Raw genomic sequence first — 48,670 nt, 5'->3', positions numbered from 1 at the left:
AGGGAAAAAGATAATAATGCAATTTCTGAATAGAAGGACTACTTCTTAATTTGATGCCAAATCTGTCCAACAGTTGGGGAGCACCATACAATTATTTCAGTTAGAGTAGTTTTTAGTTTGGTGTTAGGAGGGAAGAATAGTTAATAAGTTGCCCATTTAATAGATAAGGTATACTTAATAGTTAAAAATCAATTTAGTTACCTTAAAAAGTAATACCATCTTTTTGGTACGTAAATAATTAAAATATAGGCCAATAGCTGCTGTTATGGCCATTATTCTACCCACTGAGATTTGAATATTTAATAAGTAGCAGTACCGTTGCCTTGTCTGATTAAATCTCGCGAGGTTGTTGTTTCTTCAAAATAGGTTCTAGGACAAGATTGATCTTACAAAAGACTTTAAGTGAATATTGAGTGCTTAATAAATAAATCTCAAAGGATAAAGGAAGTACCTAAATGGTGAGAGGAGTACTTAAGTATCTAGTTGTTATATAGAATAGGAGTCATTAAAAAATTTACTTAACATAATATAAATTATACAACAACAATATCTACAGACAGTGCTAGTATTTAGAAAGTATATGCTATTACTATATAATAGTATATAGAGTACTGAAATGAAAAGGCTATACAGTATTTATACGAGAACCAGATATAATGAATAAACATCTTGTTCTAGATTTCGATATTCGTTACGTCGTAGTTAAAATATTTATCCAGAATTTGCATGCTGACTTTATCTGGCTGCACATAGAAAAATAGATTTCTTAGATTAGCAGCCAAAGGATTCTGCAATTGTCCAAGCCAGCCCAGCATCAAACTGTTATTTGTAATTTCTTTGGTTCGTTGGAAATGCGCCTGTTCATAGATCTTTAACGCTCTATCAGATATGCCATACTTATAGAGGCTTTCGGTAAGCAGATACGCTCCTTCAATAGCCATACAGGCACCTTGTCCCAGGTTCGGAGTTGTCGGATGCGCCGCATCGCCTAGTAAGACAGGATTCGCAGTACTCCATCCACCGGTTGGCGCTCTATCGATAAGACTGTTTTTGATGATTGCCGGAGTGTTATCAAAAAGCTGTGGGATTGGATCATGCCAGGTGCTAAATATCCTTTTAAGCTTTTCGTGGGTGCTTTCGGGCTCATCGCTCAGTCCTTGTGTTTCATTGGCAGTGGCCCACCAGCCAAACAGACCGTCGCGTATAGGAACTATACCTACTCTATTTCCCCGGCCTAATGATTCACTAGCGTAGCCTTGTTCTAGTGGTAGTTTGGCTATCCCTCTCCATAAGTTATAGCCCCTGAACAGAGGTACTTCATCCCCTTTTATTTTCTTTCTTAACGCCGAATGGATACCATCGGCACCTATTACCAGATCAGCATCCACTTCCTTACCGTTAGTAAACTTGAGATGAGCACTTCCATCTGCATGGGTATAAAAGTCTGACAGCTCGTGACCCGGGTGTAAGTTTTCTGGGGGTAATTGTTTCAAAAGAGCAGCTAACAGATCAGCCCTGTGGGTACAGACAGCGGGTAAATCATAAACGGGTTGAGTACGGGCCAGTACCTTACCGGTACTTGTCTTTATATAGGCCTCCTTAATCTCTCCGCAATTCTCCAGCACATCATCTAGGATCTGTAACTTCCTGAAGACACGTAAAGCATTAGGCCAGACACTTATGGCAGCTCCTACTTCCTCAAAAACAGGACTTCTCTCATAAACATCACAAGTAAAGCCTTTGTTTTTCAGAGTAATAGCGGCTGTAAGTCCACCAATACCACCCCCAATAATAGCAATCTTTTTCATGGCATTTATAGTTTAATTGTAGTTAGCTCCATTGAGCTAATACAAAGATATGGAATAGTTGATTAACTTAGCTCAAAAGAGCTAAAATGAGAGAGACAATTATTGCCAGTGCCATAGAGGTGTTCAATCAGAAAGGTCTTAAGAACAGTACCCTTCGGGATATAGCGAAAGAAATGTCCATTAGTGATGGCCACTTACGATACTATTTCCGTACAAAAGAAGATCTTATTCTGTCAGTTTTTGCTGAGATGGATGCCGCTATTGTATCCATTGCGGATGAAGTAACCAGATATGATTCAGTCGCCCAGGAGATTATTGAGTCTTTAAGCAGGAGCTTTATGGTGATGTACAGATATGGCTTCTTTTTTAACGAACCGCTGGCAGATTTGCAGGCATTTCCAAAACTATATATAGCCTATCTTGAGTTAATAGAGAGGCGTAAAGAGCTCTTTATGGATGTTTTTAGAAAGTATAAAGAAGTAGGAATATTCTCTCCTGATGTGGATGCGGAGCTATTCCCGGTACTCTTTGAACAATTCTTTATCATTTCGGATAATTGGGTGAGATATACGAAGTTACCAAACCGAAGAAAGTTGGATGATACTAAACAAGTCAGGTACTTTGTTGCTGTTTCAGTAGCCTTATTCCTGCCCTATCTTTCTGTACAGGTAAGAGAAGAACTATTAAAATGGGTGAAGGCTACCTGCCGCTAATAGAATTAAGTACTCTTAGTAGGAGCTTAATCTAAGAGTACTACCCCCAAGTCATTCACTACCCCTCCTTCTACTCTACCGCTTTTAATACTATCAATGGCCGCAGGTACTATGACCTGAAGCCATAGATGTAACCATTATACTTTATTCATGGGATGGTTACATGTAGATATTATAAATATTGTATCTTGGTATAAATGAATTTGTTAGGAGATACTAGATGTGTATGAGCAGAAGATATTTACTACCTTTATATATACTTATTGTATTTCTGTGTATCGCCCAAAGTGCCTGGGCAAGGCATATTGTTGGGGGCGAATTGGCATTCAAACCCACTGCTACGCCCAATCGATACGAGATTACGATGATCCAGTACTGGGATGAGAATACACTCACCAACATGAACCGTGATCAGACTGCGGAAGTACTCATTTACCGCAAGCGCGACAACCGGCTTATGGATCGGGCTACTATATCATTTGTCTCTGCCCGTAATATCTCCTACCAGAACCGCGCCTGTGCCGCCTACCGGTCCCTCCGGACCCTGGAGGGTACCTACCGGGGATTCGTTACCCTAAATACTTCCGGTTATAATGATCCGGATGGCTATTACCTGGTGTGGGAGCGCTGCTGCCGTAACGATGACATCAATAATATCTTACAGCCGGGTGATAGTGGTATGACCTTCTACCTGGAAGTACCACCTCTTACAGTACAGGATGCTTCTCCCCGCTTCACTACTCCTAATGGAGCCTATATATGCATAGATCAGCCCTTTAAGCTTACCATGGGAGCTACTGACCAGGATGGTGATGAACTTCGATACAGCCTAGTTGCCCCCATGCGTGGCAACACATCCCGTAGTTTTCCACTGGGTGATGATTCTCCCAAGCAGGGCTACCCTTTCGTCCTGTTGGCACCTGGTATCACTATAGGTACCATGATACCGGGAAATCCATCATTACAGATCAATACCAGTACCGGAGAACTATCTTTAACAGCCAATTCCTTGGGTTTATACGTATTTGCCATTCAATGTGAAGAATACCGCAACGGCAAACGGATCGGCCTTGTACGGCGCGATTTTCAGCTATTAGTAATAGAATGTAGCCAGACTACTCCTCCCGAGCCTACCATTACTTATAATAATCAGGAGGCCGTTGAAGTAACTTTCTGTCCCGAAAAACCCATTGAACTTTCAACCAGTGAATCACCTGACTGGGCTTATCAATGGCAGCTCAACGGGCAGAATATACAGGGAGCTACCACCAATAAAATTACTGTACAGGATACCGGACGATATACCGTAGTGAAGAGTTTCAGGACTATTTGCTCACGCGATACGGCATCAGAGCCGGTAGAAGTAAGTTACGGTACACCTCCCCCGGCCAACATCCATACGCCATCAGATGCGTTTTGTGCCGGCCATACTTTACTCCTGACTGCAAACGACGGCAGCCGGACACCCGGACATACCTATACCTGGTACAAAGAAAACGAAAAGATGAATGCCGCCGATCCGGCTCTTACAGTACAAGCAGCCGGAATGTATGTACTTAGAGTATCCGAAGACAACACAGGATGTGCAGCAGCGGATACGGTACTAGTAAGGGAGGAAAACCTGGAAGTAAAGCTACCTGCTTCAATGAGTGTTCAGCTTGGAAAGAGTGCCCAGCTACAACCCAGTGTAGTATCTACAAGTACGGATCTGACTTACCATTGGACCCCCACCGAGGGCATGCAGGATAACACCTTACCTGATCCTACTGTACTCCCTACCGAAACTACTACCTATACGCTGCGAGTACTATCTGCCTTGGGTTGCTTTGCCGAAGCTACTATCCTGATCAATGTATTTGACAAGCTATACATACCGGATGCTTTTAGTCCCAATGGCGACGGGATCAATGACTCCTTCGAAATAGCCAACGCCAAACATCAGGTAGAAGAAATTCAAATCTATAATCGCTGGGGTGAAATCGTATTCTACTCCCGCGGATATACTAATCCATGGGATGGTGTTTATAAAGGAAAAGTGGTAGAGCCCGGCAGCTATACCTATATAATCAAGGCAGCCTTTCAGACCTTCAAGGGGCAGGTTCTCATACTTAAATAAGAGCCCTTCACCCCTCCTTTTCCAGCTTAATAATGCACTTGTTCTGTACAAAATCTTTTGCACTTTCATCAGATTTCCCAAGCATAAAGTCTCAAAAAAAGGTTGTACAATCCACCTTTCCACAGGCTTATTAGTGTTTTGTGTTAATTGCCTAATTATAAGGTAGTTACGAATCCACGTGGAACTTTTAAATGTTAATGCGTTGAAATATAAATAGTTATATAAACGTCATTAATGAAGTTTAATTAAGGAACTAATCTAATATTTATTTTAAATTAGTCTAAATAAATATTATTAGTCATGAAATTCTATATGTAATGCGGGTTATCAGGGACGATAAGTGAATGAGCTGATGTGACTTTTTTAAGTGAAGTTTGATGAGAGTTTTCTCTTTTAATACGTAGTTATATCCAATAAAAAGGGGCAATCTATCTGGATTGCCCCTACTACTTTTACCTCTCTTTTACCTCTAATACTGGCCCCGATCCAGGTACTCCGGTTAGTACTTTCAGCGCCCCGGAGTGTAGTCCCGGAAGGTCCCATCGGTATAAAAAATCAGGATGCGTTCGATCGTTTTCTCGGCTTCTTCGGAGGTTTCGCTCTTTGCTACATTTGATTGTACGTCTCTTACTACGGGCCTCTGTTCTCTGTTAAATTCTGAGGCGGAATACATTGTAGTACCAGGGCGATTTTTAGTAGTATAAGCCTCAGATTCATAGCGGCTTATCTCTCTGCGTACTGGTGCTTCTTCTTCGTCTTCCAAAATCCAATCCAGACCCAAATCAGGGTATCTTTTCATGATTTTCTGCACAATGTCCAGGCTAGGCCTGTTTCTCCCCGCTAATATGTGAGAAATGCTGGATCGTTGAACACCTATCTCATCCGCAAAGTGGGATGGCGATATATTTTTGTCAACCAATATCTGTTTAATCTTGTCATTTAAATCCATAGCTACAAATGTTAATTATGTAGCACAAATGTAAAGTTTAAATTTATAAATCGCAATAACACCGACCTACATATGTAAACAGCATATGTTACAGATGTATATTTAATGTTTTAGAGGGTGTTTACAAATGTGAACATATTGATATACAGCTATATATGCAGTTCATTCAGGAGTTGGCACCGAATTGAGATTGGTTGTAAGATAGCAGGCATAAAAAAAGGTGCTATTGATAAATAGCACCTGGATTGTTATAGTATGAAATTACAATACTAAATTTAGTTGTGTATTCACTTTCGCAAGTGCTAAAACTAAACAGCTACATTGTTATCCCGGAGCGCATCATTTAGCGAAGTTTTCAGATCAGTACTAGGCTTGCGCTTTCCTATGATAAGAGCACATGGTACATGATACGTACCAGCGGCAAACTCTTTGGGAAGAGTACCTGGTATAACTACTGAGTCGGCTGGTACCATACCTTTATATTCTACCGGCTCGGAGCCTGTTACATCTATGATCTTAGAGCTTCCGGTGATCGTTACACCAGCTCCAAGTACTGCTCTTTTACCAATATGAGCACCTTCTACCACGATACAGCGGGATCCAATAAAGGCGCCATCTTCAATAATAACTGGTGATGCCTGTACAGGCTCCAGAACACCACCGATTCCTACTCCCCCACTCAGGTGTACATTCTTTCCGATCTGAGCGCAGCTGCCAACTGTAGCCCAAGTATCTACCATCGTTCCTTCATCTACGTAAGCTCCGATGTTAACGTATGAAGGCATCAGGATAACTCCTTTAGATATATAAGCGCCATAGCGAGCTACGGCGGGTGGAACTACGCGTACTCCCAATGCTTCGTAGCCTGATTTGAGCTTCATTTTATCATGGTACTCAAATATACCTACTTCACTCACTTCCATCTTCTGAATGGGGAAGTATAAAATGATGGCTTTCTTTACCCACTCTTTCACTTCCCATGATCCATCCGACAGGGGTTCTGCTACGCGCAGTCTTCCTTTGTCTACTTCTTCAATAATGGTTTTGATCGCTTCTACCGTTGATTGTTCTTTCAATAATTCGCGGTTCGACCAGCAGTCTTCGATGATTGACTTTAACTCCATGTTCAAGTTATAGATTAATAAATAACATTTAATGCCTTGATAGTGAGTAAGTTATACTAATAATAAGTGGAATGAACTGGGCGTGCGGGTGACGTAGAATGAAAAGGCTTGTACTACTCTGGCCGGTGGTGGACATTTTGTATCCTATGCAGGATGGGCCAACTTTTCTGGAGTGTATACCAGCTCATCATGAAAAGAACTATCACTTACACATAACAGGAAAGACTGTTCTTAGTCAAATAAGAGAAGTATTTCCTTCCCACACTTAGGACTAAACCAGCTCATCGCTCTCCTTATCCTCCCCTATCAATGGCTACATAAATTTACTCCTAATAATGGAATATCTAAAAGCTACAGATCATTAATTGAGCGATACCTCAACTAAATCTTTTCCTGGGAGGAAATGTCCTGCTATACCTATATTATATATAAAGAAAATTATTATGCCAACGCTGTGCTGTCACATTAAATTCGGCTAAAAAGAGTTGATTCAGTAAAGAGTAGAATATTTAAGGATCTTCTGTAGTAGAATCAATGACTATATCTATAGTAAGTATAGTTAAAGAGAAAACTTAATACTATTATATTTAGTTATATATTTGCTAAAATACTAAAACAAATACATCTGTTTGCTAATCAAGCTGTATTTAAATGCTAAATAAGGTATCTAAAGTATTAGTGTTTTACTAAATGCATTCTTCATCTACATCCTTAATAGCCATTTCATGTAATAATAAGGGCTCTATTTCCAGAGTAGCGCACTTTTTGCTATTATTGCCCCGTAAATCAAAATCATTACAGAATCATGACAAAAGTAAAAGTCGCTATTAACGGTTTCGGGCGTATTGGTCGTCTGGTGTACCGTCAAATTTTTGACATGGAAGGCATTGATGTAGTAGCTATCAATGACCTTACAAGTCCTTCGGTGCTAGCACATTTGTTGAAATATGATACTGCCCAGGGCAGATTTAATGCTGAGGTTACTTCCTCTGAGAATTCAATAAGCGTTAACGGAGAAAAAATAAATATCTACGCGCAGAGGGATCCGGCTCAGATTCCCTGGGGACAGCATGATGTAGACGTAGTATTAGAGTGTACTGGTTTCTTTGCTGATAAAGATAAAGCCTCTGCACACCTTACAGCTGGTGCCAAAAAAGTGGTTATCTCCGCTCCTGCTACAGGTGATCTGAAGACAATCGTTTTCAACGTGAACCATAGTATCCTTGATGGTACCGAATCTATCATCAGCTGTGCTTCTTGTACTACCAACTGTCTTGCTCCTATGGCGCAGGTACTCGAAGAGAAGTATGGTATCATCAATGGTTTGATGACTACTGTACACGCTTATACCAACGACCAGAATACTCAGGATGCTCCTCACGCCAAAGGCGACCTGAGAAGAGCTCGTGCAGCTGCTCAGAACATCGTTCCTAACAGTACCGGTGCTGCTAAAGCCATTGGATTGGTGCTTCCTAGTCTGAAAGGTAAATTGGATGGATCGGCTCAGCGTGTTCCTACTCTTACAGGTTCACTGACCGAACTTACCTGTATCGTTGGTCAGGATGTAACAACTGAAGAAGTGAATGCCGCTATGAAGGCAGCTTCAAACGAAAGCTTTGGTTACACAACAGACGAAATTGTAAGCAGCGATGTGATCGGTATCAGCTTTGGATCACTGTTTGATGCTACTCAGACAAAGGTTCAGAAAGTAGGCGATACTCAGCTGGTACGTGTAGTTAGCTGGTACGACAATGAAATGTCTTATGTATCTCAACTGGTACGTACAGTAAACTACTTCGCTCAACTTATTAATAAATAAGGAGTTAGAGCGAGTAATCTTACATTGTTAGGAAAACAGACACCCGTCAAGGTGTCTGTTTTTTTATTTGAGCCTTTATGTAATTGATTGTATAACCCTTCTCTACGAATATCTTTTCGTAATGGGTGGTGATTCCGTAATGATTTTCGTATAGTTCGGAATGGTAGAGATCACTGGTGTACTGAATAATCTGATATTGCTCTGCCTCCTGAATGGAAGAAAGACTATAATCGTATAGAAACGGGCTGTCGGTCTTGAGGTGGAAAATGCCGTTGTCCTTAAGGTAGGTGGCATAGTACGTAAGAAAGTTCTGATTGGTCAGCCGCTGGTTTTCCTCCCGCTGCCTCACCTTAGGATCAGGATGCACTAGCCAGATCTCATCCACTTCATTCTCTACAAAGAATTCGTGGAGGTACTTGATACCTGCCCTCAGAAAAGCAACGTTTTTCAGATTAGACTCATTAGCCTCCATACTTCCCCTGGCTATTCGATCTCCCTTGATATCAATACCTATAAAATTCTTATCAGGGAATAAGCGCGCCAGTCCTACGGTATACTCCCCTTTGCCACACGCCAGCTCCAGTACTATGGGATTATTATTCTTAAAGTAAACTTCATTCCACTTTCCCTTGATGGTTTTGTACAGAGGCTTACCGTCTTCGATTACATTGTCTGCCTGATTGGAATACTGGTAATAAATTGATTTCTTTCGTGCCACTCTTATAATTGATTTAAATCTGCTACTACAAAGGTACTGCCACCTACGTAGATAATATCATCAGGATCTGCCTCATTAACTGCCTCATCAAGGGCCGTATTGACATCCTGGTAAGCTTTCCCCTCCAAACCTATACCTTGTGCCATTGCTAGTAATTTGGAAGCTTCCAGGGCCCTCATATTTGAAGGAGCACAAAAGTAATAGAAAGCATGCTGAGGAAACAGCTTCAGTACGGAAGAAACATCTTTGTCCGATACGAAGCCAAGCACAAATCGGCGACTTCGAGCGGGGAGGCTGGCTAACTGTTCCAGTACAGAAGAAATACCGGCCGCGTTGTGGGCTGTATCGCAGAGTATAAGCGGTGAATCCGAAAGTTTCTGCCAGCGACCTTTCAATCCTGTTATAGTAGCTGTATTAGAAAGCCCAGCCCGAATGGCTTCTTCGGATAGACTAAATCCCTTTTGCTGTAAAACTGTAAGGGTGGCCAATACTCCTTTTATATTTTTTAACTGGTAAGTACCCGACAAGTCCATAGCCAGATCATTATAGAGTAGCTGATTAGTCTGCTTATCAGTTACCTGCACCACCAGCTTTCCATCAATAAAGGTCCAGTCCTGTACATACAGCTGATCCGAAGCGAAGGTTATAGGAGCAAACTGTTGATCTGCCACTTCCATGAATACACCTGCAACAGCACTATCCTGCCACTCGCTGATCACCACCGGTACAGCAGGCTTTATTATACCGGCTTTTTCTCGGGCTATCTCAGGCAAGGTATTTCCCAGGTACTGCATATGATCATAACTGATGTTGGTAATAACCGACACCTCAGGCCTGATCACATTGGTGGAGTCAAGTCGTCCCCCCATTCCTACTTCAATGACCGCTACATCCACTTCAATTTGGGCAAAATAATCAAAGGCCATCACTACGGTCACCTCAAAAAAAGAAGGCTTCACTGTTTCGATAAACTCCTGATGATCTGTAACAAACTGAACGATATAGTCTTCATCAACGGGAGTGCCGTCAATACGTATACGTTCTGTAAAGGATTTGAGATGCGGTGAGGTATATAATCCCGTGCGGTAGCCGGCTTTCTGCAGTACAGAGGCGAGCATATGCGAGGTACTGCCTTTGCCATTGGTACCGGCTACATGTATGGACCTAAATTTTTGCTGAGGATTACCAAGTCGTTCGCAAAACTGGTAGGTAGTATGAAGGCCCGGCTTGTAAGCACGGGCCCCTTGATTTTGGAATATGGGTAATCTACTATAGAGGTACTCTATGGCTTCATTATAGGTCATATACGCTGACTTAGTTGGCGCTTATCTTAAAAGTGATGGTACCTACTGACTCATCGGGTACGTTAGCTGACTTAGGGATAAAGGTAAGCGCTCGTACGGCACTCTTATACTGGTTTACTACGGCATAGTCGGTCACAGTAGAGCTCAGGGTAATAACATTCTTAACCCGACCATTGCTACCTACGACAATTTTGAAGGTGATATCCCCGGTAGCGTCCGATTTATCATTCACCTGAGGAGGACGTGACCATCCCCAGCCGGCGAGATCAAGACCTACGCCGTTTCCACCGCCACCACCTCCTTTGTAGGATTTGGAATAGAGGCTTCCTTCGCGCGATCCTTTATCACCTACTCCGCTGGCATCGTCACCGTTGTTATTTCCACCTACGCCACTCTTCGTACCGGTTGTTCCATTGCTACCCGATGATTTACCGGTTGACTTTGTAAACAAAGCATCCCGATTGACTGGCTTTTCCGGAGCGGGCTTGGTCACAGGGGTATTGGATGAACTGGCGCTGGTTGCTACTTTCTTGGATTCAGTACGCTCGGGTTCTTCTACCGGGCTTTCGGTTTTACTGGTAATTACCTTCTCCGTAGCACGGGTGGTAGTAGGCTTTACTGCTTCAGTACGTGGTGCAGGAGGCGTCGGACGCGGCGGAGTGGTTACCGATTTACGTTCTACAACTTCGGCCTCACGACGCATGTTTTCTTTAACTTTGGAGTCACTGGCTTTGTTAAATGTCTGCAGGTCACCGCTTCCTACATTATCCGTACCATAGTTTACTTCCACCATCAGTTCCATAGGTCCTGTTTTGGGAGTAGAGCGATTCAGTCGGATAAAGAAGAAGATAGTTAAGATTGCCATGGTACAGGCAAATGACAGGGCCCAGGAAATGGCTATTCGTTCACGATCTTCGGCGGTTGATAGAGTCATAGTTCCAGTCGAAATTTTCGGTATAACGTAAAATTATGGCTATTTCGTGTATAAACAAAAAAAGGAGCCGTATGGCTCCTTTCTCCGTTTTAATGTTTTCATCAATGTCGTTTCTTGTAGACCCAGGCTCCTTTGCCTGCTATCTTTTCTACGGCATTTATATTATTGTAGGCTTCATTCATCGTATCATAGCCTGTTGCAGATACTTTGATAAGATTACCTGCTTTCTGGTCCATTATAAAAGCGCTGGCAAAACCTCCCTGCTGTAACTGTGTTAGCAGGATTTCGGCGTTTTTCATGCTTTCGAAGCTTCCGGCAATGATGTAAAATTTCTTAACAACGTTGTTAATGGGAGTTACTACCGGAGCAGCCGCTTTCTGTACCGCTTCGGCGGGCTTAGCCGGCTCTGCAACCACAGCGCTGGCCACTGCTGGCTGAGCAGGTACTGTAGATGGTAGTTCAGTAGCTATCTGTGTATCTTCGGGAGCAATAACCAGATCGTCTTCTTCTACCACAATAGTCAGGTCATCCTTGGATTCAGCAATCTGCTTTTCAGCCATGGTAGTCTGTACGTACTCCTTTACTCCGTAGAATGGGTTCAGGGTACTAAGCATACTGTTGGTACCGCTGGGGGCATAGAATACGCTCAGGTAAAAAGCCATACCCGCGGCTACGGCAGCAGCAGCCCAGCCGCTCCATCCCCAACGCATTTTACGTGTAGTTGCTTCTTCTTCGGACATTTCTTCTTCCATTGAATGGATTTCGGTAGCTTCGATTACTGGAACAGCCTTTGATATTGACTCTTCCACCATGGGGGCAGCAACTCCTACTGAGTTTAACTCAACTACCTTAATAGACTGAAAACCAAAACAGTCTACGTTAAAGTTCTGAGTGCTATCAGGCTCAAATACCAGTTTCCCCTCTGAGTTATTCTGAAAATCTCCTACGCCTGGTATAGCGGCCTTTCCTTCTTCACGCAAAGAAGCACGGAGGGATTCCGTGTACTTCTTAACACAAGACATAGCTTCCTCCCGGCTTATTTTTTCATTCACCGAGATAAAGTAAGTAAGCAGTCCATCATCCAGCTTCAGTACCTCGTTAAAAGCTACGCGCTTTTGAGAAGGTGAGAACATACCGGATGCACTATTGTACTGAGCATTGATGTGGTGTGTTAACAAACCACCCAGTTCAGGGATGATCACACAGTCCTGCTCGTAAAGAAGTTTTCGGATGTACTTTTCAACTGCTACCATAGGTCGTTAAAGATTAACTAGAACGAAGTTAAAAAGAAAAAGACAATCCTCCAACAAAATTAAGTCCCTGGTTTGGGTAATACAGATACCGCTGGTACTCCTTGCCAAGTATGTTATTAATGGACACAAAAGCAGAGAAGTTCCTGGTTAACAGGTAGTCTATCTTCAGATTGACGTCAGCAATAGCAGGTAGTTTGACAGTTTCGTTGGTCTGAAAATTTTTCGCTTTGATACCATTCAATAAATAAAAATCTGTAGTCAGGAATAACTTCTTACTTATGGTCACTGCGTTAAACCAGTTTAACGTAAGATTGGGTCGATGCCAGGCCTCTTCCAGCCGATCCATCTTGTAGTCATAGAAGTTGGCTTTCAGGGAGGTTTTAAATAGTTCGTTAAAGTTGTATCCAGCCTGAGCCGAGATACTGAGTACCTTTGTATTTACCCCATCGTACAGAACCGCAAACTTTGATGTATCGGTAAGAGAATTATTGAAAACATAGAAGTTACGGTAGTTGGTGTAGGCTACCCGACCTTCGTAGTTGAATCCATCGTGCTCCCCTTTTACCCCACCATAAATCTCGGATGACTTCTCGGTATTAGCGACCAGTACATTAGGTGCCAGCCACAGGTTCTCCGACAGCAGGCCGCGAAGAGTATTACGAACGATGTCGCCATTCCAGCCGGCAAATACGTGCAGACCACTCAAAGGAATCACATCCAGATTAATGACAGGATACGCCCGCGTACGGTTTATATTTAGTCCATTGTCCGTTTCGTTTACGGCATTGACCCCGGCTGTTACTGAGAACATTTCATCTACGTACTTGAACATAGGCTTAACCCGGAACAGATTCCGGTTGAAGGTCTCCGCGTCCACCCGCTGTGACACGTAGGCATCAGCATCAAACAGGGCAAAGAACTTATCAGAAATCGGCAGAGAGGTATTGAGGTTGGTACCCCAGTCCATCTCGGAGGCATTATAGCGATCCCTCAACGAATACACACTCGTACGTACGGCGTAGTCAACCGTGGTGCTGGGATCGGTATTTTCAAAAGCCAGCTGTAGTCCGAAGCGGTTCAAAGTTTGACGAATGCTATCGCGGTTAATGACGATCTCATCGGGCTGGGGTCTGAATCCGTAGAAGTAGTAGTTATCACGATTGTAGTCGACATTGCCCTCTACTTTGAAGGCATTACGGATGTACTTGGCTCCTACATCCACCATAGTATTAGCATTGGCCGATAGTTTGCCCTGTATCGGTCCGGTCGCGGCGGACAGATGCCTGGCTTTAGCTGTAAATACCAGGTCCTGAGTAGCCCGTGAGCTAACAAATAAGTCGCCCAGGAAACGGCCGTAATTACCTCCTCCCAGTTTGATATAGTTATTGAGAGGCTCCGGTTGCTCCTGACGCGACTTTTCATCCGTTGCAGCCACCACCGTAGGTGTCAGCTTCGGAATAGCTACATCGATCTTTGGATCTATAAATTCGTAGGTAACCTTTTTATCAGTACCCTTAGGCTGAATGGGTTGTACTTTATCAAACAGGCGGTTAGCCTGCGGAAACTCAATACTTTTTTCCTTTACAATTTCGTACGTCTGGCTTTCTATTTCTCCCCGTTGCTGGGCATTGGCATTGGAGGCGACAAAGCCTGCCACGATCAATAAGGCAAGGGTTCGGAGTGAGCTCTGGGTATTTATCATTGGGAATGTCTTTTTAATCTTTGGGATGAGTGATTGTTAGCGTCTGTTGATTTCGTCCAGCTTGGTCTTAGCCAGTGCTACCGCGTCCTGATCATCAGAGTTTTCAATAATTGAACTCAACGTTGCCTTGGCCTGAGCCACTTCGTTCATACCCATATACACATCCGCCAGCAAGATGAACGAGCGCACACGCCAGTAATCATGACCTTCAAACTGCTTACTTAATTCGAATATTGATGCCTCAGCTTCCTTGTATTTCTTGTTACGGAACAAGATGTCGCTCAGCCAGTACTTAGCCTCGGCACCATACTCATCCTTGGAGGTAGTAGCCAGCTTTCTGAATTCCTCCGTCGCTTTCTGATAATCTCCACGGGCATAAGGAACTTTCCCAAAGTATAGCTGAGCCTTGGATACGCCACCCGGTACTACATTCCCTACATTGACAACCTCACGGGCATAATGCATGGTAGAGTCGTAGTTCTTAAGGGTATAGTAGGTATCCATCAGACCGATCCAGGCTACAGCCTGCTCCTTCTTGTTCTCTGCATTGCGTAGCAGTACTCTGAAGTTGCCTACCGCATTGCTATAGTTACCGGCGGCGATTTCCAGTTCGGCCGAACGCTGAGCCGCCGTAGCTACGTAGCTGGAGCGATTATCCTGAACCACCATGCGGTAGTACTGCAAGGCTTCCTGTATATCGCTTGTTTTATCGTAGGCCGCTCCGATGAAGTACTTTGCATCATAGATGTACTTGCTGGCCGGATAGCTATCCAGGAACTCATTCAGAGCTTTGATAGCTGCGGCGTACTTCTCGGCATTGTACAGGTTACGGGCATTATCAAACTCTACCTCTTCCAGCTTAGCGTTACCAGGGCTATTCTTTCTAACCATACTAAGTACCTGTGCAAACTCCTCCGGACGACCTACCGCGTTAAAGCTTTCCTGAATACCTTCCAGGGCACTGCTGGCTGAAGGTGAGTTGGGATATTCACTCAGCAAGCGACGGAAATCGTTGATCGCCTGCTCATATACCTGAATGTTGTAGTAAGCCTGTCCACGACGAAGCAGAGCCGCCGGAATGATGTAGCTCTTGGGCTTCTCGTTGATCAGTCGGGTAAATGACCGTACGGCCTGCTGATATGACTTGTTCTGGAACTCCAGGTCAGCCATCTGGAACATCGCATCGTCCACGTAGCGGGAGCCCGGGTACTGCTTGATCAGCTGATCGAACTGACCGCGGGCTTCCTGTTCCCGATTCATGTACACAAAGGCACGACCTTTCTGATACAAGGCGTAGTCTTTATCTACCCGACCATTGGCTGTTACCTTCTCGTAGGTACGGATGGCCTCGTTATAGTTCTTAGCTGCCAGGTAGGTATCTGCGAGTCGTACGTGCGCATCTTCTACTACGGCATGGTCTATACCCTGGATATTTGCAACGAAATCCTTGAAGTAGCCATTGGCGCGGCTGTAATTCTTCTGGTTGTAGAAGATGTAGCCCAATGCGTACAGGCTCTTCCGTCCGTAGATACCCGCTTTTGAATTCTTGGATAGCTGATTGTATATATCTACTGCTTCGTTGAATTTCTTCTGAGCGGCCAATGCCTCGGCTTTCTGGTAGGTGGCCGCAATAGCTATCTCTTCGTCGACAGGGTTCTTGAGTGATTTATTAAAATTAGCAATAGCCTGATCGTACCGCTCCATGTTAAAGTCTGTCACCCCCTGGTTATAGGTCAGGCGCTGGTAGGTTGCATTGATCTTAGGGTTGCGGTTGCGGAGTCCTTCTATATAGGTAATGGCGGCAGCGTTGTTGCTGGCTCCCGAGTAGGCTTCGGCCACCAACTGGTTCACTTCCTCCTCGTGTTTACTGCCCGGATATCGGGTCAGGTAGTCATTGAACTCCTTGATTGCCTCGTTGTTATTTCCCAACTCCAAAAGAACTTTGGCGCGGTTAAAAGATGCTTCTTCGCGTACCGTTGGGTTAAATGTAAGCCGTGATGCATTGTCAAAAGCCGTCAGCGCAAAGTTCGGATTGTTCTGCTTCAGGTAGCTGATCCCTACCAGGTACGAAGCATACTGCGCTACCGAATCCTTACCGGGAGCCACGCCTTTTAACGCATCTATGGCTCCGGGATGATTATCCATCCGGAACAGGGAGTGACCATAGTGAAGGGCTACGGCCGGGGGCAGGGTACCCTGCTTCATTCGCTTGTACCTTTCGTAGGCGGTGGCAGCGGCTTTGTAGTCTCCCTTCTCATAATATACCTCAGCCACGTATAGGGCCACATCATCCAGCTTATTGTTACCACGCTGCTGCTGGTTCAATACCCGCTCTCCGTAAGTAAGTAGCTGGTCAAAGCGCTGAAGCTGGTAAAGGGATGATACAATCCAGTTAGGTACCTCTGATTTATAGTACGGATGATTTTCGATCCGCTGGAAATCCTGGTAGGCTTCTTCGTAGTTATTTTTCTTATAGTTAATCACACCGGCGTAAAAAGAAGCATCTCCGGCATTCTCGAAGGTAGCATCCCTTTTTACGAGGCTAAACAGAGGCAGTGCCTGGTCCAGCTGGTTGGTCTTGTAGTATGACATGGCCAACCGGTAGCTGGCTTCCATTTTTTTGCCGGTGTTGCTGGCGCTGTTAACCGCTTTCTCCAGGTAGGTTATCGCCTTCTGGTATTCGCCCGCCTCATAGTAGTAGCGTCCCAAATCACTGAATATAAGCTGAGCTTTGGGGTGCTCAGCGTGGTTGCGCACGAAGCGGTCTATCTGTACCTCCGCTTCGGGATAGTTAAGATACAGTCCCGTTACCGCGATGTAGTACTCGGCCGTAACGGTATTGTAATCACTTGTACTAAGTAGTTTATCCTGTTTTTTCAGAAACTGGTTAAATTCCTCCCGGGCAGCTACGAAGTTAGACTTTTCGTAATATTCAAGACCATTGCGATAATGTGCTTCGGGTGCGGTGTACCCAAGTGTAGTCTGGGCCTGACTGGTAAGTATGCCCATCCACAGGCAGAATCCGAGCGTGCAAAAGCTACGTTTAAATAACATGGGGCTTAGTTTGATAGAATAAGTAGTAGATAATGTCAAAAATAGGCCAACTCAGAATGGGATCAAACCATTCGTTCCTTCTCCTCCTCTTCCGTACTATCACGTAGTTAACGAAAGACGCCTGAAAACCGTATGAGAATTGGGGATTTTCCCGCTTCCCACTTATTGAGTGAAGATATTGAACCCAAAGGTACAGATCAGAACAGAATTCCATTCCTGATCAGCGAATCACCAAAGTCTGTATGCATGGCCGTAAAGCGCGCCGAAAGTGCAGACATAAATTCCTCGTCCAGGATCTTGTGTACCTCTTCCGGGGAGCTGACCTCCGTTTCGTCTAGCTTATACGTTTGCTCATACATGCCCCCAACTTCAAACTTTATGATATACTTTCCGTTCCATTTATAAAGACTAATTTTGTACTGGGGATGGGGTATGTCATGTATATATCTCATAAGTATAAAAAAATAGTAAAGGATTAGTAGGCAAAAGTAGTTAATAAGTGCCGATGCAAAGAGACCGTTTTATTTCAGGAATTACCATCCTGTTACTTTCTATAGTATTTCTAATTGGATGTGGTGATAAAGAAGAGGCCTCCAACTTCTTCCTGAAAGGCAATGTACAGCTTAGTAAGAAAAACTATGACGCCGCTATTCATTACTACAATGAAGCCATAGAAAAGTACCCGGAGTTTTCGGATGCTTACCTCAACAAAGGTATAGCCCTTCTTCAATTAGGAAAACCCGCAGAAGCTTTCAAAGTTTTGACAGAAGCTATCAATATTGACAACAAATTTCCGGAACTGTACCTGACCAGGGCAGAAGCTGCCATCCGGACCGGCGAGCTACAAACCGCCGAAGATGATCTTAACTACATAGCTAAGACCTACCAGGACTCAGCGCGTTTTTATATGGTACGGGGGAATCTGATGGTGACGCGTAAAAATGTAGCCAACGCTCTGTCAGATTTTGATCGGGTTCTAACACTGGATTCTAACCAGGTGGAGGCCCTGGTTAACAGAGGTGCCATATATTTTGAGCAGAAAGAATACGAGCAGGCACGAAAAGACTTTGAAAAAGCTCTCTCGCTGAACCCAAAGCAACAGGAAGCACTCAACAACCTGGGGCTGCTGGAGTCACGCGAAAAGAACTGGAAAAAGGCATTGACTTACTTTGACCGGGCCCTTACCATCAATCCGGTGGACCCGTATGCCTTAAATAACAAAGGATATGTACTGCTTGAGACCAATAAGCTGGATGAAGCCAAAAAACTGATTGAAAGCTCGATCAACAAACAACCTGAAAATGGCTACGCCCTGCGGAACATGGGTATCTACTTTACCAAAGCCGGACAAAAGGAGCAGGCAATCGAGCAATTTGATAAAGCAATAGAACTGGCTCAGCCCGTAGAAGCCCTATACGCCCACGCAGGTAAAGCGTACTATGATCTGGAGCAGATTGAAAAAGCCTGTGCTATCTGGCGACGCGGCTCTCTGGTCAAAGACAGTACTGCTGTTGAGTACCGTGAAAAATACTGCCAGTAATTACCAGTTGCTCCGAATGTATTCTTTCAGCCCTTTAAATATGCGTGTATTAGTTTCGGGGTCTGTAAATATTTCCAGTAGAGAACATTGCTTACTTTCTACCAACTTTTGAATGGCACCAGCCAGCTCCTGAGTCTCCGTCACAGATGCATAGAGTATCCCACTATCAGCAGCAGTTCGTTCGGCTTTCATAGCGTGACGGGTTTCAAAGTACTGCTCCAGTTCCGGTTGCCGGGCCGGGCCGTCTATCATTCTGAATATGTTTCCTCCGCTGTTATTCATTACTATGATCTTCAGGTTAGCGGGGAATTCTTCCAGTAGTAACCCATTCCGGTCGTACAGAAAGGCCACATCCCCCACGATCAGATACGTAGGTACCTCATTGACCAAAGCGGCCCCTACGGCTGTGCTTACACATCCATCTATCCCACTGGTACCCCGGTTGGTAAATACCTCAGTATTACGTTGTCCTACGCCCAGCATATTGACGTACCGGATGGGCATACTGTTGGCTACATGCAGCTGACTGCCATCTGGAAGGGCTTCAAGTACCTTTTCGTACACTGTTAGCTCATTTAACTCCGTTTGCAGGCGCAGATATTCCATCAGCAGACGGGTTGCTGTGCGGTTCATCCAGAGCCATTTCTCGGCGTAGGTGTCATCCGTCTCCCCATCCAGATTCTGCACAAACCGCTGATAGTCTATATCTTCAAAAAGTTTGGCAAAGAAATAGCCGGGCGAAACAGGTACTTGCGTAGTCAGCGTCTGGAATGTATCGATCAGGTTTTGCTCCTCGCTGATGTGCCAGTGCCGTAACGGGGGATTAGCCCTCAGGAAAAGCTTCAGATTCTTTGAGATAAATGATTTGCCAAAGGTAATCAGCAGATCAGGTGCCAGATCCTCATCAGTACGCTGCCCCAGGAACAGGTCCTGCTTGGAGATCAACCAGTCATTGCCCTGCAGGTTGGTGATGACGTCCCCTAGTATTGGTACGTGTAGTTCTTCAGCGATATGGCTCAGTACTTGGTTCAGATCCTTGTCGGCTCCATGCTGTCCTCCTGCGATCAGGATACGCTCTGACTCATCCCACTCATTCAGCAACTCATGCCAGGTATCTACGGATAGTACAGCTTCAGTGGTCAGTCGGCTAACTTTACGCAAACCGGCAGTTGGAACAAAGGCTTCACTCGCTTCCGGATAAAATGGCTCCCGAATAGGCACATTAATATGGACAGGTCCCTGTGGAAAGGCCATCGAGGCTAGTATAGCTTCGTTGACGGTACGATTGATGTACCATTGGGCATCAGGATGGGTATAATCAGCCGGCAGCTCGTAGGCCTTTTTAACGTGCTTGCCATAGATCTCGTTCTGGTAGATGGTCTGCCCATCCTGCTGGTGTATCCACTCTTTGGGCCGGTCGGCCGTGAGTACCAGTAATGGGACCTGCTGAAAGTAAGCCTCTACTACGGCCGGTGCAAAGTTATAGGCGGCACTACCCGAAGTACATACAATAGCTACGGGAGCTTTGATCTGTTGTGCAATACCTAAGGCGATAAAGCCCGCTGCCCTTTCGTCCATAATCACGTAGGTCTTTATATGCGTGCTACGGGCAAAGGCCAGAGTAAGCGCCGCGCTGCGCGAACCGGGAGAAATAACGGCGTGCTGTATACCCTGCTGAGCACAGAGGGCGACTAGATCAATGAGGGGTTGTAAAACTGCCATGACTAAAAAAAAAGAAAAGCCTCTTACAAGAAGAGGCTTTCAAAAATACATTACAACATTGGATCGGAAAATCTTTTATGACTATCCAAGATATGTTTTTAGGGCTTTGCTGCGTGAAGCATGACGCAAACGACGAATGGCCTTCTCCTTTATCTGGCGTACGCGCTCACGGGTAAGGTTAAATTTCTCACCGATTTCTTCCAGCGTCATAGCATGCTCGCCGTTCAATCCGAAGTACAGAGCGATTACATCCGCTTCCCGCTGAGTCAGAGTTGACAGAGCACGCTGTACTTCCTTGCGTAGAGATTCGTTTACTAGACCTGAGTCAGGCTTATCTTCGAGGTCATTTTCCAGTACGTCCAGAAGGCTATTTTCCTCACCTTGTACAAAGGGAGCATCCATAGATACGTGGCGACCTGAAATTTTCATGGTATCGACCACTTCCGAAGATGATATTTCCAGTACTTCGGCTAGTTCTTCGGGGGAAGGCTCACGCTCAAAGCGCTGCTCCAGTTCAGAAAAAGTCTTTGAAATCTTATTGAGTGATCCAACCCGGTTCAATGGAAGCCTCACGATACGTGATTGCTCAGCCAATGCCTGCAGGATAGACTGACGAATCCACCAAACAGCGTAGGAGATAAATTTAAATCCACGTGTTTCATCAAAACGTTGAGCAGCTTTAATTAGCCCCAGGTTACCTTCGTTTATCAGGTCGCCTAGTGAAAGGCCTTGGTTTTGATACTGCTTAGCTACCGAAACCACGAAACGAAGATTAGCCTTGGTAAGCCTTTCTAGCGAAAGCTGATCTCCCTCGCGAATTTTCTGAGCCAACGTCACTTCCTCATCCGGTGTCAACAAATCCACCTTACCGATCTCCTGCAGGTATTTATCGAGCGATTGGCTTTCGCGATTGGTAATCTGCTTGCTGATCTTTAGCTGTCTCATCTATTAGTATTGTTAATTTTAGTGTATAACGTAATACCCCTTAAAATCATTCATATTAGAAAAACAATATTTTCGGGCTATTTGTTCTCCGGCTTAGGAAGAAGAACTTTACGGGACAAACGATATTTTCCTGTCTTTTTATCAACATCAACTAGCTTAACCCGAACCTCTTCGCCTACTTCAAGCACACCGTCCATGTTCTCAAGGCGCTCCCACTTTATCTCCGAAATATGCAATAAACCATCTTTACCTGGTAAGAATTCCACGAAAGCACCAAAAGGCATAATTGTCTTCACGGTACCGGTGTATTCTTCGCCAATCTCAGGTACGGTTACGATTCCTTTAACGCGGGCAACAGCTTTGTCCATTGACTCTTTGTTAGCAGAGAAAATGCTCACAAATCCGGCGTTATCTTTTTCTTCGATAGACACTGTGGCACCTGACTCTTTCTGGATATCCTGTACAACCTTACCACCTGGACCAATAACCGCGCCAATCATTTCACGATCGATCTTAATTACTACGGCACGTGGAGTATGAGGCTTCAGATCTGGGCGTGGCTCGCTAATCGCCTTGCTCATTTCATTCAGGATGTGCAGACGACCTGCTTTGGCCTGCAGAAGCGCTTCGGTAAGTACTTCAAACGAAAGACCATCAACTTTGATGTCCATCTGACAAGCGGTGATACCGTTGGCAGTACCTGTTACTTTGAAGTCCATATCACCCAGGTGATCCTCATCACCCAAGATATCAGACAGTACAGCATACTTTCCGGTTTCGGCATCCGAGATCAGACCCATGGCAATACCAGATACAGGTGCTTTAATTTTCAGACCGGCATCCATCAGGGCCAGCGAACCGGCACATACCGTTGCCATTGAAGATGAACCGTTAGACTCAAGAATATCCGATACGATACGAATGGTGTATGGATTCTCAGCCTCAGCAGGTAATACTTTCTTAAGAGCACGCAGAGCCAGGTTACCATGACCTACTTCTCTACGTCCGGGTCCACGGTTAGGTTTTACTTCACCGGTAGAAAAACCAGGGAAGTTATAATGAAGCAGGAACTTGTTGTAACCGTAGTTCATTGCTGTATCTACAATCTGCTCGTCCATTTTAGTTCCCAAAGTAACCGTAGTCAGAGACTGGGTTTCTCCACGGGTAAACAGAGCAGAACCATGTGCATTGGGCAGGAAGTCTACTTCACTGGCAATAGGACGAACCTGATCCAGCTGACGGCCATCCAGACGAGTACGCTCATCAAGTACCAGACGACGGGATGCATCATACTCAAGATCATGGAAATAGCGCTTGATCAGGGACTCATTGACTTCTTCGCCTTCCTGAATAGTTGCCATGAACTCCTGATGTACTGCTTTAAAGCCTTCTTTACGTTGCTGCTTGCCACCACCTAGCTTAGCTACCGCATATACTTTGTCATAGCAGAAATTACGAACACGGGCTTCCAGTTCGGGATCCTGCAGATCTCCGGGATATTCACGTTTTTCGGTTTTTCCTACCTCAGCTTCAAACTCTTTCAGGGCCTCACACTGAACTTTGATAGCTTCGTGGGCTACTTTAAGAGCTTCAATGATTTCTTCTTCTGAAGCTTCTTCCAGTTCACCTTCCACCATGGTAATATCTTTGCTGGTAGCACCTACCATCAGATCGATAGTTGCTCTGGAAAGATCAGATGACTTAGGGTTCACAATGTACTGCCCATCAATCTTGGCTACACGTACTTCTGATACGGGACCATTGAAAGGAATATCAGAAGCCATCAGCGCTGCTGATGCTGCCAGGGCAGCCAGCGCGTCAGGTAGTGCCTCCGCGTCAGCAGAGATAAGGAAAATATTAATTTGAATTTCAGCGTGGTAGTCGTCCGGGAACAAGGGACGCATAGCGCGATCCACCAGACGGCTTACTAGTACTTCGTGGTCAGAAAGCTTACCTTCACGGCGCATAAAGCTACCGGGTATACGTCCTGCCGAAGCGAATTTTTCTTGGTAATCTACTGACAGAGGCAGAAAATCAATCCCCTCTCTAATTTCTTTATTGGCAACTACAGTAGCCAGTAGCATGGTATTACCCAAACGTACTACGACCGAGCCATCTGCCTGTTTCGCTAGTTTCCCAGTTTCAATTGTGATTTGTCTGCCATCGGGCAGTGATATTGTCTTTGTGATGACGTTAAATTGCATAAAAGATTGGATAGATAAATGAATGACCGCTTTGAACCGCTTAATAGTCTAACTCAAAAAGTTAACATTAGTTTTTGTGTATAAAGCATACACAACCTACTATTATATCTGCCTAATGAAGAAAAAGTTAGGACTTATTAAAAAAATAAATTTAAAGAGAAGACGTTGGGGACATTTTTAACGCAAATCAGGGAACTTGCTTTTGCGGCAAATCCCCTGACTATGCTAAAATTACTTACGAATGTTCAGCTCGGCAATGATGGCACGGTAGCGATTAATGTCTTTCTTTGACAGATAATCCAATAGTCTTCTACGCTTACCAACCATTTTGAGTAGCCCCAGGCGCGTGTCGTTGTCTTTCTTGTGCGTTTTGAGGTGTTCGGTCAGGTAGTTGATCCGATACGTGAACAGTGCAATTTGGGACTCAGGTGAGCCGGTATCACCAGCTTCTTTCTTAAACCCTTTGCTCTCGAAGATTTCTTTCTTCTTGTCCGTGGTTAAATACATGATTGTAACAACAGATTAAAATGTGAATAATAAAAAATAAAACAGCCGCAAAAGTACGGAATACTTTTTAAAGTACAAAATCAGGCTTCTAGTTCGGCCTCCTGTGAAGTTAGCTCCGTTGGCTGTGAATGCTGTTTGCGGAACTTTGCCTGAATTTTTTTAACGAACATAATGTATACGTCTTTTTCGAAAAGACGGGAGTCATTACGGGCCCGGTCTATAAAGTACAATCCAGATAGCAGCAACACGGTATTAGGTAACCACGCTCCGAAGTAAACATTCAGGAGTCCTTCTTTTACCCATTTATCTCCCTGTATCGTCAGTACGTACAACAGGATAAAGAATACGATCGAGATAAGTACCGGCATTCCGAAGCCACCTTTCTTAATAATAGCTCCCAGTGGTGCTCCAATCAGGAACATGACCAGACACGAGAAGGCCTGGGTATATTTATGATGTTTTTCCAGTTCGTAGCGATTTCCTTCCTTGAGCTTACTCTGCAGATATTCCTGGTTAGACTTGGCGAAACTAGCCATGCTCTGGGCGGAGTTACGGGCGGTAGACAGGATCTCCTTTCGAATGCTATCCCCTACCGGCTTAGCAATAACCGAATCTATCCACTTACCAGGCTCGGTCTTGACGCCATAGGTGTATGAAGTACGGGCGTGGTAGGTAAAGTACTGCTGGCTGTTGGCGACGAGCCGTTCACGGGTTTGTTTGAAGTCATTACGAATGGAGTCAGCTGCCTGGTTCAGCGAATTGATATTCTTCATGAACTCGTGGTACTTAAACTGATCTTCATCCGTACGTCTCATCCCAAATGATTCCAAGCTCACTACCAGCTTATACGTATCAAAACGGTTGCGAACAAAGTTGGCACCCGACGCGGCACCACCACTCATAGCAGGGCCATACACAACCGCCCGGTTAGCTCCGGAAGCATCAATAACCTCCTGATAGTCGCTTCCACTGAAGAGTTCAATGACCAGGTAGCCATTGTTATTGATGGTGTACATCCTACCCGAGTCCGCCAGGATTACCTGGGTATTTCCTCTTTCGTAGGAGCGCGTATCGTGCTTGTATATAACCATACCCTGCATGGTTCTCCCATCAGGTAGTTTTTTATCTACCTTGATACTATAGCCGGGCAGGTCGTTGTAGAAGATTCCCTCCTTTATTTTAAGGGTAGCTTTAGTAGTTTTGATGTCGTACAACAGGCTATACCCTTTCAGATTAGCCCAGGGGACGGTACGGTCATTAAAGAAAAAGGAGAAGATACTGATACAGAATGAAATAATGAACAGCGGCATCATCACCCTTACAATAGATACGCCGGCACTTTTAATGGCAGTCAGTTCGAAGAACTCTCCCAGATTACCAAAGGCCATCAGGGATGAGAGTAGCACAGCCAGGGGCAGCGCTATGGGTATGGTGCTAAGAGTAAAATAGAAAAACAAACGGGCGTATTCGGACAGTCCTACGTCTTTTGAGACGAATTCGTCGATGTAGAATATCATGATCCGCATCAGGAAGATGAATATTACTACTGACAATGTGACCACAAAGGGTCCCCAGAATGTTTTTAGTACCAGCTTATCCAGCTTTTTCATTAACTACCTACTATTTCCTTTAAGCTCTCTATTAACCCATTCCACATGGATAATAGTTCTTGATCGTCGGCATTTTGTGAATAATCAACGACACGAAGGTAAGTAGATTGTGTAAGTTCGCTCACTTCGAGCTTCATTTCGATATAGTTAAGATCGAACTCGGTTTCTCCCGTATTTTCGAATTCATAACGTACAGCCTTATTGAGACGGTGGGAAGTTTGTCGGGCCATATGACTATCCCCGTCCCATTGGAAGTCAAAACGATGATCGGGCAGTACTTTTACCTTCTCGGCAAACCACTGCTCCAGCCCGGATGCAGTACTAATATAGGGGAACAGCACCTTGGGAGATGAGCGTAATTCGTATTCGACCACAAATTTGTGTTTTTCCATATTCGACTCGTTAGTTAGGAATTCAATAATGCCCTTTATATCTAGCTATACTACATTTTTCTTAGAATCAATCGCTTACCACTCGCCTCCCACAACTTATAAAAATCCATTTTCAGGATTTACGACCGTTCTTGAATTTGTAAGTTAGGTCTCTCCGACGAAATATGCAAAAATTGTTTGCAACGTAATTTTTTTCGCCTTAGTTTTGTCAAAAATTAGAACGGCGGGGTAGCTCAGATGGTTAGAGCGCAGGATTCATAACCCTGAGGTCGGCAGTTCGATCCTGCTCCCCGCTACACTTCTCCTAAACCCTAACTTTCCTAAGTTAGGGTTTTTTATTTTTGACTCTCTGCCAGCCTATCCATTCCCTACTGGTCTACTCCGTAAAATCCAATATTCTTCTCTATCATCGATCCGGCTTTCGTTTTGCCGGCGGGCCTGGAATTTGTAAGTAGCACCTGATAAAGTTGTTATTACGGATATGCCCTTTACATTATCTCACCCGGCCATAATACTCCCGCTAAAAAAATGGAAGCCAGAATGGTTTTCGGTAACAGGCCTGGTATTTGGCAGTATGACGCCTGATTTCGAATATTTTATGGCGTTTAGTGGCAGTTATGACTTCGGACATACATTACCCGGTATTGTTCTGTTTGATCTGCCACTAGCTTTCTGCCTTTCAGCGTTATATCATTTGCTCATCCGGAATCCCCTGCTGTCTCACCTGCCCGCACCGTTTGACAAACGATTCAGCGGATTTATGGGGTTCAATTTCTACAAATACTTACGTAAGCATTGGCTGGCCTTTACTGCCTCTACCCTGATTGGAATAGCGTCTCATTTTATCTGGGACAAATTAGGATATCCGGATGGGTACCTAGGCATTTATAACCTGGCACCGGCCATCTTTGAGCAAACGTATACAGCACTAGGAGGTAAACAGCCCCTATATGTACTACTTGAACACATAGGATCAGCCATAGGGTTAGTAGCTCTACTGTGGGTGTTATTCAAGATCAATGAGCCGGCGGGTACGTACGTATCCCCAACCACCATTAGCAAGATTGCATACTGGTTTTTACTGTCGGTGGGTACAACGATGATATTCATGAAAGAGCAGAATACAAACCCTCATGAATGGTTTGATAGTATACCGCACCGGCTGGTGGTAGGACTTAGTGCCGGTACGGTTGCAATCATTGCAGTCTCTCTGCTATTTCAGCTGATAACCAGGAGGAACAGAGTCGAGAAGTCTTCTTAATGTACTATTTTGAATACTAGTTCTTTCAGCATTTCTCCTTCGCTAATGGTACCACCTTCCACCCCTTTGAGCTGGCTATCACAGGTACGCAGGTAGTGGATAATGTGAGCCACTTTCGGGAATGGGTAGTTGCGGGCCGCCAGCATGTAGTCTTTGACAAAGTAGGGATTCACCCCCAGCGCGGCTGCAAGTCCTTTTTCGGAGCGGTCATTAGTAGCGTGCGTGATCAGTACTTTACTAAAGAAGCCGTACAAAATGATCAGCATCGGGGCCAAAGGGTTGTCCTTAGGATTAGCGGCAAAATGCGCGGCAATCTGATTCGCCTTAATGACATCCCGCTGCAACAGGGCTTTCTGGAACTCAAATACGTTATATTCCTTACTTATGCCGATGTACTTCTCTACCAGTTCGGCATCAATACCCTCACCTGCTTTCAGGTTGACGAGTACTTTCTGTATTTCATTTACCAGCCGCTGTAAATCATTACCGATGTTATCCACCAGCATCTGAACGGCCTTAGGGCTGATCTTGACACCGTGTGAATGGCAGTAGGCAGCTACCCACTCAGGCAGCTTGTTGTCGTACATCTTCTTAGACTGTACTACGGCTCCCTTACCGGCTATGCCTTTCAGGAATGATTTGCGCTCATCGGCATTGGCGTGGTAGCAAAAAACCAGTGTCGTACTGGTAAGCGGATTCAGGGCATAGTCTTCCAGGCGGGTCTGTTGTTCCTTCTGCTCTATTCCTCCCAGCTTATGGGCCTCCTTGACCAACACCAGCTGCCGCTCCGCCATAAATGGAAAACGCCGGGCGTACCCCAATACGCCTGCCAGGTCGGTATCCTTGCCGTACAGCACAAACTGGTTGAATCCTTTTTCGGCTTCGGGCACAACCCGTTTTTCCAGCTCCTCGGCAATGGCCTCTATATAGTAAGGTTCATCCCCGTAAAGAAAATAAACCGGTCTGAACTGCTTATTCCTGATTTCTTTTAAGATAACATCCGGCGCGATAGCCATAACTTGTAATGTAGGTACTTATTGGTTCTGCTGTATAAATTGCTGTGCTTCCTCTTCCAGTTCAGCAAAGAACGGCTGAAAAAGGGATTCGTAATATAGATAATTCTTCACTAAATCCTGCTCTGCCCCCCGTATCGCCGACATGAAGGCGAAGCGAGTAGCTAATCCCTGAAAGGACCGTCCAATGCCACCAATCTCGCTATAACCAACCAGCCAGTTGTGCCGGATCATGGATTCAGCCATGGGTACCATGGCCAGTGGTATCAATTCGTGGTTCTTCCTGACAACGGCGTACATTCTGGCACAGAAGTTTGGCAGTGTTTCCTGACGGTACAGTTCAAATCTGCGGGCCAGGAAGTGATCAAAGTAGATATCAACGGCTACGCCGGCTACTTTGCCGTGGGTAAGAGCCACCTGATGGCGGATCTGGCGTACGGCAGCGTGTGAGTCTGTAAAGGAGTCTATAAACCGATGAAGCCGTATTCCAAGTAGATAGTCAGGGTGCCAATCTTTTACTTTTTCATAAGTAAGTTTTCCTTTGATGAAATCAGCAACATAGTTGCCCATTATCACTCCCTCCCGGTCACCCGACAGCATCAAATGTGCTAAAAAATTCATTTAAAAAGGCTTTTAGAAATAAATAGCCGTACGTTTGCAAAGTACCACTGGTAAATTTAAACTCATAACTACTATCATTCAACAACATTTTAAACCTAAGATGCCTATGAAAATTGAAAAAAATAAAGTCGTAGCTGTAACATATAGTCTGAGCATACCAGACGAAGAAAATGATATGGATGTAGTAGAAGTTGTGGATGATACAGATCCCATGTACTTCATATATGGCATGAGTGGCTTACCAGAAGGCTTTGAAGATAATCTGCAGAACTTATCCGATGGGGACTCATTTAACTTTACCATTGAACCCGAATCAGGCTACGGAGAATTTGATCCGAATGCCGTAGTTGAGATTCCGAAGGAAATCTTCAAGATGGATGACGTCAATGAAGAAGAACTGCTGGCCATTGGTAACATAGTACCTATGACCAACGAAGAAGGAGATCGTCTGCAGGGCCAGGTGGTACGGGTTACTGATGAGCATGTAATCATGGATTTTAACCATCCGCTGGCTGGTAAGACCATGCACTTTGAAGGCAAGGTAGTGGCCGTACGGGATGCGACCCCTGATGAACTGGAACATGGTCACGTTCACGGCCATGGTGGTGTTCATCATTGATAGTTGAGTCGCCTGCTATTTTATATAAGAAGCGTTTGGAGTAGTTCCAAACGCTTTTCTTTTTGTGGTCAAAGTACCATCCCCGTAGCCCCTACACCATACTGCTCCACCTCTACGCCAAATCGCTTCAGAAACTCTACACCTTCCTCAACGCCAATGCCTTTGTAGGCGGCGTAGGAGTCCAGATAGAGAACTTTCTGTATCTTCATTGTGTATATTACTCGGGCACACGATATACAGGGCGCGAGTGTTACATATAAGGTAGCACCTTCGATATTCGATCCATTTTTTACGGCATACAGAATAGCATTCTGCTCGGCATGCAGAGCTAGCGAACAGCTCCCCTTGGAATCGCGGGGACATCCTGTTTCGGGAAACTCCTCATCACAGTTATGCGTACCGGCGGGAGGGCCGTTGTAGCCAATGGATATAATACGGGTATCCTTTGCCAGCACCGCTCCTACCTGTGCTTTGATACAATGCGAACGATTAGCCAGATTCTTGGCTAATTCCATGAATATGTCATCAAAATGAGGGCGAGGGTTCGTTATAGTTTTACTCATCTACTGTTTAATTATATCGCAAATTAGGGAAAGCATGACATTGATTCAATGGCTTCATAAAAATAAGGCCTTGCGGCTACTGATACCGGTAGTTATTATTACTACATCTACAGTGGCCTGGGCTCAGCAGGAAACTGCACCAATACGTTTTCAGAAAGAAAAGATAGCACTGGCCAGCGATGCATCATTCTATGTACTGGATGTAATAGATGGGAGAAATACTCCGGGTGCCTCCATGGGGACAATAGTCGAATATACTAAAGTACGTCCGCTAATGGCGGATGCCCGTCTTGAACGCAGTCTGTACGAGTACTGGTCTTACTCTACTCCTGCACGTAATGAGAATATGATTCCTGTAACTATTACGGTGAAAGATTTTGCGATCAATGAGAAACGGGTAGCTCCCAATAAGATATCCGGTGATTTTTCGATTCACCTCTCCTTTGGTTGGACCCGCCAGGCCGTACCGGTAGATCTTACCCAGTACCAGGCGAAGGTTAGCTACACCCGCCCTGAAACTCCCTATGACCATGAAGCGCTGGCACGCCGGCTGATGGCTGCCGGATTAAAGCATCTGGATAAATGGATAAAAGAAAATGAGGGAAAAAATCCGGCTCTGGCGCGTGGTGTCAAGCTGGTATTTGTTGATAAGCCATACCAGGATACGCGGGATACCGTATTTTACCGTCCGGAGCGTAAACTTACCTGGACGGATTTTCAGGGCGTCAGCAGCCGCCCCGGCAGTAACTATGCCGCTGCTGTATTTACCAGTTTATCTTACGAAGGGGCAGCTCGAATGAAGGAAAAGCATTTGGAAATCGAGATCAGTGTAAAGACATTTATGGTCAAAAGCATGTCGTGGAGCAGATCAAGCGCCCATAATGACTATACACTCCGGCACGAGCAACTGCACTTTGATGTGACACGTCTGGTAGCCGAACGATTTAAGGAGCGGTTAAAAAAAATAGATCTGACCATCGAAGATCACGACAGCCAGATCCAATATGAATTTCTGGAAGCATTCAGGGATATGGACCGGGAGCAGAAAAGCTACGACGGTCAAACCCAGCACGGACTTAATACTGGAGCGCAGGCTATGTGGGACCAAAAACTGACCGAAGAAATAGCCAGGCTGTACCAAATCCCCTAAATCACCGCCTGCTTCTTGCTCCTCAGCCACTCGGGCTTGTTAGTGACTACTTTGGCCTTTAATTCATTCAGCATGGAATAAAGGCCAAAGTACGTACGGTTGATGTACAGACCATGTTGCGACCCTCTGGCCACCTTGGAGTTCTTAAGCTCCTCTACGTTCTGCAATTCATCAGCAAAGGCGTACACTGAATCAAAGTAGCTTTCATCACCAAAGTCAAACTCATCTTCGGCAAAGGGCTTTCCCAATAATAGAGTCATCTTCTTGAAAAGCTCTGTGAAGAGATGCTTATCCTGAGCAGTATCCTCGGGGGTAATGAATTCTAAATCATAAAATATCTTCCGGGTCTGCTCCTCATCATCCAGAGTATCCGGATTAATAAGAGCAAAGTAGGTATCGTAGAAGAACTCGGGGATAACCTTGATACAGCCAAAGTCTATCACCCCCATAGTTCCGTCTGTACGCATCAGGAAGTTGCCCGGATGCGGATCAGCATGTACCTGACGGAGCTGATGTACCTGAAAATCATAGAAATCCCACAGAGCTTGCCCTATTTGATTACGTACTTCCTGCGACGGGTTAGTCTTCAGGAAGTCCTTCATGTGCAGCCCATCCAGCCAATCCATGGTCAGGATGCGGCTGGCAGACAGTTCGGGATAGTATCGGGGGAATACCAGGCCCTTAATATGAGCGCAGGCTTCTGAGATCTCTACTGAGCGACGTAGTTCAAGCTCATAATCGGTTTCTTCCAGGAGCCGCGACTCTACTTCACCCATATAACGATCAATATCCCGCTCGTTAAGCCCGAAGAGTCGTATCGCCATGGGTTTTACCATTTTTAGGTCTGAACTGATACTATCAGCCACACCGGGATACTGAATCTTTACGGCCAGCTTTTTGCTCCCTTTCTGTGCCTGATGTACCTGACCAATGGAAGCGGCATTAGCGGCTTTCATATCAAATTCATCATAAAGCTCGTTGGGTGACTTGCCCAGGTACTTTTTGAATGTCTTAATCACTAAAGGGCCCGATAGCGGCGGAGCCGAGTACTGCGACATCTGAAATCTATCTACATAGGCACGGGGCAATACGTTACGGTCCATACTGAGCATTTGAGCCACTTTCAGTGCAGAACCTTTCAGCTGGCTAAGTGATTCGTATATATCAGTAGCATTATCCTGGTGAAGCTCTTCCCGCGTAGTGGAAGGGTCAACCATTTTCCTGACGTTATACTTGATATAATTCCCCCCTATCTTCACACCTGTCTTCACAAACTGAGTAGCCCGGGCTACCTTAGAGGTGGGTATTGATCCTTGTTCTTTCATTACTTTCTGTTCTGATATACAAATTTAGCCAGGTCCAGCACCGTGTCCACTACCGACTGTCCCATCAGGTCAAAGGAGGTATTTACCGACTTCTCAATGGCCGTATCAGTTTTTTCGAAGCCACGGCTGGTGTCCTTCACCCAAAAATCAAGAATAAATAAGCACTGCATCCACAGACCATCGACGTAGCGGTCGGATATTACCGGCCGTATGACAACTTCCTTACTTTCGCGACCTTCCATAACCAGTTCCATCGCAAAGGCATAGAACGCCTCTTTCAATAGAGCCAGATGACCGGTATAGCGTGATACAGGTTGTTTGAGACGGTTGTAGCTGTATACAAAGTAGCTACGATCCTTTTTGAGTACTTCTACCCAGGTGTAGTAAAAAGCAAGCAGCTTTTCCCGAACCGAGTACTGGAAGTAAACCTCTTCCGATTCAGCTGCCTGACGAGCCTCTTTGAAAGATGTAAGCCAGTCATCCTGCTCAATAGATTCGAAGTTATTGTAGTATTCATAGAACTCAGCTTCAGTCAGGTTGAGCCGTTTCATGAATATATACACCGAGGCGGGTGGGGTGCCATTTTCCAGAACGTAATCTCTATACGTTTTTTGGATTATTTCTATCTTTTCCATATTAAAATCTAACGTATGTTTAACCAAAAGGTTTTGGCCGGAGGACTTCAAAAATAATATTAATCAGTAAGGGTAATGGCTCCATCTACAGTAAGGTCATAGAAGGTATTACCGGAGGCTGAAAGTAATTCTTTCCAACGGGCTCTCGTACGGGTTCCCATCTGTCCACCTAGCAAGAAAACAACATTATTAGGGCTTAGCGTTTCATAACGCGGATACTTTCTGGATGTTATTAGAACATAATCCGGCACCTCATCTTTTGCACGGCTTTGCTTCCAATTATTACCATTCCACCTGAGCAGCATACCCAGCTGTGTTTGCCGGACTTCTAGGTTTCCAAAGTGTCCGTCCCCGGCCAGGTTAGAGTGTATGGTATCATTTATCAGTTGGTTGACTAGATAGTTGTTAAGGCGATATTCATAGGCAGCCGTGTCAGCCCAAAATTCAGGATTTGCAAGCAAGTACATGCTGTTATCTTTTTTAACAGTGATAACTGTATGTCTTGGGATAGAATGAATCACCATTTTCTCCTCCTGATAGGTTTTAAGTGTAGATGATATTGAATAGATCATTACCAGAACAACCAGAAGAGCAAGTTGCTTCAGAACCGCCACTTCACGAGTACGGAGGATCTGCCATACAAGTAGTAGCACCAGAAATAAACCTGCTACCTCCACGGCATCCAGCACTAACCCTTCGATCAGATGGTTGGGAAGCCACCTGGGTATCGCTACCACCTGGTTGGTTAGGTACGCAATCAGGTTGGTCACCCACGCCACCCAGTTGGCTAGTAATGGGATGGGAAATAAACTGACAAAAAGTAGTATTAGTGAAGCTGGTAATAAAAGAGAAGTGAGACCTATCACAAACGGATTAACTAACCAGAAATAAAAGGGAAACTGATGAAAATAGTAGATGCTCAGCGGAAAAGTCAGCAATTGTGCCGAAACCGAAACGGCAGTAATCTGCCAGAGCCACCGAAGTACCCGATTAGGTGTTTCGACCAAGTTGTCAAGCGGCTTGTAAAATAGTATTATTCCTAGCACCGCCAAGTATGAAAGCTGAAAACCAACAGTGAATAGAGCATCCGGATCGACCAGTAAAATAGCAAAGGCAGAAATAGCCAATGTATTGATGGACTCGTGCCTCCGCTGTATAGTCTGGGCTGCTACCCATACAATACACATCAGCGTAGCCCGCTGTACGGAGGGAGGTAGTCCGGTGACCAGGGCATAAAAGAAGAGCAGCAGGGACAGGACTACAAAGTACATGTACTTTCCATACCTGATCCGACGAAGCCAACCCAGCGCCCAACTAATGATCGCAAAGAAAATTCCTACGTGTAGCCCCGAAACCGACAGTACATGTACTGCGCCCGATAATGTAAAAGAATCTACCAGATTGCTACGCAGATCCTCACGGCGCCCTAACAACATAGCCTTAACCAAGGCGTATGAATCATCTTCAGGTAGATAAGCGCGTAATGTACGATCAGCCCAGCCGGAAATTCCCAGGCTCCAGCCAAGGACACTCCAGGTATCCTCTACATGAGATACTACCTGATAGGTACTGTCAGTGAGGTAGTCCGTCCAGGCTATACCGCGGTAGCGAAGGTAACGGCAATAGTCAAATTCATCGGGGTTTCGAGGCGGGACAGGTCTTTGCAGACTTCCTCTTACCACCACTACATCACCGGGAGCTAGTACCTGCGCAGCTCTGGCGGGAGTGGTAACCATAGCCTCCACCTGGACCGGCTCCCATTCACCCGCCAGCCGAAGCTGATTAACCTCTACCCGATAACGTAAAGTAGATGGTCTTTTTTCAGGTAATGACTTTACCGTGAGCAGGTAGGTATCATAGGGTACTTCCAGCTGCTTAATGGCCTGCAGGTATCGCTGTGCATGCAACTGAGCAGTTACAACACCAAATACGAACAGTATAACCGATAATACTATACCCGTAGTCAGTATATGCCTTCTAAGAAATAGGAAAGTAGCCAGGGATGCTACAAGTAGGCTTATGCTTACAACTTGTAGACTACTTTGAATAGAAACGGGAGACCTGAGGAGCAGAAATTCATGCAGCAGGATTCCACTCACAAGACATAGGATGTACCTGATAAATGGAGCCCTTTCAAACATTTGCTAACGTATTACGACAAACCGGTTGACTACCGATTCGTTATTGACAGTAGCTTTTAAATAATATATACCTGGTGTATAATTCCTAACATCCACATTTATCCTTCGACTCCAGACATCCTGATAGGTGGTTTGCTCCACAATCAGGCCCCGTGTATCATAGATGGTAACCGTTATATCCTGATAGTCGGTGAAGCGGATATTGGCCTGTAGCTGAGTAGAAACCGGATTAGGAAACAGTTCCATTACCAGTCTTTCCGAAGGTTCCAGTCTCCCAAGCTTGGCGTATTCAACCAAACGGGCCCGCCGCGGACTCACCGCCAACACGGCTCTCATACGCTCTGCCTGGCACTTTGTAAAAATATGCATACAGGAGTCTGGTGAATAATCCATGTAGTTCTCAATCATGTTGCGGGTAGTGACCCCGGTACAGTTTGAAAACTTATCATTACAGTTAGTAGTCTGATTTGGTTCTTTGGTAGGAGGCGTATCATCACAGTAGTCAGTACCGCAGTCTACATCTCCCCAGGTATGGATCAGCCCCAGCCAATGACCTACTTCATGGGTAGTGGTTCTACCGGTATTGTAGATCCGGCTGGTAATGGCTCCGGTTTTACGGCCGAAAAAGCGGAAATCAATGATTACACCATCCGTCATGGTAAATTCTTCATTGGAGTCATCCAGACCGGGTATACCTTCTACCGAAGGAAACTGCGCAATCCCCAGATAATTATTGCTAAGACGGCACACCCAGATATTGAGGTACTTGTCAGAAGGCCAGTATACCAGATCAGCCAGTAGCTGATCATCCGTAAAAGGATTGAAACTAGTTTTGGTGGTATAACGCGTACGGGTAATTCCATCCGTAACGCGACCATCTGGATCGTAATCGGCCAGGTAAAACTCTATACCCGTATCAGTACCCAAGGGATCATCGTTGGAGCCTGGAGTACCAGGCTTCCTACGATAATCTTCATTAAGTACCTCAATCTGACTTTTTATTTGTTCAGCTGTAATATTGGGATTATTAGCTCCTCCAATACTCGTTTCTGCCTGATCATGTATAACGTGAACGACAACCGGAATCTGAATAACTTCATCGGCTCCTTTACGGGTGCGTCCATTACCGTTACGCATATACTCTGCTATGGCCTCTTCGGTCCTTATACGGTTGCGTAGCCAACTAGGATTAGCTTCAATACGACGATTTAATCTCTCGTTTGTCGCACAACGGTCAAGCAATACATCAGATACCTGAGCAATCGACTCGGAATATATTAATGTTGAAAAAAGAAGTATTATAAGTGAGCAGATCTTTTGATTAAGCCTGCTTTTCCGATTTTTCATATGCTGCCAGAATATCCCTTACCAAACGATGCCGCACTACATCAGCACCTTCCAGTTCGACAAAGCTAATGCCTTTTATTCCTTTAAGTATATTAACCGACTCAATAAGACCAGATTTTTGATTCTTAGGCAGATCCACCTGTGACTTATCACCGGTAATGATCGCTTTTGAGTTAGGGCCCATACGGGTCAGGAACATTTTCATCTGCATAGGTGTAGTATTCTGTGCCTCATCCAGCAATATAAAGGCATTGTTCAGCGTCCTTCCGCGCATGTAAGCTAGTGGAGCAATCTCCACAATGCGGTTGTCCACGTAGTACTTTAGCTTTTCGGGTGCGATCATATCATCCAGGGCATCATAAATAGGCCTCAGGTAAGGATCTATCTTTTCTTTCAGATCGCCCGGCAAAAAACCCAGGTTCTCACCAGCTTCTACGGCCGGTCGGGTTATAATTATCTTCTTTACTTCTTTGTTCTTAAGGGCTTTCACCGCTAATGCAACGGCGGTATAGGTTTTTCCCGTACCGGCTGGGCCTATTGCAAAAACCAAATCGTGCTTGGCAGCCTCCTCTACCAGCAACTTCTGGTTAGGTGTTTTGGCCTTCACAACAATTCCCTTATTGCCATAAATGATTACGTCATCGTCCTCATCAAAGCTTTCAGAATTAGGTTTACTGATACCCGTCAGGTACCTCTTTACATTCTCGTTGGTTACTTTACCGTACTTCTGATAATGCGAGAGCAGTGAATCCAGCACGTCCGTAATCTTGACGATCTCGGGAGCTGTACCCTGGATTCTGATTTCATTGCCCCGTGATATAATCTTGCTTTCCGGAAAAGCAGCGGCAACTTCTCTGATGTTGGTGTTATGAACTCCCAGGAAATCCACCAGAGAAACATCTTCGAGCATTATGATTTTTTCTACCAAATTATTGATCTGTTAGTTTAAGAATGGAACGTGTTAAAAAATTAGCAAATAAATGTGTGCCACCTACTGCTATAACAAGTTTTTTTTGCCAAATATTCAATATCTAACACTGAAAAAAAAATACATGTTGTTCAACCGCTTCACAATCAAGCCAAGTAGCCAACAATATTAGTTATATACAAAAAAATGTTTTCTGGCGCCCTTTACTGTGTGGTGCCCAATGTTTAATATTGTACTACTATGGAAAACGAGAGGACATTTAATTTTCTTAAAAAATCAGGCACTACACCGCCTGCTCAGGCACGTGCAACGGGCGCAAATCGCTGGCTAGGTGGTGATTCGGGGCTGGGTAAGCTCCCCCCTCAGGCTGTAGATATGGAGGAGGCCGTACTGGGAGCCCTGATGATTGAAAAGGATGCCCTCTCGGCTGTAGCAGATATTTTAAAGCCGGAAAGTTTCTATAAGGAAGCTCACCAGCGTATTTACAGTGCGATAATTACCTTATTTGCTAATTCAGATCCTATTGACCTGCTCACGGTAACTGCCAAGCTGCGGAGTACCGGCGAACTGGAGCTAGTAGGTGGAGCTTCTTATATAACCGAATTAACTTCCCGGGTTAACTCGGCCGCTAACATTGAGTACCACGCCCGGATTATCTCACAGGCGGCCATCAAGCGCGAGCTGATCTCTATTTCATCCGAGATACAGAAGGAAGCCTTTGAAGATACAACAGACGTGTTCCGTCTGCTTGATAAGACTGAGCAGTCACTGTTCCGCATCTCGGAGAACAACATCCGTAAAAACTACTCTGACATGGGAGCCCTGATGCGTCAGGCATTGGATGAACTGGATAAGAAAAAGAACAATACGGATGGTCTGACGGGTATACCGTCGGGCTTCACCGCCCTGGATCGCCTGACGTCCGGCTGGCAGAAGACCGAATTGATCATTCTGGCGGCACGCCCCGGTATGGGTAAAACGGCCTTTGTGGTATCGTCGCTCCGCAATGCTGCCGTTGAATTTAATAAGCCGGTGGCTATCTTCTCTCTGGAGATGTCATCCGTACAGCTGGTCAATCGTCTGATCTCAGCCGAGGCTGAGATAGATAGTGAGAAGATTCGTAAAGGAAGCCTGGCTCCGCACGAATGGGCGCAGATGCACCATCGGATCAACCGGCTTACCAATGCCCCAATCTTTATAGATGATACCCCAGCTCTCTCTATCCTAGAGCTAAGGGCAAAATGCCGACGCCTTAAAGCTCAGCATGATATACAGCTGGTAGTGATTGACTACTTGCAGCTGATGACCGGTGATACAGGCGGAAAAGGCGGTGGAAACCGTGAACAGGAGATCGCATCGATATCTCGATCATTAAAAAACCTGGCGAAAGAGCTGGATGTACCTGTGATAGCCCTCTCGCAGCTGAGCCGGGCCGTGGAAACCCGTGGTGGTGAGAAGAAGCCCCAGCTGTCTGACCTTCGTGAATCAGGATCTATTGAGCAGGATGCGGATATGGTTATATTCCTGTACCGTCCTGAGTACTACGGTATAACGCAGGACGAAGCCGGTAACTCAGTAGCGGGTGTAGGTGAAGTAATTCTGGCCAAGAACCGGGCCGGTTCGCTCGACACAGTACAGCTGCGCTTTATCGGTAAGTACACCAAGTTCGATAACCTGGATTCGTACTTTACGCCAACTCCTATGGCCGCGGATCGTCCTATTCCGGTAGCGAGCAATCCGATCGCTTCTTTTGAGAGTCAGGCCACGCCACCGGCAGGCAATACCTTCCGGAGCAAGGCCAATGATCTCAGCAACTTTGATTATAAGGGGCCCAATGATGAGCCCCCATTCTAATCACCCTAGTACTTCTTTATTGTTTCTTTACAAGTAGAGCTACATTTTCGACATGGTGGGTATTAGGAAACATATCCACCGGCTGTACTTTCATAACCTCGTAGGCTTCTGACATAAGCGCTATATCTCGGGCTTGAGTCGAAGAATTACAGCTTACGTAGACGATGCGGTCCGGTGCTGCTTTCAGAATGGTCTCTACTACGGGCAGATCCATACCGGCACGCGGTGGATCCGTAATAATCACATCAGGTCTGCCGTGTTGAGCCAGAAACGCCTCGTTCATCAAGTCCTTCATATCCCCGGCAAAGAAACTGGTATTGGTGATACCATTCAGCGCTGAGTTTTTGCGGGCATCTACCACGGCCGCTTCTACGTACTCTACTCCTACTACCTTGCGAGCCTGCCGCGCTACAAAATTGGCGATAGTACCAGTACCGGTATACAGGTCATACACAAACTCATTACCAGTAAGACCGGCGTAGTCTCGTGCTACGCTGAATAACTGATATGCCTGCTCCGAGTTAGTTTGGTAGAATGATTTGGGACCCACCAGGAACGTCAGGTCTTCCATCGTCTCCCGGATCACCGGCTCTCCCGCGTAGTGAATCACCTCCTGGTCCTGATAGGAGTCATTGCCCTTAGTATTAACAATGTAGTGCAAGGAAGAAATAATCGGGAAGGAGTTATTGAGGTACTCCATCACATCCCTGATCACATCTTCTTCATTCTCCCCAAACTGAGCGATGACCATCACATCACCTGTATTGGCTGTTCTGATGATCAGATTTCGTAGTGTACCCACGTTCTTACGAACATCGTAGTTCCGGTACCCTTTGCTGTTGATGTACGCGTACAGCCCATTTCTGATATCATTAGAGGGGTCCGGCTGCAGATAGCACTTCTCTACCGTAAAAATCTTATCAAACCGCTTAGGAACATGGAATCCCAAGGCATTCCGGTTAAAGTCCAGCCCGGAGCTGATCTCTTCGCGGGTCAGCCAGCGATTATTTGAAAAGGTAAACTCCAGCTTATTGCGGTAAAATTGTTTTTCATCGGCAGGCAAGATGTCATTGACATGTACCCCCTGCAGCTTTCCAATACGCTCAAAATGGTCTACCACCTGCTGTCTCTTAAAGCGCAGCTGGTGACCATAGTCTATATGTTGCCAGCGACATCCCCCGCAGGTGCCGTGGTGTGAGCAGTAAGGTTGGGTGCGCAGGGACGACTGGGAATGTATTTTCCGGACAACGGCTTCCTTAAATTTCTTCTTCTTGCCAACTACTTCCAGATCTACGATATCACCAGGAGCCACATCACCTTCCACGAAGATTACTCCATCCGGTGACTTATAGATACACTTGCCTTCGGCGGCAAAATCAGTAATTTCTACTTTTTCGTACTTTTCAAAAACTCGCATGCTTCTATTTTCAATTAACAAAGAGGCTGCTCAGGATAGGAGGAATCCCGGGCAAAATCAAAACGTAAATCCAACCAGTTTCGTTGGCCTGTGTCCATAAATCTACTTTTGGAGCTGCAAAAATAGTTGATTATATATCAGCTATTAGTATGGTGAGCAAAAAGGATGAATAATGGCATACAAGAAGCCGTAGCAGCTCTATATAAAACAAAAGGGCAGATCCTATGATCTGCCCTTTTGTTTCGCTTTAAAAAAGGATATGTTAGATATCCTCTTCTCTATCCAGCATAATTTGTCCGCGGATCTCACCGAATGGATTCTGCTCTGTACGAATGTTGATATACATATTACCCCATACCAGCAGATTTTCCTGCTCTGAATTAAGTGTTACTGAACCAGTGATGGGTGAAGTACCAACGTTTGTTAGAATAAATTGAGCAGGCCCATTTTCCCAGGCTGGCATAGCCGAGTGAATTACCACCGCCGTTGGAGTCAGCCCCTGGTAAGTAATGTTATAAGTAAGGGTACGGGTTTCTTTGTTATATTCCAACACCGCCGATCCTTGAGCCGATGATGTAGCACGAGGCTGAGTATTCTGGCTGTTAAGAGTAGAAGTAAAACGGATAATAGGATCATTATGGGGTCCTTCGTCCTTGCAGGACGCCATTACACCCATCATAAGCACCGCTACAAAAAGGAGCGTAAAGTGTTTCATAGACTTTTTCATAGTTTATTAATTATGGATTTGCTGGCGAAATATACATAAAAACACATCTATAACCCGAAAACGTAGGTAAGTTGTTTATTGAAATTATCATACCAGATCCTGAGTAGATACTCATTTAGTCAAATAGTATTTAATAATTCGCTAAGCTTCAATATTATATAATCTTCAAATCATTTTTACGGACGTATACTAACTCCCCTTCCCAGAATACCATATTCCAGTTATCACGCGCACCAATAATAGTTAGTTTATGCCCTTTGCCAATCCTTTCAACCACGTGAGCCGCCGACGATGGGTACGATCGCAGATACGTACTACCATTGCTGATGATACCCGTACTGTAGTTATCCGGGAGATTAAGTAGCCCCAGCAGCGCGATCAGGTAAATGATCATAGCCCACTTATGTCTTTTGTAGATGTGCTCACCGTTACGAATCTTGATCAACATGACGACAAAAACATATACCCCTAGGGTAAGCAGTAAGATTGGGATGAACTCTCCGTACCGTCGATAGAATATGACAAAATAACTATAGTCATTGAACTCATATCCCCGGAGGCTATATACTTCGGCGAGTGAACTCATTTTTTTCAGGAGTGGTATACTGGGCTCAAGCTGCGCCAGATTGCTCAGATAAAAGAGGCTCTGGGTGTAGTCATTAGCCCGCTCCGACAAAAAAGCCAGCTTAAGGAGGATGTTCGGATTGTATTTTTGGTGGTTACGGAAATGATTCTCATAAATATTTTTGGCATCTGAATACCTCCCTATAGTAAACAGAGAATCAGCTACCTTAAGCTTATTTTCCTGGGCTCTTAAAGGGGCGAAAAGGAGCAAAAGGGGCCCTATTATAGCCAGAATTATCATTTTTTTGTTGAGGGATGCTTGCATAATAATATTATCTCGACTACTTTTGCATCGCAATTAAGGGAAACGACACCGCAAATCCTATAAATTGTACGATTCCGTAGCTCAGCTGGTAGAGCAATACACTTTTAATGTATGGGTCCTGGGTTCGAATCCCAGCGGGATCACCAAACAAGTTTAGAGTATCCTTTTTTACATTGTAGTACGATTCCGTAGCTCAGCTGGTAGAGCAATACACTTTTAATGTATGGGTCCTGGGTTCGAATCCCAGCGGGATCACTAAGCAAGTCCAGGTGGTGGAATTGGTAGACACGCTACTTTGAGGGGGTAGTGCCCTTACGGGTGTAGGAGTTCGACTCTCCTTCTGGACACTTGTTAGCACCGCGTTTTCGTCAAGAGAATGCGGTTTTTTTGTGCCTTATAATTCTATCAGACCTTAGCCCTCACTACCTTATCTTTCAAGGTAAAAGACTTCAACAAATCCAGGTTTGAATAAATGTTAAACTCTTACGAAGTTAAAGTTTCACGAAATATCTGATTCAATAAACTCTACTTACTTAGCTGTAGTGGCTCTATTTACTTTGGCTAAGTCAGAACTCTAAATATAATTTCTCAACCTCCCAAATACTTCATTCAAGTTAATCCTAGGCCCTCCTGAGGGAGTTTAACAAGTAAAGCCATACCCGAAAATACAGCCCCGTATAACTTCATTCGTAGGACAGTCAGGCGCGTATGAAGAGGCTAAAATGTGTATCTTGCCGTATTGAATAACCTATTAAAACACATACTAGGAGTTAATAAAACAAATCATGTTTTTACCCGTTTTTCTAAATTGAACTAACTACTGATACTATGAAATGCCCGTCCTGCAACGAAACGCTTCTGATGAGTGAAAAGATGGGGATAGGTCTGGCTTGACCGAGGCGAGCTTGAAAAAAATTATTGAACGGTCAGCAGAACACTATTCGAAGAAGGAGAACTATGATTCTGACTACAAGCGGTTTGGCTATAAGGATTACGGCTACGACTATAACAAAAGGCACCCTCACAAAAAGAAGGAGTCGTTTTTAAGCGAGTTTTTTGATTGATAAATAGTTGTCTTACATCAGGTGAGTACCCTCATCTTTATAATAAGGAACAAGCAGGATCTATTGAGCTCCCGCTCGTTCCTTATTAATATTCTCATTTTCAACTACTTCTATTTTAACATCCATTATCAGGCCCAGCAGCCCTACTCTTTCAGGTCATGGTCTCTATCAGTGGCTGTATTGGTAATAAATCTTTTTTACCTGACAAATGACTCCAAAAAGATCTGTCTGGCTTTTCATAAAACAGGCACTTAGCTCAGATCATGCATTCCTATAGCATCATTTACTCATTCAAAATATCTGTATAATTTAGATTTAAGATATAACGCGATAAGAACGTTATAATGACTTTAAATATCCATCCTGATATACCCTTTGTAAACGCTGTTATAATTATACACTGATGCCTCTCTATAATTAGCGTAAAAATACTGTAAATACAGTATTGTACCATATACTAACAAACAGCTAAATTTGATCCCGTATCCACATCAAGAATTACCTCGATATTCATGATTACCATTAAATCAAGAGGAGGTTATAATGGTAACATAAAGGAACCTGACTTATAGCTAGGTTCCTTTTTTTATGCTTCTTTGTCCCTATTGGCTTTATCAGTGTACCCGTATTTACTCTGCTTCTATTTAATTTTGTAAGTCAGGTATAGTTTTCCCGCTATCCTATGTAACCGCTCATTAATATTTATTGACAATTGTTGAGGCTGTATGTACCTTCGGTATAATAAATGTCTTCCCTTCCTTATAGTATTAGCGTGAATAAAACTGTAAGGACTAATTAGCTTTTTGTTCAGTACCAATCGTCTACCTGCTCTGGCTAATAATTATACATATCATTAATAGATAGTTTATTAATCTAGTAATACAGTAGGATCATACTCCCTCCTTTTTGCGCACATTATAAGTCAGTATACGGTAGCTATCCACCCTTCTAATGCTATAAGAGTCTCTAAGAATGCTCAAATAAATCTCTTCCCTAAAATTCCTGATGCTATAAAACAAATTGTTAATCTTCCCAAGCCGAACCAGCCAGTTCATCAGCAGTCACGTCTAATTGTGAAGTTTAATAACTCCATACAGCTTTCTTACCAGGATGGTGCTGAAAATGGGTTTCAACAAAAATAATCAGCTGAATGGAAGGCTTTGAACAATTAGTTTCCAACTATAACTCTAAAACGACTTTTGATGATCAGGCTATTCAGAATTTCTTTGATATGATCGAAATTAGCGTGCCTGAACAACAGCTTGTACACCAGATAGGCTTTCCTCTTACCTACTACACAGTTGAATGCTCTTCACAAACAGAAAGGAGGGCACGGCTAAAGCGCTTTTACCTGGCCTACCGTTGAATCAGCTTATTTACAAAGTGGATATGTACCTTGTGACCCTCTTCAACCACAACAGGGCTACCTGGATGCAGCGCCGGTCGGCATCGATGCCCGCTTTGCCTGGGACGTACCTGGAGGTCGCGGAGGTAACACAACGGGACCTTCTGTAAAATTCGCTGATGTAGAAGCTAGATGGAATCTATTCCACGAAGATTTTGCTACCTCTGGTTTAAGTCTCCGATCAGAAGTAAACTTGCCTGATCCTGATGATCAGGCTCATGGCACAGCTATACTGGGTGTTGTAATGGCACAAAGCAATAGTACAGGCGGAATAGGTATCACACCACGTGTACAAGCCAGTTTTTTTTCAACCTATCGTGGATTAGGATCTTTTGACTTGCCGAATGCTATACTTGATTCTGCTCATTGGCTATCCACACCGGTAGAACACCGGGTAGTAATATAGGAAATGTTATGCTTCTACCTCTGGCCGCATTTCAACATTCTACCGGTAGACACCCCACAGCTTTTGTTCCGGTAGAGACAGTACCAGTCATAAGGGTTTGATTCGTATGTGTGTACAAAATCTTTATATTATAGTGATAGAAGCTGCTGCAAGCGGAGATTATAGCTCTGATACTGGTATAAGCTTGGATAGTTACATCAATACTTCTGGTAGACAAGTTTTAAATCCGCTTAGCTTTGACTTTTTTGATACAGGTGCTATTATAATTGGTGCTGCCAGTTCATCTGTACCACATATCAGAATACGCGCTTCCAACTATGGACGGAGGATTACCTGCTATGCCTGGGGCGAAAATATCGTAACCACCGGCGGTGACTCTTCTTCCGCAGAGTTAAGTAGTTATACAACCAACTTTGGACGTACTTCAGGAGCTGCCGCCTTTGTTGTTGGTGCTGCTGTTTCCGCTCAAGGGATGGCACGAGCAAGTGTTTTTTCATTAACTCACTCAGAAATGAAAAATATATTAAGTAATCCTGACGTGAATACACCGTCTGCCAGTCCTTTTACAAATAGAAAGTGCTTAATGCCTGATTAGAAAAAATAGCAGAATATATATTGAATAGACGTGCAATACCCAGAATCGACCTTCCACGTGAACTTTACACTCTGTTGGGCGATATTTTGATATATGGTCAAGGCATTATCATTGGACCTAATAGTCCTAGGCCAGTTTGGCCATGGGATCAAATTATACAAAGGCTAAGTCCTACTAAAAAGGATATGCTTGTTGGACTCACTCTCACGGAGCTGTCTGCACTAGTGAAAGATCTAAGTAGTCGAAATAAAATTGATCAGGCAGGTATGGATGTCATGACTCATGTCTTACAACAAATAAGAGTACATTCTAATGAAGAAGTATAATTGGCATGTAAAACTTATAGATATATTTGTATTATGTTAATTTGGTTAATAGAAGCTATCTGAGATTTAGGTATAGCGTATAAAGGTACAGTTCGCAATGCTACATTTAATTCTCAGAGCCACTAATATATCCAAATTAATACTCTAGACTCCTGCTTTTGAAGCATTTAAATCTATTTTTATAGTAATCAATATTCATACTCCTTAAATGAATTTTGATCGCATAATTGCTTAAGTGAGTAATTTAAAGGCATCTTTTTCAAGTTAGACACAAAAGCGGGCTCTTACAACGGAAAGAGGGATCAAGTCCAAAAGTTGTGGAGGAGGTTGGTTTAAGCATATAGCTGAGTGAGACGATAGAGGAAGAATTCAACGCTTCTGACTCCTCTGAACCGAGCTCTAAATGCTTTGATCTTAGCGTTAAAGGATTCGGCCGAAGCATTTGTACTTCTGTTATCAAAATAATTTAGGATCGTTTCATAATGACTCTCTATGGATCTGGCCACGGTATTGAAGGCCTTAAAACCCGCCTGTCTAACCTTCTCGTGCCATTTGGCCAGCTTGGCAAGCCCATAAAGCTTGTCGTGGGTATGGGTGAAGATGTGGTTGAACTCCATGGTCAGATCATACGCTCTTTTGATGTCGGGGAAGCGATCAAAGAGCAGTTCAGCCCGCTCTTTCTGGCTCTGAGTCCAGTCCTGGGGCTTCTTGTAAAGGGCATACCTGCTTCGGGCCAATAGCTGTTTAACCGTATCCCCGTTTGACAGCACCTGGGGCTGGTACTCTGTTTGATTGGCCTTGGCCTGCTCGATAGCTTCATTTTCAGCATCCAAAGCTTGCCACCGGTGCTTGATGCGGATTTCCTGCAGGGCTTCTACTGCCAGCTTTTGCACATGAAAGCGATCTGTCACCCGGGTAGCTTTGGGGAAACACCGTTTAGCGATCATTTCCATACTACCCGCCATGTCCAGAGTGATTTCAGTAACTTTCTTTCTCTGACGTTCAGGGATCTTTCGGATCACTTCAATTACTGTCTCGGCCTTAGTACCTGCCACTATGGCCACTATACTACCTTTCCCCCCCTTGGCGGCTTTGTTGGTCAGGATGGTGTAGAGTTCTCCGTGAGAAAGACTGGTCTCGTCAACAGAAACATGGGTACCTAGATTATCAGGATATAAAAGCCACTTTTTAGCATGAACTCTTTGGTTCCAGCTTTGAAAACCATGCGGAAAATTGCGGTACTGGCGTAGCAGATTCTTGCCATTCACGCCATACATACGGCCAATGTCCAGCGTACTATGCGGGCAGCTATCGACTGATTTGTTTTAAAAAATCGGCGAATTCCTTTGTCATTCGCGTTCCCTGAGCCACCTCAGACCAGTCTCTCTGTTCCACCTTTCCTATCCTGGTGTTGAGCCAGCGACGGCGCTTGATGTGCAGGAAAACCCGCCTGTCACGAATGGGAAAGTCCTGAATGGTGATTTCAGACAGAAAACCCTTAGACAGTAGCTGCTGCCTGGAAGGATCTGTATCTTCTAAATTCTTCTCTTCCAGATACACATGAAGTACCTCAGAAAACTGCTCTACACGGGTTAGTTGATAATACTTGACAAGAAAGTCGGGTAACAGATAAGCTACTAAGGGCAGAAAACTTTCCACTAATTCTAGATTGTATTGAATCTACAAACCTAGAAAAATACAACCTCCTCCACAACTTTTGGATTTGATCCCTTGTTTGGCCATTTAAGTTTTAGAGGACATATATTAACAAAAAGGAGCGGGTACCACGATGTGGTACCTGCTCCTTTTTGTATACGTACTATACAGGTGCAAACATAGAAGCACCATAAAGCAGGAGCCCCATCTATTGTAGTGAGGCTCTTGTTGTTGCTGAAGAGTAGTAGTAGGCAGGTGTATATAAACAGCAAAGGAGCCGCAGCGTTGGCTGTGGCTCCTGTCTTGCTTTGTGG

General features: G+C 44.6%; 41 protein-coding genes, 4 tRNA genes and 1 pseudogene. 16 read left to right on the top strand and 30 right to left on the bottom strand.

Features of this window, described 5'->3' with window-relative positions; translation table 11 throughout:
• Positions 1-674: 674 nt before the first annotated feature.
• Entirely contained in the window at positions 675-1,808 is a 1,134-nt protein-coding gene (locus JUB14_RS27015; protein WP_207509995.1) for an FAD-dependent monooxygenase, read from the bottom strand.
• An 86-nt stretch (positions 1,809-1,894) separates the two neighbouring features.
• On the opposite strand from JUB14_RS27015, the gene JUB14_RS27010 reads away from it, so the two are divergent.
• Both JUB14_RS27010 and JUB14_RS27005 read left to right on the top strand, forming a co-directional pair.
• A complete protein-coding gene (locus JUB14_RS27010; protein WP_207509994.1) occupies positions 1,895-2,521 on the top strand; it encodes a TetR/AcrR family transcriptional regulator in 627 nt (208 codons plus the stop codon).
• A gap of 226 nt (positions 2,522-2,747) precedes the next feature.
• Positions 2,748-4,637, top strand: coding sequence for a T9SS type B sorting domain-containing protein (locus JUB14_RS27005; protein ID WP_207509993.1), 1,890 nt, complete (start codon positions 2,748-2,750; stop codon positions 4,635-4,637).
• A gap of 508 nt (positions 4,638-5,145) precedes the next feature.
• Here JUB14_RS27005 and JUB14_RS27000 read toward each other — a convergent pair.
• The 3 genes and pseudogenes from JUB14_RS27000 to JUB14_RS26995 all read right to left on the bottom strand — a co-directional run bounded on the left by JUB14_RS27000 (position 5,146) and on the right by JUB14_RS26995 (position 6,710).
• Positions 5,146-5,436 (bottom strand): hypothetical protein, encoded by a 291-nt coding sequence (locus tag JUB14_RS27000; protein WP_374757836.1) that lies wholly within the window; start codon positions 5,434-5,436, stop codon positions 5,146-5,148.
• Positions 5,437-5,463: 27 nt separating this feature from the next.
• A pseudogene (locus JUB14_RS28215) lies at positions 5,464-5,586 on the bottom strand (XRE family transcriptional regulator); the annotation flags it as partial.
• 308 nt (positions 5,587-5,894) lie between these two features.
• Positions 5,895-6,710, bottom strand: a complete 816-nt coding sequence (locus JUB14_RS26995; RefSeq protein WP_207509991.1) for a 2,3,4,5-tetrahydropyridine-2,6-dicarboxylate N-succinyltransferase — start codon at positions 6,708-6,710, stop codon at positions 5,895-5,897.
• Positions 6,711-7,515: 805 nt separating this feature from the next.
• Here JUB14_RS26995 and gap point away from each other — a divergent pair.
• Positions 7,516-8,529 (top strand): type I glyceraldehyde-3-phosphate dehydrogenase, encoded by a 1,014-nt coding sequence (gene gap / locus JUB14_RS26990; protein ID WP_207509990.1) that lies wholly within the window; start codon positions 7,516-7,518, stop codon positions 8,527-8,529.
• Positions 8,530-8,575: 46 nt separating this feature from the next.
• Here gap and trmB read toward each other — a convergent pair whose 3' ends face one another.
• The 7 genes from trmB to JUB14_RS26955 all read right to left on the bottom strand — a co-directional run bounded on the left by trmB (position 8,576) and on the right by JUB14_RS26955 (position 17,946).
• A complete protein-coding gene (trmB, locus tag JUB14_RS26985; protein ID WP_207509989.1) occupies positions 8,576-9,247 on the bottom strand; it encodes a tRNA (guanosine(46)-N7)-methyltransferase TrmB in 672 nt (223 codons plus the stop codon).
• Positions 9,248-9,249: 2 nt separating this feature from the next.
• Positions 9,250-10,551 (bottom strand): bifunctional folylpolyglutamate synthase/dihydrofolate synthase, encoded by a 1,302-nt coding sequence (locus JUB14_RS26980; protein ID WP_207509988.1) that lies wholly within the window; start codon positions 10,549-10,551, stop codon positions 9,250-9,252.
• Between the two features lie 10 nt (positions 10,552-10,561).
• Positions 10,562-11,485: a hypothetical protein gene (locus tag JUB14_RS26975; RefSeq protein ID WP_207509987.1), complete on the bottom strand. Its 924-nt coding sequence runs from the start codon at positions 11,483-11,485 to the stop codon at positions 10,562-10,564.
• Between the two features lie 101 nt (positions 11,486-11,586).
• A complete protein-coding gene (locus JUB14_RS26970; protein WP_207509986.1) occupies positions 11,587-12,738 on the bottom strand; it encodes an HU domain-containing protein in 1,152 nt (383 codons plus the stop codon).
• Positions 12,739-12,766: 28 nt separating this feature from the next.
• Positions 12,767-14,440 (bottom strand): porin family protein, encoded by a 1,674-nt coding sequence (locus JUB14_RS26965; RefSeq protein WP_207509985.1) that lies wholly within the window; start codon positions 14,438-14,440, stop codon positions 12,767-12,769.
• Between the two features lie 36 nt (positions 14,441-14,476).
• Positions 14,477-17,494 carry a tetratricopeptide repeat protein gene (locus tag JUB14_RS26960; RefSeq protein ID WP_207509984.1) on the bottom strand — a complete coding sequence of 1,006 codons (3,018 nt, stop codon included), beginning with the start codon at positions 17,492-17,494 and terminating at the stop codon, positions 14,477-14,479.
• 197 nt (positions 17,495-17,691) lie between these two features.
• Complete coding sequence (locus JUB14_RS26955; RefSeq protein WP_207509983.1) at positions 17,692-17,946, bottom strand: hypothetical protein; 255 nt, start codon at positions 17,944-17,946, stop codon at positions 17,692-17,694.
• A 53-nt stretch (positions 17,947-17,999) separates the two neighbouring features.
• On the opposite strand from JUB14_RS26955, the gene JUB14_RS26950 reads away from it, so the two are divergent.
• On the top strand, positions 18,000-19,034 hold the full coding sequence (locus JUB14_RS26950; RefSeq protein WP_207509982.1) for a tetratricopeptide repeat protein: 1,035 nt from the start codon (positions 18,000-18,002) through the stop codon (positions 19,032-19,034).
• Here the strand turns inward: JUB14_RS26950 and menD are convergent, their stop codons facing one another.
• The 6 genes from menD to JUB14_RS26920 form a co-directional block, all read right to left on the bottom strand.
• The gene (menD, locus tag JUB14_RS26945; RefSeq protein WP_207509981.1) at positions 19,035-20,756 is read right to left on the bottom strand and encodes a 2-succinyl-5-enolpyruvyl-6-hydroxy-3-cyclohexene-1-carboxylic-acid synthase; all 1,722 of its coding nucleotides are present in this window, start codon (positions 20,754-20,756) and stop codon (positions 19,035-19,037) included. It lies immediately after the preceding gene.
• Between the two features lie 81 nt (positions 20,757-20,837).
• On the bottom strand, positions 20,838-21,701 hold the full coding sequence (locus tag JUB14_RS26940; protein ID WP_207509980.1) for a sigma-70 family RNA polymerase sigma factor: 864 nt from the start codon (positions 21,699-21,701) through the stop codon (positions 20,838-20,840).
• A gap of 77 nt (positions 21,702-21,778) precedes the next feature.
• Positions 21,779-23,905 (bottom strand): polyribonucleotide nucleotidyltransferase, encoded by a 2,127-nt coding sequence (gene pnp, locus JUB14_RS26935; RefSeq protein WP_207509979.1) that lies wholly within the window; start codon positions 23,903-23,905, stop codon positions 21,779-21,781.
• Between the two features lie 231 nt (positions 23,906-24,136).
• Positions 24,137-24,412, bottom strand: a complete 276-nt coding sequence (gene rpsO, locus JUB14_RS26930) for a 30S ribosomal protein S15 (RefSeq protein ID WP_207509978.1) — start codon at positions 24,410-24,412, stop codon at positions 24,137-24,139.
• An 80-nt stretch (positions 24,413-24,492) separates the two neighbouring features.
• The gene (locus JUB14_RS26925; protein WP_207509977.1) at positions 24,493-26,022 is read right to left on the bottom strand and encodes an LptF/LptG family permease; all 1,530 of its coding nucleotides are present in this window, start codon (positions 26,020-26,022) and stop codon (positions 24,493-24,495) included.
• Entirely contained in the window at positions 26,022-26,414 is a 393-nt protein-coding gene (locus JUB14_RS26920) for an START-like domain-containing protein (RefSeq protein WP_207509976.1), read from the bottom strand. Before JUB14_RS26920 ends, JUB14_RS26925 begins: the two co-directional genes overlap by 1 nt.
• Before the next feature lie 222 nt (positions 26,415-26,636).
• Here JUB14_RS26920 and JUB14_RS26915 point away from each other — a divergent pair.
• A tRNA-Met gene (locus JUB14_RS26915) sits at positions 26,637-26,710 on the top strand.
• A 185-nt stretch (positions 26,711-26,895) separates the two neighbouring features.
• Positions 26,896-27,675, top strand: a complete 780-nt coding sequence (locus JUB14_RS26910; protein WP_207509975.1) for a DUF4184 family protein — start codon at positions 26,896-26,898, stop codon at positions 27,673-27,675.
• On the opposite strand, the gene holA is transcribed toward JUB14_RS26910, so the two are convergent.
• Together holA and JUB14_RS26900 are read right to left on the bottom strand one after the other, a co-directional pair.
• A complete protein-coding gene (gene holA, locus JUB14_RS26905) occupies positions 27,672-28,691 on the bottom strand; it encodes a DNA polymerase III subunit delta (protein ID WP_207509974.1) in 1,020 nt (339 codons plus the stop codon). The genes JUB14_RS26910 and holA overlap by 4 nt on opposite strands.
• A gap of 18 nt (positions 28,692-28,709) precedes the next feature.
• Complete coding sequence (locus tag JUB14_RS26900) at positions 28,710-29,309, bottom strand: acyl carrier protein phosphodiesterase (RefSeq protein WP_207509973.1); 600 nt, start codon at positions 29,307-29,309, stop codon at positions 28,710-28,712.
• A gap of 106 nt (positions 29,310-29,415) precedes the next feature.
• Between JUB14_RS26900 and JUB14_RS26895 the strand changes: the two genes are divergently transcribed.
• Complete coding sequence (locus JUB14_RS26895) at positions 29,416-29,928, top strand: FKBP-type peptidyl-prolyl cis-trans isomerase (RefSeq protein WP_207509972.1); 513 nt, start codon at positions 29,416-29,418, stop codon at positions 29,926-29,928.
• A 68-nt stretch (positions 29,929-29,996) separates the two neighbouring features.
• Here JUB14_RS26895 and JUB14_RS26890 read toward each other — a convergent pair whose 3' ends face one another.
• Positions 29,997-30,491, bottom strand: coding sequence for a deoxycytidylate deaminase (locus tag JUB14_RS26890; protein ID WP_207509971.1), 495 nt, complete (start codon positions 30,489-30,491; stop codon positions 29,997-29,999).
• Positions 30,492-30,525: 34 nt separating this feature from the next.
• Between JUB14_RS26890 and JUB14_RS26885 the strand changes: the two genes are divergently transcribed.
• Complete coding sequence (locus JUB14_RS26885) at positions 30,526-31,641, top strand: hypothetical protein (RefSeq protein ID WP_207509970.1); 1,116 nt, start codon at positions 30,526-30,528, stop codon at positions 31,639-31,641.
• On the opposite strand, the gene JUB14_RS26880 is transcribed toward JUB14_RS26885, so the two are convergent.
• From JUB14_RS26880 to JUB14_RS26860, 5 genes are all read right to left on the bottom strand, one after another.
• Positions 31,638-32,966: an ABC1 kinase family protein gene (locus JUB14_RS26880; protein WP_207509969.1), complete on the bottom strand. Its 1,329-nt coding sequence runs from the start codon at positions 32,964-32,966 to the stop codon at positions 31,638-31,640. The two genes, JUB14_RS26885 and JUB14_RS26880, sit on opposite strands and share 4 nt — an antisense overlap.
• Complete coding sequence (locus JUB14_RS26875) at positions 32,966-33,601, bottom strand: TetR family transcriptional regulator C-terminal domain-containing protein (protein ID WP_207509968.1); 636 nt, start codon at positions 33,599-33,601, stop codon at positions 32,966-32,968. Before JUB14_RS26875 ends, JUB14_RS26880 begins: the two co-directional genes overlap by 1 nt.
• 59 nt (positions 33,602-33,660) lie before the next feature.
• Positions 33,661-35,742, bottom strand: coding sequence for a ComEC/Rec2 family competence protein (locus JUB14_RS26870; RefSeq protein ID WP_229368355.1), 2,082 nt, complete (start codon positions 35,740-35,742; stop codon positions 33,661-33,663).
• 3 nt (positions 35,743-35,745) lie between these two features.
• Entirely contained in the window at positions 35,746-36,879 is a 1,134-nt protein-coding gene (locus JUB14_RS26865; RefSeq protein ID WP_207509966.1) for a M43 family zinc metalloprotease, read from the bottom strand.
• Positions 36,880-37,063: 184 nt separating this feature from the next.
• Entirely contained in the window at positions 37,064-38,017 is a 954-nt protein-coding gene (locus JUB14_RS26860) for a PhoH family protein (RefSeq protein WP_207509965.1), read from the bottom strand.
• A gap of 240 nt (positions 38,018-38,257) precedes the next feature.
• Here JUB14_RS26860 and dnaB point away from each other — a divergent pair, with 240 nt between their 5' ends.
• The gene (gene dnaB / locus JUB14_RS26855; protein WP_207509964.1) at positions 38,258-39,871 is read left to right on the top strand and encodes a replicative DNA helicase; all 1,614 of its coding nucleotides are present in this window, start codon (positions 38,258-38,260) and stop codon (positions 39,869-39,871) included.
• A gap of 16 nt (positions 39,872-39,887) precedes the next feature.
• Here the strand turns inward: dnaB and rlmD are convergent, their stop codons facing one another.
• From rlmD to JUB14_RS26840, 3 genes are all read right to left on the bottom strand, one after another.
• Positions 39,888-41,288 (bottom strand): 23S rRNA (uracil(1939)-C(5))-methyltransferase RlmD, encoded by a 1,401-nt coding sequence (gene rlmD, locus JUB14_RS26850; RefSeq protein WP_207509963.1) that lies wholly within the window; start codon positions 41,286-41,288, stop codon positions 39,888-39,890.
• A 262-nt stretch (positions 41,289-41,550) separates the two neighbouring features.
• A complete protein-coding gene (locus JUB14_RS26845; RefSeq protein WP_207509962.1) occupies positions 41,551-42,015 on the bottom strand; it encodes a CHRD domain-containing protein in 465 nt (154 codons plus the stop codon).
• Between the two features lie 154 nt (positions 42,016-42,169).
• Positions 42,170-42,850 (bottom strand): SH3 domain-containing protein, encoded by a 681-nt coding sequence (locus tag JUB14_RS26840; RefSeq protein ID WP_207509961.1) that lies wholly within the window; start codon positions 42,848-42,850, stop codon positions 42,170-42,172.
• A 124-nt stretch (positions 42,851-42,974) separates the two neighbouring features.
• Here JUB14_RS26840 and JUB14_RS26835 point away from each other — a divergent pair.
• From JUB14_RS26835 to JUB14_RS26805, 7 genes are all read left to right on the top strand, one after another.
• Positions 42,975-43,050, top strand: a tRNA-Lys gene (locus JUB14_RS26835).
• A 36-nt stretch (positions 43,051-43,086) separates the two neighbouring features.
• Positions 43,087-43,159, top strand: a tRNA-Lys gene (locus tag JUB14_RS26830).
• A gap of 8 nt (positions 43,160-43,167) precedes the next feature.
• A tRNA-Leu gene (locus JUB14_RS26825) sits at positions 43,168-43,251 on the top strand.
• Between the two features lie 558 nt (positions 43,252-43,809).
• Positions 43,810-43,968, top strand: a complete 159-nt coding sequence (locus tag JUB14_RS26820; protein WP_207509960.1) for a hypothetical protein — start codon at positions 43,810-43,812, stop codon at positions 43,966-43,968.
• A 1,150-nt stretch (positions 43,969-45,118) separates the two neighbouring features.
• Positions 45,119-45,334, top strand: a complete 216-nt coding sequence (locus tag JUB14_RS26815; RefSeq protein ID WP_207509959.1) for a hypothetical protein — start codon at positions 45,119-45,121, stop codon at positions 45,332-45,334.
• Positions 45,331-45,483 carry a hypothetical protein gene (locus tag JUB14_RS26810; RefSeq protein ID WP_207509958.1) on the top strand — a complete coding sequence of 51 codons (153 nt, stop codon included), beginning with the start codon at positions 45,331-45,333 and terminating at the stop codon, positions 45,481-45,483. The genes JUB14_RS26815 and JUB14_RS26810 overlap by 4 nt, the downstream gene beginning before the upstream one ends.
• 402 nt (positions 45,484-45,885) lie before the next feature.
• Positions 45,886-46,374, top strand: a complete 489-nt coding sequence (locus tag JUB14_RS26805) for a S8/S53 family peptidase (RefSeq protein WP_207509957.1) — start codon at positions 45,886-45,888, stop codon at positions 46,372-46,374.
• A gap of 658 nt (positions 46,375-47,032) precedes the next feature.
• Here JUB14_RS26805 and JUB14_RS26800 read toward each other — a convergent pair.
• Together JUB14_RS26800 and JUB14_RS26795 are read right to left on the bottom strand one after the other, a co-directional pair.
• On the bottom strand, positions 47,033-47,977 hold the full coding sequence (locus JUB14_RS26800; protein WP_207509956.1) for an ISAon1 family transposase: 945 nt from the start codon (positions 47,975-47,977) through the stop codon (positions 47,033-47,035).
• A 31-nt stretch (positions 47,978-48,008) separates the two neighbouring features.
• On the bottom strand, positions 48,009-48,359 hold the full coding sequence (locus tag JUB14_RS26795; RefSeq protein WP_207509955.1) for an ISAon1 family transposase N-terminal region protein: 351 nt from the start codon (positions 48,357-48,359) through the stop codon (positions 48,009-48,011).
• Positions 48,360-48,670 lie beyond the last annotated feature (311 nt).

Origin of the sequence: Telluribacter humicola (assembly GCF_017355935.1) — a bacterium.
GTDB lineage: Bacteria > Bacteroidota > Bacteroidia > Cytophagales > Spirosomataceae > Telluribacter > Telluribacter humicola.
This window is presented reverse-complemented; position numbering and strand designations above follow the sequence as displayed.

What these genes read in the sequence shown, in the direction of transcription:
- JUB14_RS26865 (WP_207509966.1), bottom strand. Translation starts at nt 36,879, where the DNA reads ATGCGTAACGGTAATGGACGCACCCGTAAAGGAGCCGATGAAGTTATT.
- JUB14_RS26940 (WP_207509980.1), bottom strand. Translation starts at nt 21,701, where the DNA reads ATGAGACAGCTAAAGATCAGCAAGCAGATTACCAATCGCGAAAGCCAA.
- JUB14_RS27000 (WP_374757836.1), bottom strand. Translation starts at nt 5,436, where the DNA reads ATGAAAAGATACCCTGATTTGGGTCTGGATTGGATTTTGGAAGACGAA.
- JUB14_RS26895 (WP_207509972.1), top strand. Translation starts at nt 29,416, where the DNA reads ATGAAAATTGAAAAAAATAAAGTCGTAGCTGTAACATATAGTCTGAGC.
- JUB14_RS26885 (WP_207509970.1), top strand. Translation starts at nt 30,526, where the DNA reads ATGACATTGATTCAATGGCTTCATAAAAATAAGGCCTTGCGGCTACTG.
- JUB14_RS26800 (WP_207509956.1), bottom strand. Translation starts at nt 47,977, where the DNA reads ATGTATGGCGTGAATGGCAAGAATCTGCTACGCCAGTACCGCAATTTT.
- rpsO (WP_207509978.1), bottom strand. Translation starts at nt 24,412, where the DNA reads ATGTATTTAACCACGGACAAGAAGAAAGAAATCTTCGAGAGCAAAGGG.
- JUB14_RS27005 (WP_207509993.1), top strand. Translation starts at nt 2,748, where the DNA reads ATGAGCAGAAGATATTTACTACCTTTATATATACTTATTGTATTTCTG.
- JUB14_RS26995 (WP_207509991.1), bottom strand. Translation starts at nt 6,710, where the DNA reads ATGGAGTTAAAGTCAATCATCGAAGACTGCTGGTCGAACCGCGAATTA.
- JUB14_RS26965 (WP_207509985.1), bottom strand. Translation starts at nt 14,440, where the DNA reads ATGATAAATACCCAGAGCTCACTCCGAACCCTTGCCTTATTGATCGTG.
- rlmD (WP_207509963.1), bottom strand. Translation starts at nt 41,288, where the DNA reads ATGCGAGTTTTTGAAAAGTACGAAAAAGTAGAAATTACTGATTTTGCC.
- JUB14_RS26815 (WP_207509959.1), top strand. Translation starts at nt 45,119, where the DNA reads ATGGAAGGCTTTGAACAATTAGTTTCCAACTATAACTCTAAAACGACT.
- JUB14_RS26910 (WP_207509975.1), top strand. Translation starts at nt 26,896, where the DNA reads ATGCCCTTTACATTATCTCACCCGGCCATAATACTCCCGCTAAAAAAA.
- pnp (WP_207509979.1), bottom strand. Translation starts at nt 23,905, where the DNA reads ATGCAATTTAACGTCATCACAAAGACAATATCACTGCCCGATGGCAGA.
- JUB14_RS27015 (WP_207509995.1), bottom strand. Translation starts at nt 1,808, where the DNA reads ATGAAAAAGATTGCTATTATTGGGGGTGGTATTGGTGGACTTACAGCC.
- JUB14_RS27010 (WP_207509994.1), top strand. Translation starts at nt 1,895, where the DNA reads ATGAGAGAGACAATTATTGCCAGTGCCATAGAGGTGTTCAATCAGAAA.
- JUB14_RS26875 (WP_207509968.1), bottom strand. Translation starts at nt 33,601, where the DNA reads ATGGAAAAGATAGAAATAATCCAAAAAACGTATAGAGATTACGTTCTG.
- JUB14_RS26955 (WP_207509983.1), bottom strand. Translation starts at nt 17,946, where the DNA reads ATGAGATATATACATGACATACCCCATCCCCAGTACAAAATTAGTCTT.
- JUB14_RS26870 (WP_229368355.1), bottom strand. Translation starts at nt 35,742, where the DNA reads ATGTTTGAAAGGGCTCCATTTATCAGGTACATCCTATGTCTTGTGAGT.
- JUB14_RS26950 (WP_207509982.1), top strand. Translation starts at nt 18,000, where the DNA reads ATGCAAAGAGACCGTTTTATTTCAGGAATTACCATCCTGTTACTTTCT.
- JUB14_RS26900 (WP_207509973.1), bottom strand. Translation starts at nt 29,309, where the DNA reads ATGAATTTTTTAGCACATTTGATGCTGTCGGGTGACCGGGAGGGAGTG.
- dnaB (WP_207509964.1), top strand. Translation starts at nt 38,258, where the DNA reads ATGGAAAACGAGAGGACATTTAATTTTCTTAAAAAATCAGGCACTACA.
- JUB14_RS26980 (WP_207509988.1), bottom strand. Translation starts at nt 10,551, where the DNA reads ATGACCTATAATGAAGCCATAGAGTACCTCTATAGTAGATTACCCATA.
- JUB14_RS26845 (WP_207509962.1), bottom strand. Translation starts at nt 42,015, where the DNA reads ATGAAAAAGTCTATGAAACACTTTACGCTCCTTTTTGTAGCGGTGCTT.
- JUB14_RS26805 (WP_207509957.1), top strand. Translation starts at nt 45,886, where the DNA reads ATGTGTGTACAAAATCTTTATATTATAGTGATAGAAGCTGCTGCAAGC.
- JUB14_RS26970 (WP_207509986.1), bottom strand. Translation starts at nt 12,738, where the DNA reads ATGGTAGCAGTTGAAAAGTACATCCGAAAACTTCTTTACGAGCAGGAC.
- JUB14_RS26975 (WP_207509987.1), bottom strand. Translation starts at nt 11,485, where the DNA reads ATGACTCTATCAACCGCCGAAGATCGTGAACGAATAGCCATTTCCTGG.
- JUB14_RS26925 (WP_207509977.1), bottom strand. Translation starts at nt 26,022, where the DNA reads ATGAAAAAGCTGGATAAGCTGGTACTAAAAACATTCTGGGGACCCTTT.
- JUB14_RS26960 (WP_207509984.1), bottom strand. Translation starts at nt 17,494, where the DNA reads ATGTTATTTAAACGTAGCTTTTGCACGCTCGGATTCTGCCTGTGGATG.
- gap (WP_207509990.1), top strand. Translation starts at nt 7,516, where the DNA reads ATGACAAAAGTAAAAGTCGCTATTAACGGTTTCGGGCGTATTGGTCGT.
- JUB14_RS26890 (WP_207509971.1), bottom strand. Translation starts at nt 30,491, where the DNA reads ATGAGTAAAACTATAACGAACCCTCGCCCTCATTTTGATGACATATTC.
- JUB14_RS26920 (WP_207509976.1), bottom strand. Translation starts at nt 26,414, where the DNA reads ATGGAAAAACACAAATTTGTGGTCGAATACGAATTACGCTCATCTCCC.
- JUB14_RS26880 (WP_207509969.1), bottom strand. Translation starts at nt 32,966, where the DNA reads ATGAAAGAACAAGGATCAATACCCACCTCTAAGGTAGCCCGGGCTACT.
- menD (WP_207509981.1), bottom strand. Translation starts at nt 20,756, where the DNA reads ATGGCAGTTTTACAACCCCTCATTGATCTAGTCGCCCTCTGTGCTCAG.
- holA (WP_207509974.1), bottom strand. Translation starts at nt 28,691, where the DNA reads ATGGCTATCGCGCCGGATGTTATCTTAAAAGAAATCAGGAATAAGCAG.